Raw genomic sequence first — 56,649 nt, forward strand, 5'->3', positions numbered from 1 at the left:
GACGCCGACCCGTTTGCCCTGCTTGCGGTACGCGGTCACCAGGGCCGCGGTGGACGTCGACTTGCCGACGCCCGGCGAGCCGGTCAGACCCACCACGTACGCGTTGCCCGTCAGTGGCGCCAGGGCCGCCATGACCTCCCTGAGCTGCGGGGACGCCCCCTCCACCAGGGAGATCAGCCGGGCCACGGCCCGTGGCCGGCCTTCCCTGGCCTGGGCCACCAGAGAGGAGACGTCCTGCATCACAGCTCCGTTCAGCGAGAGTGGGGGCGACCGATGGGGTGGGAGGAACTCCCGCTCAGGACTTGGTTACCCGAACGATCAGTGCGTCACCCTGTCCCCCGCCACCGCACAGCGCCGCCGCGCCGACCCCGCCGCCCCTGCGCTTCAACTCAAGCGCCAGGTGCAGGACGAGCCGGGCGCCCGACATGCCGATCGGATGGCCAAGGGCGATCGCGCCACCGTTGACGTTCACCCTTTCCGGGGACACCCCGAGGTCCTTCATCGACTGGACCGCGACGGCGGCGAACGCCTCGTTGATCTCGATCAGGTCGAGGTCGGAGACGTCCAGGCCCTCCTTCTTCAGGGCGTGCAGGATGGCGTTGGAGGGCTGGGACTGGAGGGAGTTGTCCGGGCCCGCCACGTTCCCGTGGGCGCCGATCTCCGCGATCCACTCCAGGCCCAGCTCCTGCGCCTTGGTCTTGCTCATGACGACCACGGCCGCCGCGCCGTCCGAGATCTGCGAGGCGGAACCGGCGGTGATCGTGCCGTCCTTGGTGAACGCCGGACGCAGCTTGCCGAGCGACTCGACCGTGGTCTCCGCCCGGATGCCCTCGTCCTTGCTGAAGACGACCGGCTCGCCCTTGCGCTGCGGGATCTCGACCGGGGTGATCTCGGCCTCGAAGAGGCCGTTCTTCTGCGCGGCGGCGGCCCGCTGGTGGGACTGGGCGGCGATCTCGTCCTGTTCCGGGCGGGCGATGCCGAGCCGGGTGTTGTGCTTCTCCGTGGACTCGCCCATGGCGATGTTCTCGAAGGCGTCGGTGAGGCCGTCGTACGCCATCGCGTCGAGCATCTCGATGGCGCCGTACTTGAAGCCCTCACGGGACTTGGGGAGCAGGTGGGGGGCGTTGGTCATGGACTCCTGGCCACCCGCGACGACGATCTCGAACTCACCTGCACGGATGAGCTGATCGGCGAGCGCGATGGCGTCGAGGCCGGACAGACAGACCTTGTTGACGGTGAGCGCCGGGACGCTCATCGGGATGCCCGCCTTGACCGCGGCCTGGCGTGCCGGGATCTGCCCTGCCCCGGCCTGGAGCACCTGGCCCATGATCACGTACTGCACCTGGTCGCCACCGATACCCGCACGGTCGAGGGCGGCCTTGATCGCGAAGCCACCGAGGTCGGCTCCGGAGAAGGACTTCAGCGATCCGAGCAACCGCCCCATCGGGGTGCGGGCACCCGCGACGATCACGGAAGTCGCGCTGTTCGTTCCAGACATGAGGTGCGATCCCCTTCCAGCTTGCACAGCCGAGGAGTGAACGAGGGTTTACTTCGAATGTACTGAGCGGTAGTACACCCCGTCATCGGGCCGTCGGTGTGATCGCGCGCACGTTGCGTAACCACACCGGGCGCGCTGCACTGACTCCATGCTGACTCGAATCGACCACATCGGGATCGCCTGCTTCGACCTCGACCGGACCGTCGAGTTCTACCGGGCCACGTACGGCTTCGAGGTCTTCCACTCCGAGGTCAACGAGGAGCAGGGCGTCCGCGAGGCCATGCTCAAGATCAACGAAACCTCCGACGGCGGCGCCTCCTACCTGCAGCTCCTGGAACCGACCCGCCCGGACTCGACCGTCGCCAAGTGGCTCGACAAGAACGGCGAGGGTGTCCACCACATCGCTTTCGGTACGGCGGACGTCGACATGGACTCGGCCGACATCCGCGACAAGGGCGTACGCGTTCTGTACGAAGAGCCGCGACGCGGCTCCATGGGGTCACGAATCACGTTCCTGCATCCAAAGGATTGCCACGGTGTACTGACAGAACTGGTCACTTCGGCGCCTGTTGAGTCACCTGAGCACTGACCCTCGTACATAAGGGCCGGTAGGGTTGGGGGCGGTCGCCGCCGGAACGTGGGCGGCCGGGTCCTGCCTTCGTCGGCGGGACGGAGCCGGGGTCCGGGTTTCGGGGGGCGAGCGTCGGGCAGCAGCCCGTGCTCCGCCGTTGATCTGACACCATTCCCCGGGGGCCCCGTTCGGCGGTTGAACGGAGTTCTTGGAGAGAGACGCGACCAGGGGACGGATGGGACCGCGCAGTGCGGGGCTACGAACGCCAGGAGCGAGAGCCGGCGGCTGACGTCGACCACCTCTCTCGGTTCGAGGCCGAGATGGAGCGGCTGAAGACCGAGCGGGAAAAGGCGATTCAGCATGCCGAGGACCTCGGCTACCAGGTCGAGGTGCTGCGCGCCAAGCTGCACGAGGCGCGCCGCACCCTCATGTCCCGGCCGGCTTACGACGGCGGTGACATCGGCTATCAGGCCGAGCAGATGCTTCGTAATGCCCAGGTCCAGGCCGACCAGTTGCGCCAGGACGCCGAGCGGGAGCTGAGCCAGGCCCGCGCGCAGACCCAGCGCATCCTCCAGGAGCACGCGGAGAACGCGGCCCGGCTCCAGGCGGAGCTGCATCAGGAGGCGGTCACCCGCCGCCAGCAACTGGACCAGGAACTGTCGGAGCGCCGGCAGACCGTCGAGTCGCACGTCAACGAGAACGTGGCGTGGGCCGAGAACCTGCGCACCCGCTCCGAGTCCCAGGCCCGCCGTCTTCTGGACGAGTCGCGCGCCGAGGCCGACCAGGCCCTGGCGGCCGCCCGCGCCGAGGCCGAGCGGGTCGCCACCGAGGCCCGCCAGCGCCTTGAGATGGACGCCGAGGCGGCCCGCGCGGAGACCGAGCAGCTGCTGCGCCGCGCCCGCACGGACGCCGAGCGCCTGCTGAACGCGGCCTCCACGCAGGCCCAGGAGGCCACCGACCACGCCGAGCAGCTGCGCAGCTCCACGGTGAACGAGTCGGACTCCGCCCGCCGCCAGGCGACCGAGCTGAGCCGGGCCGCCGAGTCCCGCATCGCCGAGGCCGAGACTTCGCTGCGTGAGGCACGCCTGGAGGCCGAGAAGGTTCTGGCGGAGGCGAAGGAGGCCGCCGCCAAGGCGGTCGCCAGTGCCGAGTCGACCAACGAGCAGCGCACGCGTACGGCGAAGGAGCAGGTCGCCCGGCTGGTCACGGAGGCCACGAAAGAGGCCGAGACCACCAAGGCGGACGCCGAGCAGGTGGTCGCCGACGCCCGCGCCGAGGCCGAGAAGATCATCGCCGAGGCCGACGAGCGCGCTCGTACGCTCACCGCCGAGGAGACCGCCTCCCAGCTGGGCAAGGCGGCCAAGACCGCCGAGGACGTCCTCAACCGCGCCTCCGAGGAGGCCAAGAACACCACCAAGGCGGCCACCGAGGAGGCCGAGCGCATCCGCACCGAGGCCGAGGCCGAGGCGGACCGGCTGCGTGCCGAGGCGCACGACATCGCCGAGCAGCTCAAGGGCACGGCGAAGGACGACACCAAGGAGTACCGCGCCAAGACGGTCGAACTGCAGGAGGAGGCCCGCCGGCTGCGCGGCGAGGCCGAGCAGCTGCGCGCCGACGCGGTCGCCGAGGGCGAGAAGATCCGCGCGGAGGCCCGCAAGGAGGCCGTCCAGCAGATCGAGGAGGCGGCCAAGACCGCCGAGGAGCTGCTGGCCAAGGCCAAGCAGGACGCGGACGAGCTGCGCGCGAAGGCCACCACGGACAGCGAGAAGGTCCGTACCGAGGCCATCGAGCGCGCCACCACGCTGCGCCGGCAGGCCGAGGAGACCCTGCAGCGCACCCGGCAGGAGGCGGAGCGGCACCGCGAGGAGGTCGTCGAGCAGGCCGAGGGCATCATGGCCGACGCCGAGCGGGCCTCGCGCGAGCTGCGCGAGGAGACCGAGCGGGGCGTCGAGGCCAGGCGCCAGGAGGCGGCCGGCGAGCTGACACGGCTGCACACCGAGGCCGAGGAGCGGATCGCCGCCGCCGAGCAGGCGCTCACCGACGCCCGCGAGGAGGCCACCCGGATCCGCCGCGAGGCCGCCGACGAGGCGGAGCGGCTGCGTACCGAGGCCGCCGAGCGGCTGCGCACGCTGCACCGGCAGGCGGAGGCGGAGGCCGAGCGGCTGCGCGACGAGGCCGCGTCCGACGCGTCCGCGTCCCGGGCCGAGGGCGAGGCCGTCGCCGTACGCCTGCGGTCGGACGCCGCGGCCGAGGCCGAGCGGCTCAAGAACGAGGCGCAGGACACCGCCGACCGGGTGCGGGCGGAGGCGCTGGCCGCCGCCGAGCGGCTGGGCACGGAGGCGTCAGAGACGCTGGCCGCCGCGCAGGAGGAGGCCAACCGGCGCCGCCGCGAGGCCGAGGAGCTGCTCGGTGCCGCGCGCACCGAGGCCGACCAGGAGCGCGAGCGGGCCCGCGACCAGAGCGAGGAGCTGCTCGCCTCGGCGCGCAACCGCGTCGAGGAGGCGCAGGCCGAGGCGGTCCGGCTGGTCGAGGAGGCCGACCGGCGCGCGAACGAGATGGTGTCGGCCGCCGAACAACACGCCCAGCAGGTACGGGACTCCGTGGCCGGGCTGCACGAGCAGGCCCAGGACGAGATCGTCGGGCTGCGCTCGGCCGCCGAGCACGCGGCGGACCGTACCCGGCGCGAGGCGCAGGAGGAGTCGGACCGGGTCCGCGCCGACGCCTACGCCGAGCGCGAGCGGGCCACCGAGGACGCCAACCGGGTCCGGCGCGAGGCACGCAGCGAGACGGACGCGGCCAAGGCGCTGGCCGAGCGCACGGTCGGCGAGGCGATCACGGAGGCGGAGCAGTTGCGCTCGGACGCCTCCGAGTACGCCCAGCGGGTGCGTACGGAGGCGTCGGACGCGATCGCCGACGCCGACCAGGCCGCTTCACGCACCCGGGCGGAGGCCCGCGAGGACGCCAACCGGATCCGTTCGGACGCGGCGACCCAGGCGGACACCCTCATCACCGAGTCGCGCAACGAGGCGGAGCGGCTCACCACGGAGACGATCACCGAGGCGGACCGGGTGCGGTCCGAGGCCATCTCCAAGGCGGAGCGGCTCATCGCGGACGCCACCGGGGACGCGGAGCGGCTGCGCGCCGAGGCCGCGGACACGGTCGGGGCGGCCCAGTTGCACGCCGAGCGGACCCGCGCCGAGGCCGAGCGCGTCAAGGCCGGCGCCCGCGAGGAGGCCGAGCGGGTCACCACGGCGGCGCGCGAGGAGGCCGAGCACACCCTCGACGAGGCCCGCAGGGACGCCAACAAACGGCGCTCGGACGTCGCCGAGCAGGTCGACACCCTCATCACGGAGACCACGGCCGAGGCCGACAAGCTGCTCACCGAGGCCCAGCAGCAGGCGCACAAGACCACCGCCGACGCGGAGGGGCAGGCCGACACCATGGTGGGCGCGGCCCGCACGGAGGCCGACCGGCTGGTGTCGACGGCGACCGTCGAGGGCAACTCGCTGGTCGAGAAGGCCCGCGCGGACGCGGACGAGCTGCTCGTCGGCGCCCGCCGGGACGCCACCTCGATCCGGGAGCGCGCGGAGGAGCTGCGCGACCGGATCACCGGCGAGATCGAGTCGCTGCACGAGCGGGCCCGGCGAGAGTCGGCGGAGACGATGCGGTCGACGGGCGACCGCTGCGACGCGCTCATCAAAGCGTCCGAGGAGCAGCTGGCCAAGGCGCAGGCGAAGGCCAAGGAGCTGGTCTCGGAGGCCAATTCGGAGGCGGGCAAGGTCCGGATCGCCGCCGTGAAGAAGGCCGAGGGGCTCCTGAAGGAGGCCGAGCAGAAGAAATCGGCCCTCGTGCGGGAGGCGGAGGAGCTCAAGGCGGAGGCGATCCGCGAGGCCAAGCACACGGTCGAGGAAGGAAAGCGCGAGCTGGAGATCCTGGTGCGCCGGCGCGAGAACATCAATGCCGAGATCTCCCGTGTCCAGGACGTGCTCGAAGCGTTGGAGTCTTTTGAGACTCCGTCGGCCGGCAAGGACGGCGGGGTCAAGACGGGCGCTACCGTGGGGGCCCCTCGTTCGAGTGGCAAGTCGTCAGACAGCTAGCGGGCCGGGCGAGTTCGGGGGTCTTCTGGGGCCTTTGCCCAGGTCTTTGGCAAGTCGTCCGCGGGTTAGCCACTCAAAAGGGGTGTCATTCTCCAGATCAAACACGTATCCGCTCGATGACACACCGCTTCGGCCCCTAGGATTCCACCTATCACCTCACCGGTCTCATTTGACAGGAACCCCATGAGCGACACTTCCCCCTACGGCTTCGAGCTAGTGCGGCGTGGGTACGACCGCGCTCAGGTGGACGAACGGATCTCCAAGCTCGTCTCCGACCGTGACAGCGCTCTCGCCCGTATCACCGCCCTGGAAAAGCGCATCGAGGAGCTCCACCTCGAAACGCAGAACGCCCAGGCCCAGGTGAGCGACGCCGAGCCGTCGTACGCCGGTCTCGGCGCGCGGGTCGAGAAGATCCTCCGTCTCGCCGAGGAAGAGGCAAAGGACCTGCGCGAGGAGGCCCGTCGGGCCTCCGAGCAGCACCGTGAGCTCGCCGAGTCGGCGGCCCAGCAGGTTCGCAACGACGCAGAATCGTTCGCTGCGGAGCGCAAGTCCAAGGCGGAGGACGAGGGCGTCCGGATCGTCGAGAAGGCCAAGAGCGACGCGTCGCAGCTGCGTGGCGAGGCCCAGAAGGACGCCCAGTCGAAGCGCGAGGAGGCCGACGCCCTCTTCGAGGAGACCCGCGCCAAGGCCGCCCAGGCCGCCGCGGACTTCGAGACGAACCTCGCCAAGCGCCGCGAGCAGTCGGAGCGCGACCTGGCGTCTCGTCAGCAGAAGGCCGAGAAGCGCCTCGCGGAGATCGAGCACCGCGCGGAGCAGCTCCGTCTGGAGGCGGAGAAGCTGCGCACGGACGCCGAGCGTCGCGCCCGCCAGACGGTGGAGACGGCTCAGCGCCAGGCCGAGGACATCGTGGCCGACGCGAACGCGAAGGCCGACCGGATCCGTTCGGAGTCCGAGCGCGAGCTGGCCGCCCTCACCAACCGCCGCGACAGCATCAACGCCCAGCTGACGAACGTCCGCGAGATGCTCGCGACGCTCACGGGCGCCGCGGTGGCTGCCGCCGGTTCGCCGGTCGAGGACGAGCCGATCTCCCGTGGGGTTCCGGCCCAGCAGTCCCGGTAAGCACCGGCTCAGTTGACGAACAGCGCGATCAGAGGCCCGTACCGTCTCCCCCGGAGGTGCGGGCCTCTGGCGTGTCCGCCCGTCCGACCAGGGGCAGGAAGACCTCGTCGACGATCTCGACGAGGACGTGGTCCTCGATCGAGGTCCGGCTGAGCATCATCTCGTAGCGCAGCAGGGCGGCCGGCACCGTGATCACGCGGGCGGGCAGGTCTGCGGTGGCGATCTCGCCGCGCTTCGCGGCCCGCTCCAGCAGGGTGCGCGTGACGTCCTGCATGATCCCGAAGGTCGTGGGGTCCAGCTCGGGCGCTTCTCCCAGGAGTCCCACCACGACGTCCGACCCCATGTCCCGCTGGCGTTCCGCCATCAGGCGCAGGACGCCCAGTACGTCCGCACGCAGCTCGCCCGTGTCCGGGACCTGGTCGACGATCGTCCCGAAGCGGTGGGGCAGGGCCGCCTTGACCAGCTGGGCGCGGTTGGGCCAGCGCCGGTAGAGGACCTGCTTGCCGGTCCGGGCCCGCGCGGCGACGCCCTCCATCGTGAGCCTGGCGTAGCCGACCGCCGCCAGCTCCTCCCAGACGGCGTCCAGGATGTCGGCCTCCAGGGCCGCGCCCCGGCGCCGCGTGCTCCCACTGTCAGCGGTCATCGCCCATCCCTGTGAAGACCTTTGAACACCTTTTCGAACCCGACCCCTTAAGAGACCTTGCGTCTCCTACGAGGGTAGCCTACGGTCGATTAGAGACGCACCGTCTCTAAAGGAGCCCGCCGTGCCCGCCACCACCGCGCCCCGCCCTGCCCCCGAACGCCTCGATCCCGCCGTCCTGCGGCTCGCCGGGATCCTGGTGCTCGGCGCCCTCGCGGCCCTGCTGGACAGCACGATCGTGTCCATCGCCATCGACACCCTCGGGCGCGAACTGCACGCCACGACGGCGACCGTGCAGTGGGTGAGCACCATTTATCTACTGACCCTCGCCACGGTCGTGCCGGTGTCCGGCTGGGCGGTGGAGCGGTTCGGCGCCCGGCGGGTCTGGCTCGGCGCGCTGCTGCTGTTCCTGGCCGGGTCGGCGCTGTGCGGACTGGCCTGGAGCATCGGCTCGCTCATCGTCTTCCGGGTGGTCCAGGGCATCGGCGGCGGACTGCTGCTCCCGGTCATGCAGATCCTGGTCATGCGAGCCTCGGGCGGCCGCAACCTCGGCCGCCTGATGGCCCTGATCACCCTGCCCGTCGTGGTCGTACCGATCCTCGGCCCGGTCCTCGGCGGCCTGATCGTCGGCCACCTCAGCTGGCGCTGGATCTTCTACGTCAATCTGCCGATCTGTCTCGTCGCCCTGGTCCTCGCCCGGCGCGGGGTCCCCAAGGACGAACCGGGCCCGGCGCCGCGTATCGACGTCCTGGGCCTGCTGCTCCTCTCCCCCGGCCTGGCGGCCCTCGTCTACGGCCTCTCCGAGGACGGGCTCGCCCGCGTGGTCGCGCTCCCGGTGGGCGCGGTCCTCGTCGGCGCCTTCGTGGTCCACGCCCTGCGCTCGACGGCGCCGCTCGTCGACGTCCGGCTGTTTTGCGACCGCGCCTTCGCCGTCTCCTCGGCGCTGATGTTCCTGAACGGCCTGACCCTCTTCGGCGGGATGTTCCTGCTCCCCCTCTACTACCAGCAGTCCCGCGGCGAGAGCGTGATCGCGGCGGGCCTGCTGCTGGCGCCGCAGGGCCTGGGCAGTCTGCTGGCCCGCGTCACGGGCCCGCTCACCGACCGGGTCGGCCCCCGCCCGGTCGTCCTGGGCGGCATGCTCCTGACCGCCCTGGGCACCCTCCCCTTCGCCTTCCAGCACCCCGTCTCCGCCCTGCTGCCCGCCGCCCTGGTCGTCCGGGGCCTGGGCATGGGCGCCGCCAACATGGCCGTGACGGTCAGCGCGTACGAGGGCCTGGACCGCCGCCGGATACCCGACGCCAGCACGACGATCCGCGTCCTCCAGCAACTCGGGGGCTCCTTCGGCACGGCCGTCCTCGCGGCGCTCCTGACCCACGGCACGGGCGCGCCGGCGTTCTCGCACACCTTCGCGTGGACGACCGTGTTCACGGTTGTTGCCTGTGTCGTCGGACTTTGTTTGCCCGTCCGGGTGGCATCGGCCGAACCGTCGCTTTAGCGTGGCCGCATGATCGAGCTCGAGGGGCTGACCAAGCGGTACGGCGACAAGGTGGCGGTCGACGACCTCACCTTCGCGGTGAGACCCGGGATCGTCACCGGATTCCTCGGGCCGAACGGTGCCGGCAAGTCGACGACGATGCGCATGATGCTCGGGCTCGACCGGCCGACGGCGGGTGATGTCCGTATCGACGGCGAGCACTACGACCGCCTCAAGGACCCGCTGAAGTACATCGGCGCGCTGCTCGACGCGAAGGCGATGCACGGCGGGCGCAGCGCGTTCAACCACCTGCTCTTTCTCGCGCAGAGCAACGGCATTCCCAAGAGCCGGGTGTCCGAGGTGCTGGACACCGTGGGTCTGACGTCGGTCGCGAAGAAGAAGGCCAAGGGGTTCTCGCTGGGGATGGGGCAGCGGCTCGGGATCGCGGGTGCGCTGCTCGGTGATCCGCGGATCCTGATGTTCGACGAGCCGGTCAACGGGCTGGACCCCGAGGGCATCCACTGGATCCGCAACCTGATGAAGTCGCTGGCGGGCCAGGGGCGGACGGTGTTCGTGTCCAGCCACCTCATGAGCGAGATGGCGCTGACCGCCGACCACCTGGTCGTCATCGGACAGGGCCGGCTCCTCGCCGACACCTCCATGGCCGACTTCATCCAGCAGAACTCCCGTTCCTACGTCCGTATCCGCACCCCGCACCGCGAGCGCCTGCTCGACGTGCTGCACGAGGCCGGCGTCACCGTCGTCGAGTCCGGCAGCGGCGCGCTGGAGGTGGACGGCGGCGAGGCCGAGCGGATCGGCGAGCTGGCCGCGCAGCACCAGATCGTGCTGCACGAGCTGAGCCCCCAACAGGCCTCCCTGGAGGAGGCGTTCATGCAGCTGACCGCGGAGTCGGTGGAGTACCACGCGCACTCCGACGGCCCCTCCCCGGTGGCCCCGGCAACCCCGCGGCAGCCGTGGGGCGACGACTGGAAGAGGAGCTGACCATGGCGGCGACCCAGGTCGTGCGGTCCGAGTGGACCAAGATCAGGTCGGTGGCCTCGACGGTGTGGACGCTCTCCCTCGCCGTGGTCGTCACCATCGGCCTCGGCATGCTGATCTCGGCACTGTCGGCGAACGACTTCAAGAACATGAGCCGGAACGACCAGCTCTCCTTCGACCCGACCTACATCAGCTTCGCCGGCATGAGCCTCGGCCAGCTCGCGATGATCGTGTTCGGCGTGCTGGTCGTCTCGAACGAGTACAGCACCGGCATGATCCGCACCTCGCTGGCCGCCGTCCCGCAGCGCGGCACCTTCCTGTTCAGCAAGATCGCCGTCGCGTCCGGTCTCGTCCTGGTCGTGGGCCTGGTCACCAGCTTCGTGACCTTCTTCCTCGGGCAGGCGATGCTCGGCTCGCACAAGGCGTCCATCGGCGACTCGGGCGTGCTGCGGGCGGTCATCGGCGGCGGGCTGTACATGACCCTGATCGCGCTGTTCTCGATGGGCGTTGCCACGATGCTGCGCTCGCCGATGCTCTCGCTGGGCATCCTGATGCCGTTCTTCTTCCTGATCTCCAACATCCTGGGGAACGTCTCGGCGACGAAGAAGATCGGCCGGTTCCTGCCCGACCAGGCCGGCAGCAAGATCATGCAGGTGGTCACGCCGATCGACGACGACACTCCGTACGGACCCTGGGGCGGCCTCGGGATCATGGCGCTGTGGGTGCTCGCGGCGATCGTGGGCGCCTACGTGCTGCTGAAGAGGCGGGACGCCTAGTCCCATAGAGCCCGTTTCATCCCTGGTCTTGCAGGCGGACGGCAACCTTTTACTTGCCCTTGAGCGGAACCGTCAGCGCCTCGGTATCCTCCTAACCCTTACGGGGGGCGTGTGCCCCGCTGTCCTGAACCTTTCGATGGGTGCGGAGCATGATCGAGGCAGTCGGCCTGACCAAGCGCTACGGCGACAAGACCGCTGTGTACAACCTTTCCTTCCAGGTGCGGCCGGGTGCCGTCACCGGGTTCCTGGGGCCCAACGGCTCGGGCAAGTCGACGACCATGCGCATGATCCTCGGCCTCGACAACCCGACCGCGGGTCAGGTGACGATCGGCGGCCACCCGTACCGCAACCTGCCCAACGCGCCCCGCCAGGTGGGCGCCCTGCTCGACGCCAAGGCCGTGCACGGCGGCCGCTCCGCCCGCAACCACCTGCTCTGCCTGGCCCAGCTGTCGGGCATCCCGGCCCGCCGGGTGGACGAGGTGCTCGGCGTGGTCGGTCTGCACGAGGTGGCCAAGCGGCGCTCCAGCGGCTTCTCGCTGGGCATGGGGCAGCGGCTCGGCATCGCCGCCGCGCTCCTCGGCGACCCCCAGGTGCTGCTGTTCGACGAGCCGGTCAACGGCCTCGACCCCGAGGGCATCCTCTGGGTGCGCAACCTGATGAAGGCGCTCGCGGCGGAGGGCCGTACCGTCTTCGTCTCCTCGCACCTGATGAGCGAGATGGCGCTGACCGCCGACCACCTCATCGTGATCGGACGCGGTCAGCTGCTGGCCGACATGAGCGTCCAGGACTTCATCGCGGCGAACTCCGCCGGCTTCGCGCGCGTGCGCACGCCGGACACCGAGCCGCAGCTGCGCGAGAAGCTGGCCTCCGCGCTGACCGAGGCGGGCGGGCACGTGATGTCCGAGCAGGACGGCGCGCTGCGGGTGACCGGGCTGCCGCTGCCGGGCATCAGCGACATCGCGCACGACACCGACGTACGCCTGTGGGAGCTGTCGCCGCACCAGGCCTCGCTGGAGGAGGCGTACATGCGGATGACGCAGGGCGCGGTCGACTACCGCTCGACGGTCGACCAGAAGGCGGGGCTGATGCAGCCGCTGCCGCCCGGCGCGCAGCCGCCGATGCCGGTACCGGGACAGGGCCAGCCGGACTGGTACGCGCCGCCGTCGCCGCAGCAGGGCGGCCGGCCGTTCGCGATGCAGCCGGGCCAGCCGGGTCCGTACGGCGCGGGGCAGCCGCCGGTGGGCGCGTACGGCGCCCCGGGCGCCCCCGGCGCGGGCGCGCCCAACCCGTACGCCCAGCAGGCGCCTCAAGCGCCTCAGCCGCCCCAGGCACCCGCCCAGGCCGTGCCTTCGACGCCTGAGCAGCCCGTGGCCGTCCCGGCGGCATCGGTGCCCACCGAGTCCGCGGCTCCCGTCGCCGCGCCCGCTCAGCCCGCGCAGCAGCCCGCCGACCTGACCAAGCCCGAGGACGCCCGATGAGCACGCCCCAGCCCCCGATGCCGCAGGCCGCCGGAGCCGAGTGGCAGTCGGTGCCCGGTTCGCCGTATCCCAGCTACACCTCGCCGATCCCCGTGACGCCCACGCACCTCGGGAACGCGATCGCCTCGGAGTGGACCAAGATCCGGTCGGTGCGCTCCACGATGTGGACGCTCGGCGTGTTCGTGCTGCTCGTCGTCGGCATCGGGATGCTGGTGGCCGTGCTGGTGGCCGCCAACTCGGGCGAGTCCGACCTGGCCGGCGAGAACCCGCTGTCGTTCGGGGTCTTCGGGCTGCTGCTCGGCAGCATGTGCATCATCACGCTCGGCGTGCTGACCACGGCCTCGGAGTACGGCACGGGCATGATCCGCACCACGATGACCGCGTGCCCGACCCGGGGCCGGGTGCTGGCCGCGAAGGCCATCGTCTTCTTCCTGGTGGCGTTCACCGTCACGTTCGCTTCGGTGCTGCTGGTCGCGCTGGCGGACATGGCCCTGCTGGACGGGGCCCGGACCCCGAGCGGCTCGGAGTGGCTGAAGGGCACCCTGGGCATCTCGCTCTACATCGCGCTGCTCGGGCTGCTCTCGCTGATCATCGGCTCGATCATCCGGCACTCCGCGGGCGCGATCACCATCATGATCGGCCTGGTGCTGGCCCCGCTGGTGATCGCGCTGTTCATGTTCTCCGAGGCCCTGGAGGGCCTGCGCCAGGCGCTGTTCGACTACTCGATCCCGAACCAACTCAGCGTCTTCTACACCAACGCCCTGAGCGACTCGGGGCCTTCGGGCTGGGAACCGCTGTGGATCGCCGTGGGCGTGACGGCCGCGGCCTTCGCCGGCGCCGTCACCCTGCTGCAGAAGCGCGACGTCTGAGCCGTAGAAGAAGCCCGGCGAGAGCCTCAAGGGGCCTAGAACTTCGGGCTGTTCCTGGACCGCTGCACCCGTGTGGTGCGGCGGTCCTTCGCATTCCAGCAGGCCTTGTGCCAGTGGCGGCGTTCGTCCACGCCCGAGTGCTCCGGCCAGGCCACCACGTGCGGGACGCCGGAGGGGATCAGCTGGTCGCAGCCGGGACAGCGGTACGTCTTGCCCTGGGCGCTCGCGCCCGCGACGTGGCGCACGCTCCACTCCTCGCCCTGCCAGGTCTCCGTCGACTGCCAGCCGCCGTACCGGCCGGAGCGCTCGTCCTCGGCGCTGCGGCCGGACGAACTCGACGGGTCGGCTCCCTTGGGTCGGTTGCGACGCGGGGACACGGAACACCTCACGGGGCTATACAGGAAGCATGTGTCCGCTCCAGCCTACGGGGCGCGAGCAGGGGTACGCGTAGGGCACCAATCGTCGTAAGTCCCCCACCGCCGCGACGCATTCTGCAGACAATCCGCAAATCTCTTCGCCAGGCCGTGTCCTCGGCACGTGTCGTCCGGTTATGCCCGGTGGGGGAGCTCCATGTCGGAGCCAAGGAAGCAGGAAAGAGCGATGCACGTAGGAAGTTTCGTGTTGGCGGCCCAGTTCCCGGGGCAGGGCCAGGGGGAGGCTCTGCACCGCGCGGTCCGCTCGGCGGAGGTCGCGGAGGAGGTCGGGCTCGACTCGATCTGGCTGGCCGAGCACCACTTCGTGCCGTACGGCACCTGCCCGTCGGCGATCACCCTGGCCGCGCTGCTGCTCGGCCGCACCAGCCGCATCCGCGTGGGTACGGCGGTCAGCGTGCTGCCCACCGTCCACCCGGTGGCCCTCGGCGAGCAGGCCGCGCTGCTGCACGTCACGTCCGGGGGACGCTTCTCGCTGGGCGTGGGGCGCGGCGGGCCGTGGGTCGACCTGGAGGTGTTCGGCGCGGGCCTCGCCGCGTACGAGGAGGGGTTCCCGGAATCACTCGATCTGCTGGTGCGCTGGCTGCGCGAGCCCTCGGTGGCGAGCTCCGGCGAACGCTTCGCATTCCGTGAGGTGCCCGTCGTGCCCCGGCCCTCGGAGTCCCTGTCGGAGGCCGCCGGTCCCGAGGTCGTCGTGGCGTGCACGTCCGCGGCGAGTGTGCGGCTGGCCGCCGAGCGCGGACTGCCGATGCTGCTCGGGATGCACGTCGGGGACGAGGAAAAGGCCGAGATGATCGCCCTGTGGCGGCAGCACGCGCGCGCGGCCGACCGTCCCGCCGACGAGATCCTCGGCGCGGCCCATGTCTCGGCCGGCGTCTGCCAGATCGCGGACCGGCGCACCGACGCGGTGGAGACACTCACCAAGGCGATGCCGGGCTGGCTGCGCCAGGGGCTGGACGCGCATGTCACGGTGGACGGCCGGGCCCGGCAGATGCGCGACCCGCTGGCCTACACGGAGTTGCTCTGCGGACTGCATCCGGTGGGCACGCCCCGGCTGTGCGCCGACCGGCTCGCGGCGACCAGCGAGCGGACCGGCATCACCCGCTTCGCCCTGCTCGTCGAGGGCTCGGGCGATCTGGCGGCCACCGAGGAGAACGTACGGCGGCTCGGCACCGAAGTGCTCCCGCAGCTCGACTGACCGTGGATGAACACCCCAACTGTCCTGCCCGGCGTGGAGCTTGCCGCTCCGTACTGAAATGCACCTCCCGCGCACGGAGCGGCAAGCCGGCAGTACCCGCTCAGCAGTCCCTGAACTCCGGGGACTGGTTGAGCAACTGGCTGCGTACCGAGGTGAAGCGGGCCAGCGTCTCGTCGACCGAGGCGTCCAGCGGGAACACCGCCACCCGGTGGCAGTTCTGGAAGGCCAGCCGCACACCGAAGTGCCGTTGCAGCGCGCCGCGTATCGCGTCACTCGCGAGCGCACGCAGCAACTGACCGCGTGCCTGCTCGTCCGGCGGCGGCGTCTGGTTGTCGGCGAAGTTACCGCCGTCCACCTTCAGCTGGGCCACCAGGGAGCTGATCATCTCCCATGCGTAGGGCAGGGAGGTCCGGACGCAGTCGACGAATTCAGCTTCGTCGACCTCGCCTCGCTCGGCCTGTTCGAGTAGGGCCGGTGAGACGTCGAGCGACATGGGTTCTCCTCTCAGACCCCTGTGGTCCACAGGGGTTCCCGGACAGGTAAGGGAGTTCGCGGTATCGAACACGCTGCGTACACGTTTCGCGACCTCCCGTTTACTACGGTAAGCAACGGACCGTGACGGCACCAGGCGAATGCGTACATGCGGAGACCTCGTTAGACCCACAATCAGCCATAAATGAACAGGGGTTGTCTGGGGTCTTCCGGGGCGAATCGCGTGGACCACTGCCCGTCGAGTAGCGTTGCCGACCATGCGTCTCGTCATTGCCCGTTGCTCCGTCGACTACGCGGGCCGGCTCACCGCCCACCTCCCCGCGGCACCCCGCCTGATCCTGGTGAAGGCGGACGGCAGCGTCTCCATCCACGCGGACGACCGCGCCTACAAGCCCCTGAACTGGATGTCGCCGCCCTGCACGCTGAAGGAGGGCGCGGGCGACGAGGAAGGCGTCTGGACCGTCATCAACAAGGCGGGCGAGAAGCTGATCATCACGATGGAGGAGATCCTCCACGATTCCTCGCACGAACTCGGTGTGGACCCGGGCCTGATCAAGGACGGCGTGGAAGCACACCTTCAGGAGCTGCTCGCCGACCGCATCGAAACGCTCGGCGAGGGCTACACGCTCATCCGCCGCGAGTACATGACGGCCATCGGCCCGGTCGACATCCTGTGCCGGGACGCCGAGGGGCAGACCGTCGCGATCGAGATCAAGCGGCGCGGTGAGATCGACGGCGTGGAGCAACTCACGCGCTATCTGGAGCTGTTGAACCGCGATCCCCACCTCGCCCCGGTCCGCGGCGTCTTCGCGGCCCAGGAGATCAAGCCCCAGGCCCGCGTCCTCGCCACCGACCGCGGCATCGGCTGCACGGTCCTGGACTACAACGCCCTGCGCGGCATCGAGGACGACAAACTGCGCCTGTTCTGACGCCTGTTCCGACCGCGGCACAGCGACTTCTACGACAGTGAGGGCCGGGTCCGTCGAGAACGGACCCGGCCCTCACGCGTCGCGGTTACCTCAGATCACGTCGCCCGAGACGCTCGCGGTGGTGGTCTCCGGCGCGGTCGCCGAAGTGGTCGTCTCCGCGGGGGCACTTGAGGCCGGGCCACTGGCCGTGTCGGTGGTGCCCGGCTCGGTCGGTGGAGTCGTTTCCGTGGGCGGCGTGCTCTCCGTCGGACTCGGCGACGAGGTGTCACTCGGCGACGTTGACGGCGAGGTGGACGGTGACGTCGACGGACTGTGCGACGGCGGCTTGGACGAGGACGAGTGCGACGGCGAGTGCGAGGAACCACCGCCCTGCGTGCCGCTCGGGTCGTCGGACGGCTTGGACGTGTCCGACGGCGGGGTCGGGTCGTCGGACGTGCCGAAGGTGCCGTCGGGGCCCGGGTCGGTCGGCCGGCTGGTCGCCGTACCGGTGTCGCTCTTGCCGTCGCCGTTGGTCGGCAGGTCGGCGCCCAGGCTGCCGTCGTTGAGGCCCTGGCTCGCGGACGGGTTGGGGCCGACCTGGTTCGACGGGTCGTCGGCGTCGTTGTTGGACGTGGCGCCGAGCGTCACCACCGTGCCGAGCACGGCCGCGAGCAGGGCGCCCGCGCCGGCCGCCACGAGGTTGCGCCGGGCCAGGCCGCGCAGGCCGCCACGGCGGGCCCTGGACGGTCCGGGGGCCGCGGCGCGGTGGGTGACCAGGGTCGTGCCGTCGCCGCCCGGCGGCAGCGCCAGGACGACCGCGGGGACGCCGCCGGGCGGCGACTGCGACTCCTCGTGGCGCGCGTCCGGCACCTCCTCGCCCGTGGTGGAGCCGAAGCCCGGCGTGGTGCCGGTGCGGTCGGCGACCAGGGCCAGGGCACGGCGGCCTGCGACGGTGCCGCGCTTGTCGGCGACCGCGCCGCGCATGGCGACGGCGGCCTCCAGCTCGGCGCGCGCCTGCTCGAACTCTCCGCCGCAGAGCGCGAGGATGCCCAACTCGTGGTGGAAATAGGCCTGTTCCGACACCTCGCCGGACAGTTCGGCGGCCTCGGCGCCGGCCCGCAGGGCCCGCTCCCAGGCGCTCCAGCGCAGCCCCGCGGCGAACGCGGGCGCCGCCGTGCGGGCCAGCTGGACGGTGACGCTCTCCTCGTCCTCGGCGGGTGCCGTGGTGCCCGGCACCAGGAGGTCGAGGGCGGTGATCAGGGCGTCGGCCTCGGCGCACACCCGCTCCGGGGTGACCGAGGGATGCCCGGCCCACCAGGCGTAGTGCCGGGCGGCGGCCAGGGCCTGCGTCTCGGCGTCCTCGCCGTATCCGGCCGCCACCAGCTGGGCCGGCACCCCGGCGGCGAGCCGGTAGCGGGTGCCGACCGGGGAGACCAGTCCGCAGCCCGCGAGTTCGCCGAGGGCGGCGTCCGCGTGGGTGTCGCCGACCAGCGCGGGCAGATGCGCCTGGTGCGGCACCTCGCCGCCGAGCGCGACGGCGAACCGCAGGGTGGCGCGGGCCGAGGCGCTGAGCCGGGCCGCGAGCAGCGGGGCGGGCGCGGCGGCCTCGCCGAGCGAGGGCAGCGGCACCTCGTCGCCGGGCTCGGTCTCGAAGGGCGCGTCGACGGGGAGGGCGTCCGCGAAGACGCCGAACTCGTCGACCGCGCCGGTGCCGTTGCGCAGTTGTTCGCGCTGGCGCAGCAGGGCGCCGGCCTGGACGAAGCGCAGGGGCAGGCCCTCGGACTCGAACCAGAGGTCGCCGGCCCAGTTGGCCTCCTCCTCGGTGAGGACCCGGCCGACGGTGCGCTCCAGGATCTCCACGCCGGCCGCGCGGTCGAGGCCGGCCAGGAAGACCTCCTCGACGGCGGAGTCGACGGAGGGCGCCGGTACGTCGGGCGTCGTGGCGAGCACGAAGGCGCACTCGGGTGTCGCGTCCAGCAGTTCGTCGAGCGCGGCGCCGCCGAACTGGAGGTCGTCGAGGACGACGACCGCGCCGATCTCCCGGACCAGGGCGCGCAGCTCGTCCGGGGCCGGCCGGTACAGGGGCGCGTCGTAGACGGCGTAGAAGAGGTCGTGGAGCAGGTCGTCGGCGGTGCGGTGGAAGCCGTCGAGGCGGACGACGCCGTCGGGGGCGAGGTCCTCGCAGTCCTCGGCGACCAGGTCGAGCAGGCTGGTGCGGCCCGATCCCGCGGGGCCGGTCACCAGGACCGAGCGACCCCGGGCGAGCAGCCGGACCAGGCGCTCGCGGTCGTCCTGGCGCTCCAGCAGGGGCAGTACGGGGCGTGCCGGTCCCGCTGGGACGGGCGGCCGGGCGGCGCGGTCGGTCTCGACGCGCTGCTCCGCCGTGAGCTTGGCGGGCCGTCCGGGGAGTTCGCTGGGCGGGCAGGCCTCTATCTCGCTGCCGTCCACGGGATTGACGGTGAGCAGGTAGTCGCCGGTGACGAGCTGCACCGTGCGCGCGAGCGCGGGTGCGTGCTGTCCGAAGTCGGTGGTGAGGGGGTCCCTCGGCGGGCGCTGACGCGGCGAGCTGCCGTCGGCGTCATGGCCGTACTCCTCGGGTCCCCGGTCGTTCGGGTCCATAGGTTTCAAGCCCCCCAAAAGCGCTCGTGTGCTCTTCAAGCCCCTCCCGGCCTTGCCGCACACCACGCTGTCGCTTCTGGTCCGGTGCCCACTCGAGGGATCTAGGTGGCGGGCAGCCGAACCCTAAACCTTCGCACAGTATGTCCGACAGCCCGGGGTACCGCGCCGCCCGAGACGTCACAGTCTCATGAGGATTGCGCGCGCCCTGTGTTTCGTCTCCGGACCGCCGGTCCGCCCCGCCCCGCGCCGCTCGTCACACGCGGGGCAGGGACTCCACTCCGATGCCGCCCTCGATCGCCAGGATCCGGTGCAGCCGGGTGGCCACCAGCAGGCGCTGCATCTGCGGCGGTACGTCGCGCAGCACCAGGCGCCGGCCGCAGCGGCCGGCCCGCCGGTGGACGCCCATGATCACGCCGAGTCCGGTGGCGTCCCAGGAGTCCAGCTCGGACAGGTCGAGCACCAGGTCGCCGACTCCGTCGTCGACTGCCGAGTGCAGGACCGTACGGGCGTCCGCCGCGCTGCGGACGTCGAGGCGGCCCCCGACGACCAGCTCGGCGTGGTCGCCCCTGATGTGCATATGCGCTCCCCGTGAGTGCGGTGGTGTGTCCTCGTACTCCGTGACGGTGGCTGTGCAACGTCTGACTGCTTCAGCGGCGAACAGGTTGCCGTCTGTAAGCGAACCGATACCGAATTCACCCCGGAGGGTGATGCCTCCGGGGGCTGTGCGGTTTCAGTGGCTGTACGTACTGGTGTGTCAGTACGTGTAGAAGCCCTGCCCGCTCTTGCGTCCGATGTCACCGGCGTCAACCATCCGGCGCATCAGCTCCGGCGGCGCGAACTTCTCGTCCTGCGTCTCGGTGTAGATGTTGCCGGTGGCGTGCAGCAGGATGTCGACGCCGGTCAGGTCGGCCGTGGCCAGCGGGCCCATCGCATGGCCGAAGCCCAGCTTGCACGCGAGGTCGATGTCCTCGGCGCTCGCCACGCCCGACTCGTAGAGCTTGGTCGCCTCGACGACGAGCGCCGAGATGAGACGGGTCGTCACGAAGCCGGCGACGTCGCGGTTGACGACGATGCAGGTCTTGCCGACGGACTCGGCGAACTCCCGCGCGGTGGCGAGGGTTTCGTCGCTCGTCTTGTACCCGCGGACCAGCTCGACGAGCTGCATCATCGGCACCGGCGAGAAGAAGTGCACACCGACGACCCGCTCCGGGTGCTCAGTGGCCGCCGCGATCTTGGTGATCGGGATCGCGGAGGTGTTGGACGCCAGCACGGCATCCGGGCGCACGATCTTGTCGAGCGCGCGGAAGATCTCGTGCTTGACCTCCAGCTTCTCGAAGACGGCCTCGACGACGAGGTCGGCGTCCGCGGCGGCGTCCAGATCGGTGGTCGCGGTGATCCGGCCGAGGGCGGTGTCGGCGTCGTGCGCCTCCAATTTGCCCTTGCTCACGAACTTGTCGTACGAGGCCTTGATGCCGTCGGTGCCACGCTTCAGCGCCTCGTCGGTGACGTCCCGAAGGACCACCTCCCAGCCCGCCTGCGCGGCGACCTGGGCGATACCGGAACCCATCAGACCGGCGCCGATGACGGCCAGCTTCCGTGCCACTGTGCGACTCCCCTTTTGAACGCCTTACACGCTGTTCAGTTGCCTCTTCGGCGGACCTTAGCGCTCGTGACGGGCTGTGTGACCGGTAAGTAATGCGCGTCACGTCTCATCTGACGGACATCACACCGGCACGGGTCACGGGGCGCCACGGACGGCGTAGTTGAGCACCTTCGCGCCCAACAGCTCCTCGATGTCGTCGAGAAGGACGAGCACCTCTCGTGACACTACGTCCGGATTGCGCCCGGCGAGCATCGCGCGGCCGACGCTCACCATGACCATCTGCTGGACCCAGCAGATCTGACCCGCGATCAGACCGGGCAGGGGGTCGTCGGCGGACGCGCCCGTCTCCTCCCGGAGGGTGCCTTCGAGGTGGTCGCGGATCTCCTCCTGGAGCGTCCACAGCCGGGACCGCAGGGGCGGCGCCTCGTGGATGACGCGCATGAAGCGGTCGTAGCCCTCCATGAGGCCGACCCGCGGCGAGACCACCTCGACCTCGGCACGGAGTTCGCGCAGGACGGCACCGGCCGCCGACTCCCCCTCGTCCCGGCCGCGCACCCAGCGGGAGGTCCGTTCCACGACCTGGGCGGAGCGGTCGAGGAAGAGGTCCTCCTTGGCGGGGAAGTAGTTGTAGACGGTGTTGACCGAGACGTCGGCCGCCTCCGCGATCTCCGCGATGGTCACCTCCATGAACCCGCGCTCCAGGAACAGCCCGGTGGCCATGTCCGAGATGCGCTGTCGCGTCTCGCGCTTCTTCCGCTCCCTGAGCCCTTCCGTCATGGTCCACATCCTAACTTCGATGGACTCTATTAAATTTTGGGGCCATTGCAAACTTTCAGAGACTCTGTTTTTCTGGTGCCATGTCCATCATCAGTACGGCCTCGCTGGCCCGTACCTTCCAGACCAGGCTCGGCCCCGTGGCGGCCGTGCGCGGTATCGACCTCTCCGTCCGGGAGGGCGAGATCATCGGCCTCCTCGGCCCGAACGGCGCCGGGAAGACGACCACCCTCCGGATGCTCACCACCCTGCTGAAGCCCACCGGCGGCGCGGCCACCATCGCCGGCCGCGACCTCGCCACCGACCCGGCCGGAGTGCGCCGGGCCTGCGGATACGTGGCCCAGTCCGGCGGCGTCGACCCGCAGATCTCCATACGGGAGGAGCTCGTCACGCAGGGGCGTCTGTACCGGCTGACGAGGGACCAAGCGGCCGAGCGGGCCAGGGAGTTGGCCGACACCCTCGGCCTCGCCGACCTCCTCGACCGCAGGTGCGGCACGCTCTCCGGCGGTCAGCGGCGCCGGCTCGACATCGCGCTGGCACTCGCCCACCGCCCGAAGGTCCTGTTCCTCGACGAGCCGACGACCGGCCTCGACCCCGGCAGCCGCGCCGACCTGTGGGACCTGATCCGCGGACTGCGCGACGAGCACGGCACCACCGTCTTCCTGACGACCCACTACCTCGACGAGGCCGACGCCCTCGCGGACCGGCTGGTGATCGTCGACAAGGGCGTCGTCGTGGCCGAAGGCACGCCGAGCGCCCTGAAGTTGGCGCACGCCGGCTCGATCGACGCCACCCTCCAGGACACCTTCCTCGCCATCACCGGCCGCGGCCCCGCCCCGGCCGACGCCGCCCCCGTAGCCGTATAGCCGACCCGAACCGCCGTACAGGAGTCCGATGTTCGTCCAAGACACCGCGCTGATCTACGGGCGCTATCTGCGCCAGTCGCTGCGCTCCCGATTCGCGCTGCTCTTCGGGTTGTTGATGCCGTTGCTGTATCTGCTGTTCTTCGGTCCGCTGCTCACGGGTCTGCCGCTCGGCGGGGGAGGCAGTTCCTGGCAGTTGCTCGTGCCGGGGCTGTTGCTTCAACTCGGGCTGTTCGGGGCCGCGTTCTCGGGGTTCACGGTCATCGTCGAGAAGGGGCAGGGCGTGGTCGAGAGGATGCGGGTGACCCCGGTCAGCCGGCTCGCGCTGCTCCTCGGCCGGGTGCTGCGCGATGCCACGGTCCTGGTCGTCCAGGCGGTGCTGCTGGTGCTGGCGGCGGTGGTCATGGGGCTGCGGGCGCCGCTGGCCGGTGTGCTGATCGGGTTCGCGTTCGTCGCGCTGCTCACGGTCTCGCTGGGCTCGCTGTCGTGTGCCCTGGCGATGCGGGTCGCCACCCCGCAGGAGTTCGGCCCGCTGGTCAACGCCGTGACCCTGCCGGCGATGCTGCTGTCCGGCCTGATGCTCCCGATGGCCCTGGCGCCGGGCTGGCTGGACCTGCTCTCGCACGTCATGCCGCTGCGCTATCTGGTGGACGCGGTGCGGGACGCGTACGTCGGCTCGTACACGAGCGACCACATGCTGTACGGCGTCCTGGTGGCCGTCGCCTTCGCGACACTCGCCGTGACGGCGGGCACACGCGTGTTCCGTACCGCCGGGGCGTAACTACGCTGGCCCCATGGTCAATCTGACGCGCATCTACACCAGGACCGGCGACCAGGGCACCACCGCCCTCGGCGACATGAGCCGGGTCGCCAAGACCGATCTGCGGATCTCCGCGTACGCCGACGCCAACGAGGCGAACGCCGTGCTCGGCACGGCGATCGCGCTGGGCGGCCTGGACGAGGAGATCGTCAAGGTCCTCGTCCGCGTCCAGAACGACCTCTTCGACGTGGGCGCGGACCTGTCGACGCCGGTGGTGGAGAACCCCGAGTTCCCGCCGCTGCGCGTCGAGCAGTTCTACGTCGACAAGCTGGAGGCGGACTGCGACCGCTTCAACGAGGAGCTGGAGAAACTGCGCTCCTTCATCCTCCCCGGCGGCACCCCGGGCGCGGCCCTGCTCCACCAGGCCTGCACGGTCGTCCGCCGGGCCGAGCGGTCGACGTGGGCCGCGCTGGAGGTCCACGGCGAGGTCATGAACCCCCTCACGGCGACCTACCTCAACCGGCTATCGGACCTGCTCTTCATCCTGGCGCGCACGGCGAACGTGAGTGTCGGGGATGTCCTGTGGGTGCCCGGCGGGGAGCGCTGACTCCGGCCCTGACTCCGACTCCGGGCGCCTCTTCGGCCAGATCAGGTACGTCAGCGCGATCAGGCCGTGCAGGCCCACCGCCCTGAGCGCGACCCACTGGAAGCTGCGCAGGGAGGACGTGTCGCCGTCGCCGACGTACCGGATCGCGGCCTGGAGCAGGGCGCAGGCGACGGCGGCCATCAGGACCGTGCGCAGCCACAGCCGGCCCTCGTGCCGGGCCCGGGCCAGGCCGTAGCGGGGCGGCTTGGGCGGGCGCGGGGCGCCGGCCAGGCGGTGGGCGGCGTGGCCGTCGAGCCAGCGGATCGTGTAGTGGCCGTAGGCGACCGTGAAGCCGATGTAGAGGGCCGCGAGGCCGTGTTCCCAGCTCGGTTCGGCGCCGTTCCTGAGGTCCACGGCCGTCACCACGAACAGGACCAGTTCCAGCACCGGCTCGCACAGCAGCAGCGCCACGCTCGTGCGGCGCATCTTCAGCAGGTAGCGGACGGCCAGCCCGGCGGCCAGCAGCACCCAGAACCCGACCTCGCAGGCGATGATCAGGGCGACGATCACGGTGTGCTCCTCACTGCGGTCGCGGTACGGCGGTTGTGGTCACCTCTCCAGGCTCGCGGCGGACCGGCGGCGATTCGTCGTCGTCGGTGAGGAAGTCGCGGTACATCGAACGATGCAGTTGAGGACCGTTCCCGGGGCGCAGGCGGGCGGCGCGTGCGCCGTGTTGGATGGAGTCATGGCCCCACGACTTGCCCGCCCGCACCGCGACGACGTGCGCATCGCCGTCGGGGGCCTGCTCGGCGGGCTGCTCGTCTGGGCGGTGAGCGTCGGCATCCGGGCGCACGACGACCCGCTGGTCCACTGGCACGGGCACTGGCCCGTCCTGCTGCCGCTCGTCGTGATGTCCGGCTGCGAACTGCTGCGCCGGTCCCGCCCCCGCACGGGCCTGCTGATCGGTGTCGCGGCGCTGGCCGCCGACACCATCACCCAGGGGAACCTGGCCACCCTCGTGATGTTCACGGACCTCGTCTACGCGGCCGTCCTGTATACCCCGCCCACCGCCGCCCGCCGGGTGCTGTGGAGCACCGGGCTGATGACGGTGCTCGCCACGGTGCTGCCCGTCGCCGCCCTACGCACGCCCGAGGCGCTGCTGATCGGCGTGGCCGTCGGGCTGGTGACGTTCACGCCCGCGACCACCGGCTGGATCGTCCGCAACCATCGGGACGCCGCCGACAGCGCCCGGCTGCGCGCCGAACAGACCGCGCTGCTGGCCGAGATGGACCGCGTCCAGGCGGTGACCGCCGAACGTGCCCGGATGGCACGGGAGTTGCACGACATGGTCGCCAACCACCTGTCCGCGATCGCCATCCACTCCACGGCGGCGCTCTCGCTCGACGACCCGAAGACGTCCCAGGAGGCGCTCGGGGTGATCCGCGAGAACAGCGTCGAGGGCCTCGCGGAGATGCGTCGGCTGATCGGCATCCTGCGGACCGGCGACGGCACGCCCACCGCGACCCCCACCCTGGACGGCGTCGGCGCCCTCGTCGACACCGCCCGCGCCAACGGCCTCGACGTCGTCCTCGACACCGACCACGACCAGGTCCCGGCCCCGGTCGAACTCGCCGCCTACCGGATCGTCCAGGAGTCCCTGACCAACGCGCTCAAGCACGCCCCACCCGGCCGGGTCACCGTGGGACTGGCCCAGCGGGACGGCGTCCTCGACGTCCGTGTCACCAGTCCGTACGGCGACCGGGAGGGTCCGCGTGCCCCGGGTTCCGGCGCCGGCCTGGTGGGGATGCGGGAGCGGGCCGCGCTCCTCGGCGGCACGTTCGAAGCGGGCCCCTCCCGTGCGCGGTGGGCCGTGCACGCCGCCCTCCCCCTGTCCGAAGGAACCTCCGCATGACCCCCGAAGGGACGCGCACGATCCGAGTCCTGGTCGCCGAGGACCAGTCCGCCGTGCGCGCCGGGCTCGTCCTCATCCTGCGCAACGCACCCGACATCGAGGTGGTCGGCGAGGCGGCGGACGGGGAGCAAGCGGTGGCGCTGGCCCGGGAGTTGCGGCCGGATCTGGTGCTGATGGACATTCAGATGCCGCGCCTGGACGGGGTGTCGGCGACCCGGCAGGTGGTGGCGGAACGGCTCGCGGACGTCCTCGTGCTGACCACGTTCGACCTGGACGAGTACGTCTTCGGGGCGCTGCGCGCGGGCGCCGCCGGTTTTCTTCTCAAGAACACCGACGCGAAGGACCTGTTGGAGGCGGTGCGTACGGTCGCGCGCGGCGAGGGCCTGATCGCCCCGGCCGTCACCCGGCGGCTCATCGCCGAGTTCGCCGCGGGACCTGCACGGCGGCCGGAGGCCGACCTGACCGTCCTGGACGCCCTGACCCGGCGCGAGCGCGAGGTGTTGTCGTGCCTCGGCGAGGGAATGTCCAACGCGGAGATCGCGGCCCGGCTCAACATGGCGGAGGCGACGGTGAAGACGCACGTCAGCCGACTGCTGGGGAAGCTGGAGCTGCGCAGCCGGGTACAAGCGGCCGTGCTGGCGCAGGAGTTGGGAATCTGACCGGACGCCCGGTTAGTGGTCCAGACCTCTTGACCTGTGGTCCAGACCTTTCTATTCTCGCGGCACCGTGGGTGCGAAGGCTCAGTCGCACCCCCACCCCCGCTCTTTGAGCTCTTTGAAAAGAGGAGGCGCACTATGCGCTTCAGACACAGAGCCGCCGCAGGGTTCGCATCCCTGCTGCTCCCGCTGGCCGGTCTGGTCGGCCTCGCGAGCCCCGCCCAGGCCGCGACCAGTTCGACCGCCACCTTCGCCAAGGCCTCCGACTGGGGGACCGGCTTCGAGGGCAAGTGGACGGTGAAGAACACCGGCACCACGGCCATCAGCACCTGGACCGTCGAGTGGGACTTCCCCTCCGGCACGTCCGTCACCTCCGCCTGGGACGCCGACGTCACGTCCTCCGGCACCCACTGGACCGCCAAGAACAAGTCCTACAACGGCGCCATCGCCCCGGGCGCCTCCGTCTCCTTCGGCTTCAACGGCGCCGGCTCCGGCTCACCCTCCAACTGCAAGCTGAACGGCGGCAGTTGTGACGGCGGCACCACCGTCCCGGGTGACGCGGCACCGTCCGCGCCCGGCACCCCGACCGCCTCGAACATCACCAACACCTCGGTGAACCTGTCCTGGTCGGCCGCGACCGACGACAAGGGCATCAAGAACTACGACGTCCTGCGCGACGGCACCAAGGTCGCCACGGTGACGACGACGTCGTACACCAACACCGGCCTGACCGCCGGCACCGACTACTCCTACACCGTGCAGGCCCGGGACACCGTCGACCAGACCGGCCCGGTCAGCGGCGCGGTCGCGGTGCACACCACCGGAGGCACCACTCCCCCGGACACCGGCAACAAGGTCAAGCTCGGCTATCTCACCGAGTGGGGCACCTACACCCGCAACTACCAGGTCAAGAACCTGGTGACCTCGGGCTCGGCCGCGAAGATCACGCACATCAACTACGCCTTCGGCAACGTGACCAACGGGCAGTGCGCGATCGGTGACGCCTACGCCGACTACCAGAAGACGTTCACCGCCGACCAGTCGGTCAGCGGCGTCGCCGACACCTGGGACCAGCCGATCGCCGGCAACTTCAACCAGTTGCGCCAGCTGAAGGCCAAGTACCCGAACATCAAGATCCTGTGGTCCTTCGGCGGCTGGACCTGGTCCGGCGGCTTCGCCCAGGCGGCGGCCAACCCGACCGCGTTCGCCAACTCCTGCTACAGCCTGGTCGAGGACCCGCGCTGGGCCGATGTGTTCGACGGCATCGACATCGACTGGGAGTACCCGAACGCCTGCGGCCTGTCCTGCGACAGCAGCGGCGCGGCGGCGTACAAGAACCTGATGTCCGCGCTGCGCACCAAGTTCGGCTCCAACTACCTGGTCACCGCCGCCACCACGGCGGACGGCACCTCCGGCGGCAAGATCGACGCCGCCGACTACGCGGGCGCGGCCCAGTACGTCGACTGGTACAACGTGATGACGTACGACTTCTTCGGCGCCTTCGACGCGGACGGCCCGACCGCCCCGCACTCCCCGCTCACCACCTACAGCGGCATCCCGACGCCCGGCTTCACCACGGCCGACGCGATCGCCAAGTTCAAGTCGAAGGGCGTCGCCGCCAGCAAGCTGCTGGTCGGCATCGGCTTCTACGGCCGTGGCTGGACCGGCGTGAGTCAGGCCGCACCCGGCGGCTCGGCGACCGGCCCGGCGCCCGGCACCTACGAACAGGGCATCGAGGACTACAAGGTCCTCAAGACGTCCTGCCCGGCCACCGGCACGATCGCCGGTACGGCGTACGCCTACTGCGGCAACAACTGGTGGTCGTACGACACCCCGGCGACCATCGGCACGAAGATGGCGTGGGCCAAGACCCAGGGTCTGGGCGGCGCGTTCTTCTGGGACTTCAGCGGCGACACTAGCAACGGTGAGCTGGTGACCGCCATCAACAACGGGCTCGCGTAAGCGAGTTGCCGACAACAGCTAAGCGACGTTGACGCGCTGACCGGGTGGGGCTGCCTCAAGCCACGCGAGAAATCCGGTCAGCGCGTCATCGCTCATGGCGAGTTCGAGACGCGTGCCCCGGTGCAGACAGGTGAGGACCACGGCGTCGGACAGCAGCGCCAACTCCTCCTCGCCCTCGGGCAGTCGGCGGCCGGCCACCTCGATGGCGGCACGCTCCAGGACCCGGCGCGGGCGGTAGGCGTAGGAGAAGACCCGGTACCACTCGATGCGGTCGCCGTTGTAGCGGGCGACGCCGTAACTCCAGCCTTTTCCACTGGTGTCGGGTTTCTCCGGGACGTCCCAGCGCAGGGAACAGTCGAAGGTGCCGCCGGAGCGCTGGATGAGTCTGCGGCGCAGGCCGAAGACGAACAACCCCAGCACCACCAGGGCCACGACAATTCCGCACACAGTCAGAGCGAGGACCATCGACACCGACCTCCTCGTCTCCTAGGTACCGAAAACAGATAACGGAACGGAAAAAACATCCAGATCTGCCTCAGCCGCGACCGGCTCCGGATTGCTCCGGTGCCGATCGCGGCTGAGTGACGTCATCGCAGCTGCGCTGGGCTCAGGCTCAGCTCACGGCCGCCGTACGCAGTCGTACGTCCGCACGGCGCTCCGCGGAGGCGTCGCCCTCCGCCTTGGCGCGCTCCAGCTCCCGCTCCGCGCGCTGGACGTCGATCTCGTCCGACAGCTCGGCGATCTCGGCCAGCAGCGACAGCTTGTTGTCCGCGAACGAGATGAAACCGCCGTGGACAGCCGCCACGACCGTTCCCCCGTCGCTCGTACGGATGGTCACCGGGCCCGACTCCAGCACACCGAGCAGCGGCTGGTGACCGGGCATGACGCCGATGTCGCCGGACGTGGTGCGCGCGACGACCAGGGTGGCCTCGCCGGACCAGACCTCTCGGTCGGCCGCGACCAACGCGACGTGCAGCTCAGCAGCCAAGGTTGGCTCCTCGGGTCACCACCCGGCGGTTGTGCCGGGTGTTGGTTACAAGTCTAGTGGGCGTGAATGAGGGGGCGGGACGTGCCCCGCCCCCTCACCTGTGAGTCATAGGACTCACGTCGAGCTCAGGGCTCAGGAGACGCCCAGCTCCTTGGCGTTGGCCTTCAGGTCCTCGATGCCACCGCACAGGAAGAACGCCTGCTCCGGGAAGTGGTCGTACTCACCGTCGATGATCGCGTTGAACGCGGTGATCGACTCCTCCAGCGGGACGTCCGACCCGTCGACGCCGGTGAACTGCTTGGCGACGTGGGTGTTCTGGGACAGGAAGCGCTCCACGCGACGGGCGCGGTGAACGGTGAGCTTGTCCTCCTCGCCGAGCTCGTCGATACCGAGGATGGCGATGATGTCCTGGAGGTCCTTGTACTTCTGCAGCACCGTCTTGACGCGCATCGCGGTGTTGTAGTGGTCCGCCGCGATGTACCGCGGGTCCAGGATGCGGGACGTGGAGTCCAGCGGGTCCACGGCCGGGTAGATGCCCTTCTCGGAGATCGGACGGGACAGAACCGTCGTCGCGTCGAGGTGGGCGAAGGTGGTGGCCGGGGCCGGGTCGGTCAGGTCGTCCGCGGGGACGTAGATCGCCTGCATCGAGGTGATCGAGTGACCGCGGGTCGAGGTGATGCGCTCCTGGAGCAGACCCATCTCGTCGGCCAGGTTCGGCTGGTAGCCCACCGCGGAGGGCATGCGGCCGAGCAGGGTCGAGACCTCGGAACCGGCCTGCGTGAAGCGGAAGATGTTGTCGATGAAGAACAGCACGTCCTGCTTCTGCACATCGCGGAAGTACTCCGCCATGGTCAGACCGGCCAGGGCCACGCGCAGACGGGTGCCCGGGGGCTCGTCCATCTGACCGAAGACAAGCGCCGTCTTGTCGATGACGCCCGACTCCGACATCTCCTCGATGAGGTCGTTGCCCTCACGAGTGCGCTCACCGACACCGGCGAACACGGAGACACCGTCGTGGTTGTTGGCGACGCGGTAGATCATCTCCTGGATGAGCACCGTCTTGCCGACGCCGGCACCGCCGAACAGGCCGATCTTGCCACCCTTGACGTACGGGGTGAGCAGGTCGATGACCTTGACGCCGGTCTCGAACATCTCGGTCTTCGACTCGAGCTCGTCGAAGCGCGGGGCCTTGCGGTGGATGGACCAGCGCTCGCCGTCGTACTTCTCGTCGCTGTTCAGCACCTCGCCGAGGGTGTTGAAGACCTTGCCCTTGGTGAAGTCGCCGACCGGGACGGTGATGCCCGTGCCGGTGTCGGTGACGGCGGCCTGGCGGACCAGACCGTCGGTGGGCTGCATCGAGATGGTGCGGACCAGGCCGTCACCCAGGTGCTGGGCGACCTCCAGGGTCAGCGTCTTCTTCGCGCCGTCCTGGGCCGGGTCGGCCACCTCTACGTGCAGAGCGTTGTAGATCTCCGGCATCGCGTCGACGGGGAACTCCACGTCGACGACCGGGCCGATGACCCGGGCGACGCGGCCCGTGGCAACGGCCGTCTCAACTGTCGTCGTCATTACCTGTCACTCCCCGCGGTCGCGTCGGCCAGGGCTGCGGAGCCACCGACGATCTCGCTGATTTCCTGGGTGATTTCGGCCTGGCGGGCCGCGTTTGCAAGTCGGGAGAGCGTGGTGATCAGGTCTCCCGCGTTGTCGGTGGCCGACTTCATCGCGCGGCGCGTGGCGGCGTGCTTGGAAGCGGCCGACTGGAGCAGCGCGTTGTAGATACGGCTCTCGACGTACCGCGGCAGCAGGGCGTCCAGGACGTCCTCCGCCGACGGCTCGAAGTCGTACAGCGGAAGGATCTCGCCCTTGGGCGCCTCTTCCGCCACCTCTTCGAGGCTGAGCGGAAGCAGCCGGCTGTCGATCGCCGTCTGCGTCATCATCGAGACGAACTCGGTGTAGACGATGTGGATCTCGTCCACGCCGCCCTCCGCCGTCTCCGTCTCGATCGCCTCGATCAGCGGACCCGCGACCTTCTTCGCGTCCGCGTACGAGGGCTCGTCGGTGAAGCCCGACCACGACTCCGCGACCTTGCGCTCGCGGAAGTTGTAGTGGGCCAGACCGCGGCGGCCGACGATGTACGTGTCGACCTCCTTGCCCTCGGCCTGCAGACGCGCGGTCAGCTGCTCCGCGGCCTTGATGGCGTTGGAGTTGAAGGCGCCGGCCAGACCGCGGTCGCTCGTGAGGAGCAGAACCGCGGAACGGGTCGGCGTCTCCGCCTCGGTGGTCAGCGGGTGCTTGGTGTTCGAGCCGGTGCCGACCGCCGTGACCGCGCGAGTGAGCTCGGTCGCGTACGGCGTGGAGGCCCTCACCTTGCGCTGCGCCTTGACGACGCGCGAGGCGGCGATCATCTCCATCGCCTTGGTGATCTTCTTGGTCGCGGTGACGGATCGGATGCGACGCTTGTAGACCCGGAGCTGGGCTCCCATGAGTCAGGTCCCTTCCTTACGTCACTTGGCCGCGGCCGGGGCGTCCTCGCCGAGAAGCTTGCCGTCCGAGGTCTCGAACTGCTTCTTGAAGTCGGCGATCGCGTCCGCTGCGGCGGTGAGGGTGTCGTCCGACATCTTGCCGCCCTCCTTGATGGAGGTCATGAGGCCCTGCTGCTTGCGGTGCAGGTACTCGAGGAGCTCCTTCTCGAAGCGGCGGATGTCGTCGACCGGCACTTCGTCCATCTTGCCGGTGGTGGCGGACCACACCGAGATGACCTGGTCCTCGGTCGGCATCGGCTGGTACTGCGGCTGCTTGAGCAGCTCGACCAGACGCTGACCGCGCTCCAGCTGCGACTTCGACGCGGCGTCCAGGTCGGAACCGAAGGCGGCGAACGCCTCCAGCTCGCGGTACTGGGCCAGGTCGAGGCGCAGTCGCCCGGAGACCTGCTTCATCGCCTTGTGCTGCGCGGAACCACCGACTCGGGAGACGGAGATACCGACGTTCAGCGCGGGGCGCTGACCGGCGTTGAAGAGGTCCGACTCCAGGAAGCACTGGCCGTCGGTGATGGAGATGACGTTGGTCGGGATGAACGCCGAGACGTCGTTGGCCTTGGTCTCGACGATCGGCAGACCGGTCATCGAGCCCTTCCCCATCTCGTCGGAGAGCTTCGCGCAGCGCTCCAGCAGACGGGAGTGCAGGTAGAAGACGTCACCCGGGTAGGCCTCGCGGCCCGGCGGACGGCGCAGCAGCAGGGACACGGCGCGGTAGGCGTCGGCCTGCTTGGAGAGGTCGTCGAAGATGATGAGGACGTGCTTGCCGTCGTACATCCAGTGCTGGCCGATGGCCGAACCGGTGTACGGCGCCAGGTACTTGAAGCCAGCCGGGTCGGACGCCGGGGCGGCGACGATGGTCGTGTACTCCAGCGCGCCGGCCTCTTCGAGCGCACCACGCACGGAGGCGATGGTGGAGCCCTTCTGACCGATGGCGACGTAGATGCAGCGGACCTGCTTGTTCACGTCGCCCGAGCGCCAGTTGTCGCGCTGGTTGATGATCGTGTCGACGGCCAGGGCGGTCTTGCCGGTCTGGCGGTCGCCGATGATCAGCTGACGCTGGCCACGGCCGATCGGGGTCATCGCGTCGACGGCCTTGTAGCCGGTCTCCATCGGCTCGTGCACCGACTTGCGGACCATGACGCCCGGGGCCTGCAGCTCCAGGGCGCGGCGGCCGGTGGTCTCGATCTCGCCGAGGCCGTCGATCGGGTTGCCGAGCGGGTCGACGACACGGCCGAGGTAGCCCTCGCCGACGGCGACGGACAGGACCTCTCCGGTGCGGGTGACCGGCTGGCCCTCCTCGACACCGCTGAACTCGCCGAGGATGACGGTACCGATCTCACGCTCTTCGAGGTTGAGCGCGAGACCGAGGGTGCCGTCCTCGAACTTCAGCAGTTCGTTGGCCATGGCCGAGGGGAGGCCCTCGACCTTCGCGATGCCGTCGCCGGCAAGGGTGACCGTACCGACCTCCTCGCGCGAGGCCGCGTCCGGCTTGTACGACTGGACGAAGTTCTCCAGCGCGTCCCGGATCTCCTCCGGCCGGATCGTGAGCTCCGCCATCTGGGTTCCCTGCTCTCCTTGTTGGGCCCGAAGTTTCACTTTGGGGGGATGGGGACTCCCCCCTGAAAGAGGTGAATCCTCTGCACGGCCCAACCGGGCCGTAGGTACGTACTGCTCTGTTACTGCTGCTCTGTTACTACTGCTACTGCTCTGCTGCTTGTGAAGGTGCTGCTAGCTCGCCAGGCGGCGGGCGGCGTCCTCGATGCGGTCCGCGACCGAACCGTTGATGACCTCGTCACCGACCTGCACCCGCAGTCCGCCGACGACCTCGGGGTCGACGTCGAGGTTGAGGTGCATGGGGCGGCCGTAGAGCTTCGCGAGGGCGGCGCCCAGGCGCTGCTTCTGCGAGTCGCTCAGCGGCTCCGCCGAGGTGACGACGGCGACCGTGCGGTCCCGGCGCTCGGCGGCGAGCTTGGACAGGGACTCCAGTCCCGCCTCCAGGCTACGTCCCCGGGGCGCGGTGACCAGACGCGTCACCAGACGCTCGGTGGTCGCGTCGGCCCGGCGGTCGAGCAGCCGGTGCAGCAGCTCGGTCTTGGCGTTGCCAACGGCCTTGCGGCCGGTCAGCGCGGCGCGCAGCTCGGTGCTCGAGGAGACGATCCGGCCGAACCGGAACAGCTCGTCCTCCACGTTGTCGAGCGCGCCGGCCTGCTGGGCCGCGGTGAGGTCGGCGATGTTCGCCAGCTCCTCCAGCGCGTCCGCCAGGTCACGCGACTGCGACCAGCGCGAGCGGACCATGCCGGACACCAGGTCCACGGTCTGCCCGCCGACCTGACCGCCGAGCAGGCGCTCGGCCAGCTGGGCCTTGCCGGCACCGTCCTGCGCCGGGTCGGTGAGGACCCGCCGCAGGGACACCTCGCGGTCGAGCAGCGCGGTGACGGCGGCCAGCTCGTCGGCGAGCGAGCCGGCGTCCACGGACGTGCTGTCCGTCAGGGCGTCGAGACGCTCGCGCGCGGCTGCCAGGGCCTCGCGGCTCGCTCCGTTCATCGAGCCGCCTCGGCCTTCTCCTCAAGGTCATCGAGGAAACGGTCGATCACGCGGCTCTGCCGGGCGTGGTCCTCAAGGGACTCGCCGACCAGCTTGCCGGCCAGGTCGGTGGCGAGCTTGCCGACGTCCTGGCGCAGCGCGGACGCGGCGGCCTTGCGGTCGGCCTCGATCTGGGTGTGACCGGCGGCGACGATCTCCTCGCGCTGACGCTGGCCCTCGGCCCGCATCTCGGCGATGAGCGCGGCGCCCTGCTCCTGCGCCTCCTGGCGCAGACGCGCGGCCTCGTGCCGGGCCTCGGCGAGCTGGGCCTTGTACTGCTCAAGGACGCTCTGGGCCTCGGTCTGTGCGGCCTCGGCCTTCTCGATACCGCCCTCGATGGCCTCGCGACGCTCTTCCAGAACCTTGTTGATGGTCGGGAGGAGCTTCTTGGCGAGGAAGCCGAAGACGATGACGAAGGCGATCAGGCCGATGACGAGCTCCGGCCACGGCGGAATGAGGGGATTCTCCTTCTCCGCCTCGGCCGCCAGCTGAACCAGTGCGTGGTTCACATCAGTGCCTTTCGTCGAATGGGGCTGTCGTCGTCGTTCGTCTTAGTAGACGAACGGCATGACGAGGCCGATGAGGGCCAGCGCCTCACAGAACGCGAAGCCGAGGATCTGGTTGGCGCGGATGAGGCCGGCCGCCTCGGGCTGACGGGCGAGGGCCTGGGTGCCGTTGCCGAAGATGATGCCGACGCCGACGCCCGGGCCGATCGCGGCGAGGCCGTAACCGATGGAGCCGAGGTTGCCGTCGACCGCAGCGAGGGTCTGGAGAGCGGACATGCCGGTTCTTCCTTCTCTTTCAGTGACCGGTGGGGGTTGGCCACCGGTGGGTCTGTCGGTTGGGTCAGGGGGTCGCTCAGTGGTTCTCGGCGAGCGCGCCCTGGATGAAGGTGCAGGTCAGGAGGACGAAGACGTACGCCTGAACCGCTTGGATGAAGAGCTCGAAGGCGGTCATCACGATGACCATCACGAACGAGACAGCGGAGTAGGCGATGCCGATGCCGTTCAGCATGTACCAGCTGGCGATCGTGAAGAGCAGCAGCAGGGTGTGACCGGCGAACATGTTCGCGAAGAGTCGCACCGCGTGCGTGAACGGGCGGACCAGCAGGTTCGAGAAGAACTCGATGGTCATGGAGAGCGGCAGGACGGCGCCGAGCGACTTGTCGTAGCCGGTGACGTTCTTGAAGAAGCCGACGAAGCCGTGCCGCTTGAAGGTGATCGAGACCCACGTGATGTAGACGATCACCGCCAGGACCAGCGGGTAGGCGATGATCGACGTCACCGGGAAGGACGCGATCGGGACGATCGACCAGATGTTCATCATCCAGATGAAGAAGAACAGCGAGACGGCGAGCGGTACGTACTTCTCGCCCTCGCGCTTGCCGATCGTCTGGTAGACGATGCCGGTCCGGACGAAGTCGTAGCCGGCCTCGGCGATCATCTGGAGCTTGCCCGGCACGACCTGGGGCTTGCGGAACGCGGCCCAGAAAAAGCCCACCACGAGGATCGAACCGAGCAGGGCGAGCAGCATCGGCTTGTTGAAGTACAGGCCGTCGGTGTCGCCGGCGATCGGCTCGAACAGGAACGAGTGCAGGCCCGGAGCCGGGAAGCCGCACCCGTCGAACAGGTGGCAGCTCGTGTCGAAAGCGAGCGTCTGCGTCGGATCAGCACTCACCGCGGGCTCCTTCATCGTGGCGCATAGGTACGGCAACCTCGTTGTGTCGGCGCGGCGCGAGGCCGCGGTTCGGCACGGGACTGGTGTGACGGATGTGGGGGCGGCTGGGGGGCATCTCGCCTCGCGATTGGGCAGGCGTCAGCTCAGATGCCCGCGCCCGCGATGCCGCAGTTGGCACCGGACGATAGCAGGGTCCCGCGTGCGCTTTTATCCCGGCCCTACCTCTCACGACGAGTGCCCCGTCTTTTCGGGCTCGACGTAGAGGATCTTGGACTTCATGTGGGCTCGCGTCTGCGCGGCGATCCAGGCGAGAGTCCCGGCGACGAGCGTGAGCGCGAAGGCCCGGGGGTTGAACAACGTCGTGTTCTTGAAGATCGCGACGAACATGAACAGCAGAAGAATCTGTGTCGCGTAGAGCATCAGACCCATCGCCTGGAACAAGTGCGGAAGCGATTTGGCAGTGCGCTGCAGAACGTAGAGCCCGATTCCCATGAAGAGGATGACGATCAGCGTCGCGACGGCCGCCCCGACCACGCCCTTGCCACCCGCGACCACGCCGCCGACGACGGCGGCGATCGCGCCGACGGCAGCCGTGGGCACGGCGGCCTGGGCCAGGATCCGGACGTCATTGGACGGCATGGCGGCAACTCCGCTTTCGCAGGGGGGCTGGGGGTGTCGTCATGGACGAGCGTAGCCCCGGGGCGATGAGGAGTCTCACGCCAATGGACCGTCGCACTACGGTCCTTCGGCTCTGTCCGGGGTTCTCGTGAACCGTATCACAAACTATTTGATGCGGTCTTTACCAAGTAGGTGTGCCCGCTGTCACACATGAGAGTGACAGTGCGCGCCTGTGCGGAAACACGGTGAACTTGTCTGGTATTGGGGGGCTTTGCTCCCCCACGAGTTGGCAATGCTCTAGTCAGATTCTTACCTTGCCGAGATCGGCGCCGAGATCAGCGCCGGCGTCGGGCACCGAGGGCGGTCGCCCCGTTGACTCCCGATACCCCGACGGCAACCGGAGTGCGAGGTTCCGCACATTCCTCCGCCATCTCGGCGGCCACCGGCTCCAGTTCGTCGGTCTGCTCCCCCACGGCGGCCCGCCGCCGGCGGTAGCGCGGCGGCACGAACGCCTCGGCCCAGCGCGGTGCGCGCGGCGTGAAGCGCGGCAGCAGAAGCAGTGCGAGGCCGATCGCGCTGAGGAACACGATCCCCAACACGATCCACATGGAAGCCGAGTTGACCGAGTAGGCGAGTGCGCCGAACGCGATCAGCGCCGACCAGAAGTACATGATCAGCACCGCCCTGCTGTGCGAGTGGCCGATCTCCAGGAGCCGGTGGTGCAGATGCCCGCGGTCGGCGGCGAACGGCGACTGGCCCTTCCAGGTGCGGCGCACGATGGCCAGCACCAGGTCGGCGGTGGGCACCGCGATGATCGTCAGCGGCAGCAGCAACGGGATGTAGACCGGCACCGTCTGGTGCACCGCCGCCTTCTCGGATCCGGTGAACAGCTTCAGCGCGTCCGGGTCGACCTGCCCCGTGATCGAGATCGCACCCGCGGCCAGCACGAGCCCGATCAGCATCGAGCCGGAGTCGCCCATGAAGATCCGCGCGGGGTGCATGTTGTGCGGCAGGAAGCCGATGCACATGCCCATCAGGATCGCCGCGAACAGCGTGGCCGGGGCGGCCGCCTCGACGCCGTACGAGTACCAGATGCGGTAGGCGTACAGGAAGAACGCGGCGGCCGCGATGCACACCATGCCGGAGGCCAGGCCGTCGAGGCCGTCGACGAAGTTCACCGCGTTGATGGTGATGACGACCAGCGCGACCGTGAGCAGGGTGCCCTGCCACTGGGTCAGCGCCACGTTGCCGACGGTCGGGATCGGCAGCCACAGGATCGTCAGACCCTGCATGACCATCACGCCCGCGGCGATCATCTGGCCGCCCAGCTTGATCAGGGCGTCGATCTCGAACTTGTCGTCCAGGACACCGATCAGCCAGATCAGTGCCGCACCGGAGAGCAGCGCCCGCGGTTCGTTCGACTTCTCGAAGACCTCGCTGAGGTTGGTCAGATGATCGGCGACCAGCAGACCGGCGCACAGGCCGAAGAACATGGCGATACCGCCGAGCCGCGGAGTGGGTTCCCGGTGCACGTCACGGGCCCTGATCTCCGGCATCGCTCCGGCCACGATCGCGAACTTCCGCACCGGCCCTGTCAGCAGATACGTCACCGCGGCCGTCACGCAGAGCGTCAGCAGGTATTCACGCACAGGCTTCCCCACAGGTCTCGCTGGCCATCACAGCCCCACACCCTAGCGAGGGACGCATATGGTTGGGGACTTCCGGGTAGCGACGATGGTTGCACGCGTGCCTGTGCACGCGGGTCGCACCCAGGTGTACGAGGGTGCGTCTACCCCCGCTCAGCCGCTGTACGGCGGAAATCTACCCGCCAGCTCACGCACCTCGTCACGCGCCTTCTGACTCTCGGTCTCCCCGCGCAGCACTCGCGCCGCCAGCGCCGCGACGTACGTCATCTCCTCCTGGCCCATGCCCTGCGTGGTCAGGGCCGCCGTGCCCAGGCGCAGTCCGCGGCCGTCCCCGTGCGGCAGCGCGCAGCAGTCCAGGACCAGCCCGGCCGCGGCGAGCCGGCCGCGCGCGGCCCGTCCCTCGACGCCGAGGGGCGCGGGGTCGGCGGTGATCAGGTGGGTGTCCGTGCCGCCGGTCGTGACGACCATCCCCTCCGCCGCGAGTCCGGCCGCCAGTACCCTCGCATTGGCGACCACCTGATGGGCGTACGCGGTGAACGCCGGTGTTGCCGCCTCGCCGAACGCGACCGCCTTCGCGGCGATGGTGTGCATCTGCGCCCCGCCCTGCGTGAAGGGGAACACGGCCCGGTCCACCCGCCCCGCGAGCTCCGCGCCGCACAGGAGCATCCCGCCGCGCGGACCGCGCAGCACCTTGTGCGTGGTGGCACACACGACATCGGCGTACGGCACCGGGTTCGGCGCCGCTCCCCCGGCGACGAGCCCGATGGGATGGGCCGCGTCGGCGATGAGGTAGGCGCCCACCTCGTCGGCGACCTCGCGGAAGAGGGCGTAGTCGATGTGCCGCGGGTAGGCGATCGAGCCGCACACGATCGCCTTGGGGCGGTGGGTGCGGGCCAGGGCGCGGACCTGGTCGTAGTCGATGAGGCCGGTCTCCGCGTCCACCCCGTAGCCGACGAAGTCGAACCAGCGGCCGGAGAAGTTGGCGGGCGAGCCGTGCGTGAGGTGGCCGCCGTAGGGCAGGCCGAGGGCGAGGACGGTGTCGCCGGGGCGCAGCAGCGCGGCGTACGCGGCGAGGACCGCCGAGGAGCCCGAGTGGGACTGGACATTGGCGTGCTCGGCGCCGAAGAGGGCCTTCGCACGGTCGACGGCGACCCGTTCGGCGACGTCGACGATCTCGCAGCCGCCGTGGTGGCGGGCGCCCGGGTAGCCCTCCGCGTACTTGTTGGCCAGCGGTGAGCCGAGGGCGGCGAGGACGGCCGGCGAGGTGAAGTTCTCGGCGGCGATCAGCTGGAGCGTCGTCGACTGCCTCGCCAGCTCCCCGAGCAGGATCTCGGCGAGTTCCGGGTCCTGGCGACGCAGGACGTCCGTGGCCTCAAGGGTGTGGATGACCGCCATGATGGGCTCCGGGGGCGTCGAGGATGACGTACGTCCAATGTAGGCCCGGGGCCGACGGGGTGCGCGGCCGTTACGTGCGCGCGGACACCCCGGTGAGCGCCGTGACGACCGGATCCACCGCCTGGTGTATCTCGTCCCCGATCGAGCGGAAGAACGTCAGGGGTGCGCCGTAGGGGTCGTAGACCTCGTCCGCCTCGGCGGTCGGCGCCAGGAGCCAGCCGCGCAGGGCGGCGGCCGCGCGGACCAGGGCACGCGCGCGGGCGACCACGCCGTCCTCCAGGGGCGGCAGGGTCGCGGTGTCTATCGCCCTCACCAGGCGGGTGAACTCCTTGAGCGTGAAGGTGCGCAGGCCCGCGGAGTGGCCCATGGAGATGACCTGCTGGCGGTGGTCGCGGGTCGCGGTCAGCACCAGGTCGGCCCTGATGACGTGCTCGTCCAGCAGCTCGCGGCCGACGAAGCCGGAGGCGTCCGCGCCGAAGTCGGCCAGGACCGCCTCCGCGTTGGCCTCCATGGGCGCGCCCTCGTGACCCCAGGTGCCCGCGCTCTCCACGATCAGCCCGCCGCCCAGGATGCCGAGCCGCTGCTTCACGTAATGCCGGGTCAGCCGCTCGGTGATGGGCGAGCGGCATACGTTTCCGGTGCTGACGTGGAGGATGCGGAAGCTGTCGCGCGGGAGCCCGACGAACGTCGTCGTGATCTCCGTGGCGCGTTCCCCGTTGCCTATGCCACGCCCCGCTTCAGGGGCCGTCAATTCGCCACCTCGAGGTCGGGTACGACCTTCCTCAGCTCCTCGGCCGACAGCGCGCCCGCGCGCAGCAGCACCGGCACCGGGCCGGTGACGTCGACGATGGAGGACGGCACGTTGCCCGGGGTCGGGCCGCCGTCGAGGTAGACGGAGACGGAGTCGCCGAGCATCTCCTGCGCGGCGTCACAGTCCTCCGGCGCCGGGTGGCCGGTCAGGTTGGCGGAGGAGACGGCCATCGGGCCGACCTCGGTGAGCAGTTCGATGGCGACGGGGTGCAGCGGCATGCGGATGGCCACCGTGCCCCGGGTGTCCCCCAGGTCCCACTGCAGGGACGGCTGGTGCTTGGCGACGAGCGTGAGGGCGCCCGGCCAGAAGGCGTCGACCAGCTCCCAGGCCAGCTCGGAGAAGTCCGTGACCAGGCCGTGCAGGGTGTTCGGGGAGCCGATGAGGACGGGCGTGGGCATGTTGCGGCCCCGGCCCTTGGCCTCCAGCAGGTCGGCGACGGCCTCCGAGGTGAAGGCGTCCGCGCCGATGCCGTACACCGTGTCGGTCGGGAGGACCACGAGCTCGCCACGGCGGACGGCGGACGCGGCCTCGCGCAGACCGGTCGTGCGGTCGGTCGCGTCGTTGGTGTCGTATCGCCGTGCCATATCTAGCGGGCCTCCTCGTACACGTACTGCTGCGGGTCGGAAGTCGGGGCGGAGCTCACGGCATCGCCTTGCGGGCGGTGGCGAAGCGCGGGCGGTTGTTGAGGTCGGGGTGGTCGGCCGCGTCGGCCCAGCCCCGCTCCTCGGTGAAGATCCACGGCACCTGGCCGCCCTGGGTGTCGGCGTGCTCGATGACGACGACACCGCCCGGGCGCAGCAGCCGGTGCGCGGTGCGCTCGATGCCGCGGATCAGGTCGAGGCCGTCCTCGCCTGAGAACAGGGCGAGTTCGGGATCGTAGTCCCGGGCCTCGATGGCGACGTACTCCCACTCGGTGAGCGGGATGTAGGGCGGGTTGGAGACGACCAGGTCGACATGGCCGTCGAGGTCGGGGAAGGCGTCCAGGGCGTTGCCCTGACGCAGGTCGACCCGGGAGCCCTCGACGTTCTTGCGGGTCCACGCCAGGGCGTCCTCGGACAGCTCCACGGCGTGCACGCGCGAGCGCGGGACCTCCTGGGCCAGGGCGAGGGCGATGGCGCCGGAGCCGGTGCACAGGTCGACGATGCGGGGCTCCACGACGTCCATGGCGCGCACGGCGTCTATGGCCCAGCCGACCACGGACTCGGTCTCGGGCCGGGGCACGAACACGCCCGGCCCGACCTGGAGTTCCAGATACCGGAAGTAGGCCCGCCCGGTGATGTGCTGCAGCGGTTCGCGCTGCTCACGCCGGGCGATGACCTCCCAGTAGCGGGCGTCGAAGTCCGAGTCCTTGACGGAGTGCAGCTCGCCCCGCTTCACACCGTGCACGAACGCGGCGAGCTCCTCCGCGTCGTTGCGCGGCGAGGGCACGCCGGCGTCGGCCAGCCGCTGGGTGGCCTGTGCCACCTCTGCGAGCAGCAGGTTCACGCAAGTCCTCCGTGTCGTACTCGTACGCGCCGACGTGTGTCTCTTATGCGGCTGCCAGCTTCGCCGCCGAGTCCGCGTCGACGCAGGCCTGGATCACCGCGTCGAGGTCGCCGTCCAGGACCTGGTCCAGGTTGTACGACTTGAAGCCGACGCGGTGGTCGGAGATGCGGTTCTCCGGGAAGTTGTAGGTGCGGATCTTCTCGGAGCGGTCGACGGTGCGGACCTGACTGCGGCGGGCGTCGGCGGCTTCCTTCTCCGCCTCCTCCTGCGCCGCGGCGAGCAGCCTGGAGCGCAGGATACGCATCGCCTGCTCCTTGTTCTGCAGCTGGCTCTTCTCGTTCTGGCAGGAGGCGACGACTCCGGTGGGAATGTGCGTGATGCGCACCGCGGAGTCGGTCGTGTTGACGGACTGCCCGCCGGGTCCCGAGGAACGGTAGACGTCGATGCGGAGGTCGTTGGGGTTGATCTCGACGTCGACCTCCTCGGCCTCGGGGGTGACCAGCACGCCCGCCGCCGAGGTGTGGATACGGCCCTGGGACTCGGTCGCCGGCACGCGCTGCACGCGGTGCACGCCGCCCTCGTACTTCAGGCGGGCCCACACGCCCTGTCCGGGCTCGGTGGCGCCGTTGCCGCCCTTGGTCTTCACGGCGACCTGGACGTCCTTGTAGCCGCCCAGCTCGGACTCGGTGGCGTCGATGATCTCGGTCTTCCAGCCGACGCGCTCCGCGTAGCGCAGGTACATGCGCAGCAGGTCACCGGCGAACAACGCCGACTCGTCACCGCCGGCGCCCGCCTTGACCTCAAGGATCACGTCCTTGTCGTCGTTGGGGTCACGCGGCACGAGCAGCAGGCGCAGCTTCTCGGTGAGCTCGTCGCGCTGCTTGTCCAGCACCTTGACCTCGGCCGCGAAGTCCGGGTCGTCGGCGCCCAGTTCGCGCGCGGTCTCCATGTCGTCGCCGGTCTGCTTCCAGGAGCGGTACGTGGCGACGATCGGGGTGAGCTCGGCGTAGCGCTTGTTCAACTTGCGCGCGTTGGCCTGGTCGGCGTGGACCGACGGATCGGCGAGCTTCGTCTCCAGGTCGGCGTGCTCGGCGACGAGTTCCTCGACGGCCTCGAACATCTTGGGCTCCTGAACTACGTAAGAAAAGGGAAGGCGGGCGACCAAAAACGCCGGTCCCGGCGCGCCTGTGGAGGGCGCGGCCGTGGACCGGCGAAATGGAGCTCGCTACTTCTTGGAGCCGGCCGCAGCCTTGCCGAAGCGGGCCTCGAAGCGGGCCACGCGGCCACCGGTGTCGAGGATCTTCTGCTTGCCCGTGTAGAACGGGTGGCACTCGGAGCAGACCTCGGCACGGATGGCGCCGCTGGTGATCGTGCTCCGCGTGGTGAACGACGCCCCACAGGTGCAGCTGACCTGTGTGTCGACGTACTCGGGGTGAATCTCGCGCTTCAAGGTGTCTCCTAGTTCCGGGAGGGCTCCGGGTCGCCGTCGCGGGCTGCGGGGCGTGAACCGGGGCCGACGTACCAGTCTGCCAGGACTGGCGCCATGTCCCCAAACCGGGGCCCCGGTGATCTATTCCCCGGCGGTCACGACGCCCTTGGCATCGCCCGTTGCCGTGCCCGTCGTGGCCGACTTCGGAATCGTCCGGTCGTTCTTCAGAGCCGTCCAGACCTGCTCGGCCTTGGCCTTCTCCACGATCACGCGGTTCGGGTTCGCCGGGTCGTACTGGACCGGCATGGTGACCATCTGCATCTTCGAGGAACTGATGCCCTTGAGGCCGTTGGCGAAGGACATCAGCGAGTTGACCGAGCCGAGGTCGGAGTCGGTGGTGACGGCCCTGGTGGCCGTGTCCGCGAGGTCGTAGAGCTTCTTCGGGCTGGTGAAGACCCCGATGTGCTTGACCTGGTTGACCAGCGCCTTGATGAAGGCCTGCTGGAGCTGGATGCGGCCGAGGTCGGAGCCGTCGCCGACGCCGTGCCGGGTGCGGACCAGGCCGAGGGCCTGCTCGCCGTCCAGGGTGTGCGTGCCGGCCTTCAGGTTCAGGTGGCTGTCGGGGTCGCTGATGTTCTTGGTCGTGGTGACCGGGACGCCGCCGAGCTCGTCGATGAGCTTCTCGAAGCCGCTGAAGTCGACTTCCAGGTAGTGGTCCATGCGGATGCCGGTGACGGACTCGACGGTCTTCACCGCACAGGCCGCGCCGCCCGTGGTGTACGCGGAGTTGAACATGACGCCGGACGCGGCGTCGTGCGTACCGCCCTTGGTGTCGGTGCACTCGGGGCGGTCGATGAGGGTGTCACGCGGGATCGAGACCACGCTGGCCTTCTTGTGGCCCTTGTAGACGTGCACGATCATCGCGGTGTCCGAGCGGGCGCTGCCGTCGTCCGTGCCGCCACCGAGCTTCTTGTTGCTGCCGGAGCGGGAGTCGGAGCCCAGCACCAGGATGTTCTCGGAGCCGTTGTCGACCTTCGTCGGCCGGGCGGTGCCCAGGGCCTGGTCGATGTCGACGCTCTTGATGTTGCCGTTGAGCTTGAAGTACACGTAGCCGGCCCCGGTGCCGCCCAGCACGACGATGCCCGCGGCGACCCAGGCCGTCACGATCAGACCCTTACGACGCTTGTCGCGGGTCTTGCGGCGGCGACCCTTGCCACGACGGCGCGGGCCACTGGTCCCGGGCTCACCCGGTATACCGGGCTCCGGTGTGCTCTCGGCGGACATGTGCTCCTCGAATCTCGGCTACTGCTCCATCGTCGCTCCCGTCCGGTCAGACGGCGAAACTCGACAAAGAGTTGCACAACGCCCTGTGCCCAATATGCACAAACTTAGGCACACTCCGTAACGATCATCGATGCCCGTACGCCCCTGACCTGCATGTTCGACGCAGAACGCCGTACGGCCGGAAACCATCACCAACCGAGCCCCCTGTGGCAAAGGTCTCGCAGACAAAAGGCAGACCCCCGTCCCAAAAGGACGAGGGTCTGCCTGGACGCCGCCAGGAGCGCGGGCCTGCGTCAATCTGCGGCTCCGCCGCGTGGGCGCGACCAGCCACACTCAGCCGGCACCCGACGAACTGCCTAGTCGCCGTTCCCAGGCGTAGGCGTCGTCTTCTGGATCTGCAGCAAGAACTCGGCGTTCGACTTCGTCTGCCTCATCTTGTCCAGCAGCAACTCGATCGCCTGCTGCTGGTCAAGCGCGTGCAGCACCCGACGAAGCTTCCAGGTGATGGCCAACTCGTCGCTGCCGAGCAGGATCTCTTCCTTACGAGTACCGGACGCGTCGACATCCACCGCCGGGAAGATGCGCTTGTCAGCGAGCTTCCGGTCGAGCTTCAGCTCGGCGTTGCCCGTGCCCTTGAACTCCTCGAAGATGACCTCGTCCATGCGCGAGCCGGTGTCGACGAGCGCGGTGGCCAGGATCGTCAGCGAACCGCCGTCCTCGATGTTCCGCGCCGCACCGAAGAACCGCTTCGGCGGGTACAGCGCGGTCGAGTCGACACCACCGGACAGAATGCGGCCGGAGGCGGGCGCCGCGAGGTTGTACGCACGGCCCAGACGCGTGATCGAGTCGAGCAGGACGACGACGTCGTGACCCAGCTCCACCAGCCGCTTCGCCCGCTCGATGGCGAGCTCGGCGACCGTGGTGTGGTCCTCGGCCGGACGGTCGAAGGTCGAGGAGATGACCTCGCCCTTCACCGACCGCTGCATGTCGGTGACCTCTTCCGGACGCTCGTCGACCAGGACGACCATCAGGTGGCACTCGGGGTTGTTGTGCGTGATCGCGTTGGCGATCGCCTGCATGATCATGGTCTTGCCGGTCTTCGGCGGGGCCACGATCAGACCGCGCTGACCCTTACCGATCGGCGACACCAGGTCGATGATGCGCGTGGTGAGGACACCCGGGTCCGTCTCCAGGCGGAGGCGGTCCTGCGGGTACAGCGGCGTCAGCTTGTTGAACTCCGGCCGCCCACGCCCGGATTCGGCTCCCATGCCGTTCGCCGAGTCGAGACGGACCAGCGCGTTGAACTTCTCACGGCGCTCGCCGTCCTTGGGCTGGCGGACCGCGCCGGTGACGTGGTCACCCTTGCGCAGACCGTTCTTGCGGACCTGGGCGAGGGAGACGTACACATCGTTCGGGCCCGGCAGGTAGCCGGAGGTCCGGATGAACGCGTAGTTGTCGAGGATGTCGAGGATGCCCGCGACGGGGATCAGGACGTCGTCGTCGGAGACCTGCGGCTCGCTGGTGCCGCCGATCTCGTCACGGCCACGGCGACCGCGACGGTCCCGGTAGCGACCGCGCCGGCCGCGCCGGCCACCCTCGAAGTCGTCGTCGTCCTGGGGGCCGTTGTCCCGCTGCTGGCGGTCCTGGCGTGCGCCGCCGCCCTGCTGCTGACGGTCCCCGCGGTCCTGGCGGTCCTGCCGCTGCTGGCCGCCGCCCTGGCCGCCCTGCTGCTGCTCGTCGCCCTTGTTGCCACGACGGTCGCGGTCGCGTCCACCGCGGTCACGGTCGCCGCGGTCCTGGCGGTCGCGACGGTCACGGCGGCCCTGACGGCCGTCCGCGTCGGCGTCGCCCTTGACCTCGCCCTGCGGCTGCGCCTGGGCGGGCGTCTCGGCCTTGGGCTCGCTCTTCGCCTCGGCCACGACGGTCTCGGGGCTGCCGGCCTCAGCGGTGGCACGGCGACGACGGCGCTCAACGGGGGCGTCGTCGCTGGCGGGCTGGCCGGGAATCTCGATCTGCTGCTGGGCCACGGCCTTCTCGGCGGGGGCCTCGGCGACCGCCTTCTCGGCGACGGGGGCGGCCTCGTCGCCCGTACGGGCCTTGGAGGTGGCGCGGCGCTTGGGCTTGGTCTCGGCGGCAGCCTCGGCCTTCGCCGGGGCACCCCCGGCCTGCGCCTCCTTGATGACCTCGATCAGCTGGCTCTTGCGCATACGCGCGGTGCCCCTGATTCCGAGGCCCGAGGCGACCTGCTGCAGCTCGGCCAGCACCATGCCGTCGAGGCCGGTACCGCGGCGCCGCCGGGAGCCGGCACCGGTGGCAGGCGCGGAGGCGTCCGTGGCGGGCGCGGCAGCGGTCTCCTCGACACGTGCGCCCATCAGATCGGTGGTGTCGCTCACGAAGGGTCCTTCCCTGGAGCGGACGTCGGCCTTCTGGCTCGGCGACCGGTTGTGCTGTCCGGCAGTGGTCCTTGCTGTGTGGACCGTGCCGGGGCGGTGGTCCGCCAATGCAGGCGGAGGGAATTTCTGGGATGGCACTTGCCTGAGCCTGGGCGTGGCACCGGGTGTTTCAGTGTCACGTGGCTCGGTAGCACCGATTCCGGAGCGTGCCCGGCAAGTCGCTCAGCGCCCGCGTACGAGGTACTGCCCACGTACGTCGTACGGAACACAGTGCGGCTTGGGAGGCTCCCGGAAGAATGTCTGTCCCTGACGGGGACAACAAGCACCTCGCCATGGTGGGGTCGGGTGCAGACTTGAGATTAACACTACCGGATCCAACAAACATTCCCCCTCTCGAAATCCGGCAACCGTGCACTCCTAGATGTCACCGGAGGCCGCGAGCGGCAGTACGCACGCGCCCTGGGCGTCGAGGTCGAGCCGGTTGGCGGCCCACCCCTCGCCCGCCAGATGGGCCACCTTGTCCGCGCTGTCCCCGTCGACGAGCGCGAGCACGGTGGGTCCTGCTCCGGAGATGACTGCCGGGACTCCGTCGGCCCGCAGCCGCTCCACCAGAGCGGCGCTCTCCGGCATGGCCGGAGCGCGATACTCCTGGTGGAGCCGGTCCTCGGTGGCGGCCAGCAGCAGCTCGGGGCGCCTGGTGAGGGCCTCGACGAGCAGCGCGGCACGGCCCGCGTTGGCGGCGGCGTCGACGTGCGGCACGGTGCGCGGAAGCAGTCCGCGCGCGGTCTCGGTGAGGACCGGCTTTCCGGGCACGAAAACCACCGGAACGATGGAATGGGCGGGCTCCATGGAAATGGCGCGGGCGGCGCCGGAGTCCATCCAGGAGAGCGTGAATCCGCCGAGCAGACAGGCCGCCACATTGTCGGGATGGCCCTCGATCTCGGTCGCGAGCTCCAACAGGGCGATGTCGTCGAGCCGCGCTTCGCCGCCTATGGTCACGGCGCGCGCGGCGACAATGCCGGCGCAGATCGCGGCGGAGGAGGAACCGAGGCCGCGGCCGTGCGGAATGCGGTTCGCGCACACGATCTCCAGGCCGCGCGGTTGTCCGCCGAGCAGGTCGAAGGCGGTGCGCAGCGCGCGTACAAGAAGGTGGTTCTCGTCACGGGGCAGCGTCTCGCCGCCCTCGCCCGCGATGTCGATGTGCAGCCCGGAGTCGGCCACCCGGACGACCACGTCGTCGTAGAGCCCCAGCGCGAGGCCCAGGGCGTCGAAGCCCGGGCCGAGGTTGGCGCTGGTGGCGGGAACGCGCACCCTGACGGCGGCGGCGCGGAAGGCTGGACCGGCCATCGCTCGATGACTCTCCTTGAGCTGCGTGACTGTCGAAGACATTCGATGGAGTTCGATGCGTACGGGGAGTCCCACGGGGAAACCCCTGGGGCCGTCTCCGGGCCGCGGAGACGGCGCGGCACCGCCCACATGCTCCATGCGTGGAGGCATATGCATCAGGCGGGTTCGGTACAGCCTATCGAAGGAAGGTTCTGTGGCGACATAGGGCGCACAGGAGGCGCACGATGCGTGTCGTAAGCCCCCTGTGCACCCCCACGCGGGAAACCCCCCGGCGCCCGCCGGTTGTACGGAGTTACGCCAGCCCGAGGCGCTCGGCCGCCGTCGCCGCGTCGACCGGGACGGTGACCGGCTGCGGGGCGCCGGCGACGGCCCAGTCGGGGTCCTTGAGGCCGTTGCCGGTGACGGTGCACACGATGCGCTGGCCCGGGTCGACCTTGCCCTGCTCGGCCGCCTTCAGCAGACCGGCGACGGAAGCGGCGGACGCCGGCTCCACGAAAACGCCCTCCTGCGCGGCCAACAGCCGGTAGGCGCGCAGGATCTCACGGTCCGTCACCTCGTCGATGAACCCGCCGGACTCGTCCCGCGCGGCCAGCGCGTACTGCCAGGACGCGGGATTGCCGATGCGGATCGCGGTCGCGATCGTCGACGGGTCCTTGACGATCTCGCCGCGCACGATGGGCGCGGAGCCGGAGGCCTGGAAGCCCCACATGCGGGGCGTCCTGGCGGCGACCCCGTCGGCCGCGTACTCCTTGTAGCCCTTCCAGTACGCGGTGATGTTGCCCGCGTTGCCGACCGGGAGGACGTGGATGTCGGGCGCGTCGCCGAGCATGTCGACGATCTCGAAGGCGGCCGTCTTCTGCCCCTCGATGCGCACCGGGTTGACCGAATTGACCAGCGCCACAGGGTAGTTGTCGCTGAGGGCGCGGGCGAGGGTGAGGCAGTCGTCGAAGTTTCCGTCGACCTGGAGGATCTTGGCGCCGTGCACGAGGGCCTGGCCCATCTTGCCGAGCGCGATCTTGCCCTGCGGGACGAGGACGGCACAGACCATCCCGGCGCGCACGGCGTAGGCGGCGGCGGACGCGGACGTGTTGCCGGTGGAGGCGCAGATGACGGCCTGCGCGCCCTCCTCCCTGGCCCGCGTGATGGCCATGGTCATACCGCGGTCCTTGAAGGACCCGGTGGGGTTGGCACCCTCCACCTTGAGGTGGACCTCGCAGCCGGTGCGCTCGGAGAGCACCTGCGCGGGCACGAGGGGCGTACCGCCCTCGCGGAGGGAGACGACCTCCGTGCTGTCGGACACCGGAAGCCGGTCCCGGTACTCCTCGATGATTCCGCGCCACTGGTGGGTCATTGCTGGTTACTCTCCTTCAACCCGCATGATGCTGGCGACACCCCGCACGGTGTCGAGCTTGCGCAGCGCCTCGACGGTCCCGGTGAGGGAGGCGTCGGACGCGCGATGGGTGACGACGACGAGAGAGGCCTCGCCGTCTCCGTCTTGTCGTCCATGCTGCCGAACGGTGTCGATCGACACCCCGTGCTCGGCGAACACGGTGGCCACCTGCGCCAGGACGCCCGGTTTGTCGGCGACGTCGAGGCTGATGTGGTAGCGCGTGACGACGTCGCCCATGGGCGACACGGTCAGGGCCGCGTACGCCGACTCCCCCGGCCCCGTAGTGCCGTTGAGCCGGTTGCGGCACACGGCGACGAGGTCGCCGAGCACGGCGGAGGCGGTCGGGGAACCGCCCGCGCCGGGACCGTAGAACATGAGCTGCCCGGCCGCGTCGGACTCGACGAACACGGCGTTGTACGCGCCGCGCACGGAGGCGAGGGGGTGGCTCAGTGGAATCATCGCGGGATGCACGCGCGCGGTGACGGACCCGCCGTCCTGCGCCCGCTCGCAGATGGCGAGCAGTTTGATGGTGCAGCCCATGTTCTTGGCGGAGGCGAAGTCGGCCGAGGTGACCTCGGCCATGCCCTCGCGGTAGACGTCGTCGAGACGCACGCGCGTGTGGAAGGCGATGCCGGCGAGGATGGCGGCCTTGGCGGCGGCGTCGAAGCCCTCGACATCGGCGGTCGGGTCGGCCTCCGCGTACCCCAGGGCGGTGGCCTCGTCGAGGGCCTCCTGGTAACCGGCCCCGGTGGAGTCCATCTTGTCGAGGATGAAGTTGGTGGTCCCGTTGACGATCCCGAGCACCCGATTGACCTTGTCACCGGCGAGGGACTCGCGCAGCGGCCGGATCAGCGGAATGGCACCGGCGACGGCGGCCTCGTAGTAAAGGTCCCGCCCGTGCTCCTCGGCGACGGCGTGCAGAGCGGCACCGTCCTGGGCGAGCAGCGCCTTGTTGGCGGAGACGACGGAGGCACCGTGTTCAAAAGCGGTGGTGATGAGGGAACGAGCGGGCTCGATCCCCCCGATCACCTCCACCACGACATCAATGTCCCCACGCTTGACGAGGGCGGTGGCGTCGGTGGTCACAAGGCTCGGGTCGATCCCGTCCCGAACCTTGGAGGGCCGTCGTACGGCGACACCCGCGAGCTCCAGGGGTGCGCCGATCCGCTGCGCGAGGTCGTCGGCGTGCGTCGTCATGATGCGCGCCACCTCTGAGCCGACCACTCCACAGCCCAGCAGCGCCACCTTCAGCGGACGCGTACGCATCATCCGACCTCGTTTCCTCATACCGTCTACGGTGGGAACAGTCTCACGCACCGGACGGGAGTTTCTGTCCTTTGTCCGGATCGTGAGACATTGATTTCATTTCCACGGCCCCGGAAAACCGAAGATCTTCCGTCCCGGAAATCTCCTGGACCGCGGGCCCCTCGCTGTCACCCGACGTCGAGCCGCAGCAGGTCCTCCTCCGTCTCGCGCCGCACGATGACCCGCGCCTCACCGTCGTTGACGGCGACGACCGGCGGCCGCAGCACGTGGTTGTAGTTGCTGGCCATGGACCGGCAGTACGCACCGGTGGCGGGTACGGCGATGAGGTCACCCGGCGCCAGGTCGGCCGGCAGGAACGCGTCCTTGACCACGATGTCCCCGCTCTCGCAGTGCTTGCCGACGACCCGCGCGAGCATGGGCTCGGCGTCGGAGGTACGGGAGACGAGAGCGACGCTGTACTCGGCGTCGTACAGCGCGGTGCGGATGTTGTCCGACATCCCGCCGTCGACGGAGACGTACGTACGCAGCCCGTCGAGCGGCTTGATGGTGCCGACCTCGTAGAGCGTGAACGCGGTGGGCCCGACGATGGCGCGCCCGGGCTCGACGGAGATACGAGGGGTGCGGAGCCGAGCCCCCTCGCACTCCCGCGTGACGATCTCGGTCAGCGCCTTGGCGATCTCGTGGGGCTCACGGGGATCGTCGTCGCTGGTGTACGCGATCCCGAGCCCGCCACCGAGGTCGATCTCGGGCAGCTCGACACCGTGCTCGTCCCGCACGTCCTTCAGCAGCCCGACAACCCGGTGGGCGGCGACCTCGAAGCCGGACATGTCGAAGATCTGCGACCCGATGTGCGAGTGAATCCCGATGAGCTCAAGCCCGTCGAGCTGCAGCGCCCGCCGCACAGCCTCCGCGGCCTGCCCCCCGGCAAGCGGAATCCCGAACTTCTGGTCCTCGTGGGCGGTGGCGATGAACTCGTGCGTATGCGCTTCGACCCCGACAGTGATCCGGATCTGCACGCGCTGCCGCTTGCCGAGGGACTGCGCGATGTGCGCGACCCGCACGATCTCCTGGAAGGAGTCGAGGACGATCCGCCCGACACCGGCGCGGATGGCCCGGTCGATCTCCTCCGTGGACTTGTTGTTGCCGTGGAAGGCGATGCGGTCGGCGGGCATCCCGGCGGAGAGGGCGGTGGCGAGCTCGCCACCGGAGCAGACGTCGAGGTTGAGCCCTTCCTCGTCGAGCCACCGTACGACGGCACGGGACAGGAACGCCTTGCCGGCATAGAAGACGTCGGCGTCCTGCCCGAAGGCACTGCGCCAGGCCCGCGCGCGAGCCCGGAAGTCGGCCTCGTCGACGACATAGGCAGGCGTACCGAACTCCTCGGCCAGGGTCTTGACGTCCATACCGCCGACGGTGACGACACCGTCCGCGTCACGGGTCACCGTCTGCGCCCAGACCTTGGAGTCGAGGGCGTTGAGGTCGGTGGGCGGGCCGGCGTAGTGCCCCTCGGGGAGGACGTCGGCGTGGCGGGGCCCGGCGGGGTGTGCGGAACGGCTCATGACAGTCGTGGCTCTCTCAGAGGTGATCGGGTGCGTCGATGCCGAGCAGGGACAGGCCAGCGGCCAGCACCGCCCCGGCGGCTTCGGCGAGCGCGAGCCGGGCGCGATGGGCGGCCGAGGGTTTCTCGTCACCGAACGGCAGCACGGTGGGGAGAAAGGCGAGGGTGGCATCGGCGACGGTGACGAGATGCCGGGCCAGACGATCGGGGGCGCGGTGGTCTGCGGCGCGGGTGAGGGTGGGGGGGTGGTCGGCGAGGGTGGTCAGGAGGGGGGTGGTGAGAGGAGGGGTCTCGCCGGGGGTGGGGGTGGTGAGCGAAGGAGGCACGCCGCCGGAGAAGGGGGCGGTGCCAGGTGCGGCGGCATCGAGGCCGAGTGCAACGGAGATGGCGGCGGGGTCGGCGGTGAAGCCGAGGGCGGCGGCGTTGCGGGTAACGGCGCGGGTGCGGGCGTAGGCGTAACGGACCCGGAAGAGAGGGTTGCTCGCGCGCTGGACCAGGTGGTCGGCGGTGATGCGGGGCCGGTCATGGGCAGCGGGGTGGAGCAGGGCCCAGCGGGCGGCGTCGGGGCCGAGCGGGGCCGGGTCCTCTGGCGCGGGGACGGGCCGGAGATTGACGGGTTCGCCGTGATCGACCTCGGCCCGGCCGCCCTGCGCGGCGACGATCCGCACGACCGCGTCGGCGACGACCTCCGCACGAACCTCGTACGGGATACGCAACTCGATGACCTGCCCGGCGAGGGCGTCAGTGTGCCCGTACCGCAGGCCGGCGCGCAGGATCTCCTCAACGAGTGCAGCCGCGCCGTCCGCCGCGTCCCGCAGGCTGATGTTGATGAACCCCGGCCCTGTGACGACGACGTCGGCGACGCCGGCCACCTCGACGAGATGCGGCCGCAGGATCTCCGCCACACGCCGGGGCGGCTGCCCGGCCGGGCGTGCGAGCTGCAGGGCGATATTGGTCGCGTAGTCGCCACAGCCCCCGGGACCAGGAACGGTCACCACGGCCCGCTCCGGCACCGTCACCCTCAGCTCCCCCTCGTCAACAGCACGACGCACCGCGCGCAGCACGGTACGGGAGAGCTCGACGGGGGTCACGGGACAAGCGTATGGGAGGAGGGGGGTGGGTAGGCGAGCCGGTTTGGGTGGGGTCCCGGGATGTGGACGGGGGGGTGGTTGCGGGGCGCGGACGGGGGTGGTTGCGGGAGCGGGATGCCGGCGGCTGCTCTGCGTGTCGTCAACGGACTCGCGGCCGGCGGAACGGCAACGCCGCCCCAGTCGTGGTCACCCTCAGCGCGGCGCTACTCCGCCATGACTCTGACTGGGCCCAGCCCCTGTACTTGGGGCGGCGCACTTGGGGCGGCCTCAGCGCCTCACCCATCTACTAACTACTGGACTACTAGCTACTGGGCTACTCGCTATTGGACTACTGACTATTGGCGCGCTCGGCCTCGCCGACAGCCCCGACGGCGCTCCCGAGCCCACCCCCGCCGGCCCCGTCTCCCCCGTCCGGCTCGCTCGACCCATCCCACCCACTCCGCCCACTGCGCTTCCGCTCGATCAACTCCTGTACGAGGCGTACGAGTTCGGCGGGCTCGAAGGGCTTGGCGAGGAAGGCGTCGACGCCGACGTCGAGGCCACTCTCGACCTCGTACTGGGTACAGGCGCTGACGATGGCGAGCGGCAACTCACGGGTCCGCGGGTCGGAACGCAGCCGCGCGGCGGTCCTGAGTCCGTCCAACCGAGGCATGACCACATCGAGGGTGACCACATCGGGCCGCACCTGATGAATGACATCCAGACACTCGGCACCATCGGCCGCGGTCACGACCTCGAGACCCTCAAGCTCGAGATTGACCCTGATCAACTGCCGGATGACCTTGTTGTCGTCCACAACAAGAACCCGGCCCGACGCGCCTGGCACAACTCGAGAGTAGGTCCGGACCGGCCACCGCGTCCGGGTTTTCCCCACTTCCACCCCGTGCGAGCGACGCGCGCCGGCGCCCCGACCCCGCGAAACCCGTTCATGAACACCCCGGGGGAGCTGGTAGTGTTCAACCCGTCGCCGCGCACTCCGCGTCACCGACACGCCCCCGTAGCTCAGGGGATAGAGCAACGGCCTCCGGAGCCGTGTGCGCAGGTTCGAATCCTGCCGGGGGCACCTTGATTTTGGTGCCTAAAGACCCCGCCATCAGCGCGTTCGCTGAGTGCGGGGTCTTCGCGTTTGTGCAGGCGGATGCCTCTGAAAGCAGGCGTTTGTCAGTGATCACATAATGACGACGTAATGATCTTGGTGGGCTTTCCGGCAGGCCACCGACCGTTTGCCGCCGCCTGGTCCTGTCTCTGTGCAGGCGGCCAAGTCTCTCCGTCTGATCGCGTTCAGGTGAAGATCCCGGGCATGTGGCCACGCGGCCCGTCTCCAGCCTTCACGCTGGCCACGTGTGAGGTCCCGCAGTGCGAGACCCTGGGTGCGGACGAGCAACCCCCACCCATTTGACGCAACGCCCACTGGTGGCAAGCGTTTCAGGCCCGGCTGCTCAGGACCCCGCCAAGGCTCTGCTGTCCCATGCGGCCAGCACGTTGGATCAAGGGGGAGAGATGCTGGCGAACCTACTGCCTGGCCTTCGTGACGTCCGGGCACCACTGTCGGCAGGGTGTATATGGCTCTTGACGCTCTGGATGATCGTGGAGCATCGAGTGCCGACGCGGGAGCAAGCACGTGGCGTGTGGGCGTCCCTGTATCGTCTCGGCGGTTTGATGGGCCCTGCCGCATTGCTGGCGTCCGCGGCCTTCGCCGCGTATCTCATCGGCGCGATGTTGATGGTCCGAGTCGCCACTGTGAACGTGCAGGAAGCACGGAAGACAGCGAGACTCAGGAACATTCAGATGGCTCTCACGCCTCGCGTGTCGAAGCTCGCGTTCGATGACCTGGTCAGCTTCCTGCAAGCGCAAGGACGAGTGCCCATACCGAAGCCGAATGAGATCAGAGATCCTCGGCGTGAGCAGGGCGAGCAGGGTCTGGTCAACCTCGTAGCACGCGACGTTCTTGGAGAGACCAGGCAGCTTCGTATCAAACTCCTGATCGCCAACTACGACTTGTTCAACGAGTACGACCGAGCCGTGGGCGAGGCCGAGTTCCGCAAAAACGTCGGCTACTCCCTCGTAGGCCTGGCAGCCGCCCTCATCTGGCTCTACTCCCCTTGGTGGGCGCTCATGCTGATCGTGCCTTTCCGGCTCTACATCGCAGGAGTGGGCAGCGAACGGATAGCCAACGACGTCATCATCCAGGCTGTAGTAGCGGGACTTCTCGAGCCCGCCACCTTGACCGGAGCCGCGGGTCTGCCGGCAGTTCCTGTGGAGCGGGGCCCGTAGCAGCGCGAGGGTCCAATACGCCTCCGGCACGACAAAGCTCCGGATTGCTCCGGGGCTCGCGTGTGGGCCGTGTCTGTCAGTCGTCGGTGTCACCCTCCTCTCCCAGACCCTTCAGGGTCCGGTCGTTCATCTCTTGCTCCTGACTGTCTATGCACTTGGCGTAGATCTTCAGCAGGACGTCGACGGAGCAGCCGGCACGGGCCGCCACCTCGGGGCGGGTTCGCCAGAGTTGAGTCGCTGGGAGACGCTTGCGTGACGGAGGTCGTACGGAGGGAAGGCCAGCACCGAGGTCACCTGGTGCAGGATGATCGCCAGCTCCCAAGCCTGCTTCCACGCCCGGGAGTACGACGAGGCCGCGATCCCGTTCCCCCGCTCGCTGGAGAACAGCCAGCCGTCCTTCGCCGTACCGAAACTCCTTCAAGTGCTCACGGAGCAGCCTCACCATCGCAGGCGGTATCGGCACGGTGCGCACTTCGCCGCAGACCGTTAGGTGGAGGCCGACGGCATCCGATGGACAGACGCCGAGCCCCAGGTAGCCACCTGCACGGGCGCCCCCGTGGCGTTGGCGGATCTCCTCCGTGTCTCGCCGAGC

The 56,649-nt window shown here is 69.8% G+C and carries 54 protein-coding genes and 1 tRNA gene (1 of these 55 cut by a window edge); 19 read left to right on the forward strand and 36 right to left on the reverse strand.

The window, feature by feature from the left end:
- On the reverse strand, window positions 1-240 hold the 5' end (the start) of the coding sequence (meaB, locus tag M2283_RS35770; RefSeq protein WP_280880645.1) for a methylmalonyl Co-A mutase-associated GTPase MeaB. It extends 717 nt beyond the left edge of the window; 240 of the gene's 957 nt are visible here — the first part of the coding sequence; its start codon is at window positions 238-240; its stop codon lies beyond the left edge, outside the window.
- A gap of 55 nt (window positions 241-295) precedes the next feature.
- Window positions 296-1,498: an acetyl-CoA C-acetyltransferase gene (locus M2283_RS35775; protein ID WP_280880646.1), complete on the reverse strand. Its 1,203-nt coding sequence runs from the start codon at window positions 1,496-1,498 to the stop codon at window positions 296-298.
- Window positions 1,499-1,646: 148 nt separating this feature from the next.
- Here M2283_RS35775 and mce point away from each other — a divergent pair, with 148 nt between their 5' ends.
- The 3 genes from mce to M2283_RS35790 all read left to right on the forward strand — a co-directional run bounded on the left by mce (window position 1,647) and on the right by M2283_RS35790 (window position 7,285).
- A complete protein-coding gene (gene mce, locus M2283_RS35780; RefSeq protein WP_280880647.1) occupies window positions 1,647-2,087 on the forward strand; it encodes a methylmalonyl-CoA epimerase in 441 nt (146 codons plus the stop codon).
- A 230-nt stretch (window positions 2,088-2,317) separates the two neighbouring features.
- Entirely contained in the window at window positions 2,318-6,166 is a 3,849-nt protein-coding gene (scy, locus tag M2283_RS35785) for a polarized growth protein Scy (protein ID WP_280880648.1), read from the forward strand.
- Window positions 6,167-6,349: 183 nt separating this feature from the next.
- Window positions 6,350-7,285 (forward strand): cellulose-binding protein, encoded by a 936-nt coding sequence (locus M2283_RS35790; protein ID WP_280880649.1) that lies wholly within the window; start codon window positions 6,350-6,352, stop codon window positions 7,283-7,285.
- Window positions 7,286-7,313: 28 nt separating this feature from the next.
- Here M2283_RS35790 and M2283_RS35795 read toward each other — a convergent pair whose 3' ends face one another.
- On the reverse strand, window positions 7,314-7,928 hold the full coding sequence (locus M2283_RS35795) for a TetR/AcrR family transcriptional regulator (protein ID WP_280880650.1): 615 nt from the start codon (window positions 7,926-7,928) through the stop codon (window positions 7,314-7,316).
- Between the two features lie 121 nt (window positions 7,929-8,049).
- Between M2283_RS35795 and M2283_RS35800 the strand changes: the two genes are divergently transcribed.
- The 5 genes from M2283_RS35800 (at window position 8,050) to M2283_RS35820 (ending at window position 13,521) form a co-directional block, all read left to right on the forward strand.
- Entirely contained in the window at window positions 8,050-9,420 is a 1,371-nt protein-coding gene (locus M2283_RS35800; RefSeq protein WP_280880651.1) for an MDR family MFS transporter, read from the forward strand.
- 9 nt (window positions 9,421-9,429) lie between these two features.
- Window positions 9,430-10,401, forward strand: coding sequence for an ABC transporter ATP-binding protein (locus M2283_RS35805; protein WP_280880652.1), 972 nt, complete (start codon window positions 9,430-9,432; stop codon window positions 10,399-10,401).
- Between the two features lie 2 nt (window positions 10,402-10,403).
- On the forward strand, window positions 10,404-11,174 hold the full coding sequence (locus M2283_RS35810) for an ABC transporter permease (protein ID WP_280880653.1): 771 nt from the start codon (window positions 10,404-10,406) through the stop codon (window positions 11,172-11,174).
- 149 nt (window positions 11,175-11,323) lie between these two features.
- A complete protein-coding gene (locus tag M2283_RS35815; RefSeq protein ID WP_280880654.1) occupies window positions 11,324-12,652 on the forward strand; it encodes an ABC transporter ATP-binding protein in 1,329 nt (442 codons plus the stop codon).
- A complete protein-coding gene (locus tag M2283_RS35820) occupies window positions 12,649-13,521 on the forward strand; it encodes an ABC transporter permease (RefSeq protein ID WP_280880655.1) in 873 nt (290 codons plus the stop codon). The genes M2283_RS35815 and M2283_RS35820 overlap by 4 nt, the downstream gene beginning before the upstream one ends.
- 35 nt (window positions 13,522-13,556) lie before the next feature.
- Here the strand turns inward: M2283_RS35820 and M2283_RS35825 are convergent, their stop codons facing one another.
- The gene (locus tag M2283_RS35825) at window positions 13,557-13,898 is read right to left on the reverse strand and encodes an ATP/GTP-binding protein (protein WP_280880656.1); all 342 of its coding nucleotides are present in this window, start codon (window positions 13,896-13,898) and stop codon (window positions 13,557-13,559) included.
- A 223-nt stretch (window positions 13,899-14,121) separates the two neighbouring features.
- On the opposite strand from M2283_RS35825, the gene M2283_RS35830 reads away from it, so the two are divergent.
- Window positions 14,122-15,150 carry an LLM class flavin-dependent oxidoreductase gene (locus tag M2283_RS35830; protein ID WP_280880657.1) on the forward strand — a complete coding sequence of 343 codons (1,029 nt, stop codon included), beginning with the start codon at window positions 14,122-14,124 and terminating at the stop codon, window positions 15,148-15,150.
- A gap of 100 nt (window positions 15,151-15,250) precedes the next feature.
- Here the strand turns inward: M2283_RS35830 and M2283_RS35835 are convergent, their stop codons facing one another.
- On the reverse strand, window positions 15,251-15,643 hold the full coding sequence (locus tag M2283_RS35835) for an SCO5389 family protein (RefSeq protein WP_280880658.1): 393 nt from the start codon (window positions 15,641-15,643) through the stop codon (window positions 15,251-15,253).
- 256 nt (window positions 15,644-15,899) lie between these two features.
- Here M2283_RS35835 and nucS point away from each other — a divergent pair, with 256 nt between their 5' ends.
- Window positions 15,900-16,571, forward strand: coding sequence for an endonuclease NucS (nucS, locus tag M2283_RS35840; protein WP_280880659.1), 672 nt, complete (start codon window positions 15,900-15,902; stop codon window positions 16,569-16,571).
- A 90-nt stretch (window positions 16,572-16,661) separates the two neighbouring features.
- Here nucS and M2283_RS35845 read toward each other — a convergent pair whose 3' ends face one another.
- The 4 genes from M2283_RS35845 to M2283_RS35860 form a co-directional block, all read right to left on the reverse strand.
- Window positions 16,662-19,169 (reverse strand): ATP-binding protein, encoded by a 2,508-nt coding sequence (locus tag M2283_RS35845; RefSeq protein WP_280880660.1) that lies wholly within the window; start codon window positions 19,167-19,169, stop codon window positions 16,662-16,664.
- A gap of 253 nt (window positions 19,170-19,422) precedes the next feature.
- Window positions 19,423-19,746 carry an STAS domain-containing protein gene (locus tag M2283_RS35850; RefSeq protein WP_123997713.1) on the reverse strand — a complete coding sequence of 108 codons (324 nt, stop codon included), beginning with the start codon at window positions 19,744-19,746 and terminating at the stop codon, window positions 19,423-19,425.
- A 177-nt stretch (window positions 19,747-19,923) separates the two neighbouring features.
- Window positions 19,924-20,772, reverse strand: coding sequence for a 3-hydroxyacyl-CoA dehydrogenase family protein (locus tag M2283_RS35855; protein WP_280880661.1), 849 nt, complete (start codon window positions 20,770-20,772; stop codon window positions 19,924-19,926).
- Between the two features lie 135 nt (window positions 20,773-20,907).
- Window positions 20,908-21,549 carry a TetR/AcrR family transcriptional regulator gene (locus tag M2283_RS35860; protein WP_280880662.1) on the reverse strand — a complete coding sequence of 214 codons (642 nt, stop codon included), beginning with the start codon at window positions 21,547-21,549 and terminating at the stop codon, window positions 20,908-20,910.
- Window positions 21,550-21,629: 80 nt separating this feature from the next.
- On the opposite strand from M2283_RS35860, the gene M2283_RS35865 reads away from it, so the two are divergent.
- The 3 genes from M2283_RS35865 to M2283_RS35875 are packed head-to-tail and all read left to right on the forward strand — an operon-like array spanning window position 21,630 to window position 23,776.
- Window positions 21,630-22,412, forward strand: a complete 783-nt coding sequence (locus M2283_RS35865; RefSeq protein WP_280880663.1) for an ABC transporter ATP-binding protein — start codon at window positions 21,630-21,632, stop codon at window positions 22,410-22,412.
- 28 nt (window positions 22,413-22,440) lie between these two features.
- A complete protein-coding gene (locus M2283_RS35870; protein ID WP_280880664.1) occupies window positions 22,441-23,190 on the forward strand; it encodes an ABC transporter permease in 750 nt (249 codons plus the stop codon).
- A gap of 13 nt (window positions 23,191-23,203) precedes the next feature.
- Entirely contained in the window at window positions 23,204-23,776 is a 573-nt protein-coding gene (locus tag M2283_RS35875) for a cob(I)yrinic acid a,c-diamide adenosyltransferase (protein WP_280880665.1), read from the forward strand.
- Here the strand turns inward: M2283_RS35875 and M2283_RS35880 are convergent.
- Window positions 23,693-24,325: a hypothetical protein gene (locus M2283_RS35880; RefSeq protein ID WP_280880666.1), complete on the reverse strand. Its 633-nt coding sequence runs from the start codon at window positions 24,323-24,325 to the stop codon at window positions 23,693-23,695. The two genes, M2283_RS35875 and M2283_RS35880, sit on opposite strands and share 84 nt — an antisense overlap.
- A 175-nt stretch (window positions 24,326-24,500) precedes the next feature.
- Between M2283_RS35880 and M2283_RS35885 the strand changes: the two genes are divergently transcribed.
- The 3 genes from M2283_RS35885 (at window position 24,501) to M2283_RS35895 (ending at window position 28,285) form a co-directional block, all read left to right on the forward strand.
- Window positions 24,501-25,667, forward strand: coding sequence for a sensor histidine kinase (locus M2283_RS35885; protein WP_280880667.1), 1,167 nt, complete (start codon window positions 24,501-24,503; stop codon window positions 25,665-25,667).
- The gene (locus M2283_RS35890; protein WP_280880668.1) at window positions 25,664-26,326 is read left to right on the forward strand and encodes a response regulator transcription factor; all 663 of its coding nucleotides are present in this window, start codon (window positions 25,664-25,666) and stop codon (window positions 26,324-26,326) included. The genes M2283_RS35885 and M2283_RS35890 overlap by 4 nt, the downstream gene beginning before the upstream one ends.
- Window positions 26,327-26,461: 135 nt before the next feature.
- On the forward strand, window positions 26,462-28,285 hold the full coding sequence (locus M2283_RS35895; RefSeq protein ID WP_280880669.1) for a glycoside hydrolase family 18 chitinase: 1,824 nt from the start codon (window positions 26,462-26,464) through the stop codon (window positions 28,283-28,285).
- Window positions 28,286-28,303: 18 nt separating this feature from the next.
- Here the strand turns inward: M2283_RS35895 and M2283_RS35900 are convergent, their stop codons facing one another.
- From M2283_RS35900 to M2283_RS36020, 25 genes are all read right to left on the reverse strand, one after another.
- On the reverse strand, window positions 28,304-28,750 hold the full coding sequence (locus M2283_RS35900) for a DUF2550 domain-containing protein (protein ID WP_142142521.1): 447 nt from the start codon (window positions 28,748-28,750) through the stop codon (window positions 28,304-28,306).
- Between the two features lie 148 nt (window positions 28,751-28,898).
- Window positions 28,899-29,273 (reverse strand): F0F1 ATP synthase subunit epsilon, encoded by a 375-nt coding sequence (locus M2283_RS35905; RefSeq protein ID WP_123997724.1) that lies wholly within the window; start codon window positions 29,271-29,273, stop codon window positions 28,899-28,901.
- Window positions 29,274-29,405: 132 nt separating this feature from the next.
- On the reverse strand, window positions 29,406-30,842 hold the full coding sequence (gene atpD / locus M2283_RS35910) for a F0F1 ATP synthase subunit beta (RefSeq protein WP_280880670.1): 1,437 nt from the start codon (window positions 30,840-30,842) through the stop codon (window positions 29,406-29,408).
- Window positions 30,842-31,756, reverse strand: a complete 915-nt coding sequence (locus tag M2283_RS35915; protein ID WP_280880671.1) for a F0F1 ATP synthase subunit gamma — start codon at window positions 31,754-31,756, stop codon at window positions 30,842-30,844. The genes atpD and M2283_RS35915 overlap by 1 nt, the downstream gene beginning before the upstream one ends.
- Window positions 31,757-31,777: 21 nt before the next feature.
- Window positions 31,778-33,367, reverse strand: a complete 1,590-nt coding sequence (gene atpA / locus M2283_RS35920; protein ID WP_280880672.1) for a F0F1 ATP synthase subunit alpha — start codon at window positions 33,365-33,367, stop codon at window positions 31,778-31,780.
- Between the two features lie 171 nt (window positions 33,368-33,538).
- Window positions 33,539-34,354 (reverse strand): F0F1 ATP synthase subunit delta, encoded by an 816-nt coding sequence (locus M2283_RS35925; RefSeq protein WP_280880673.1) that lies wholly within the window; start codon window positions 34,352-34,354, stop codon window positions 33,539-33,541.
- Window positions 34,351-34,902: a F0F1 ATP synthase subunit B gene (locus tag M2283_RS35930; RefSeq protein ID WP_280880674.1), complete on the reverse strand. Its 552-nt coding sequence runs from the start codon at window positions 34,900-34,902 to the stop codon at window positions 34,351-34,353. Before M2283_RS35930 ends, M2283_RS35925 begins: the two co-directional genes overlap by 4 nt.
- A gap of 42 nt (window positions 34,903-34,944) precedes the next feature.
- Window positions 34,945-35,175 (reverse strand): ATP synthase F0 subunit C, encoded by a 231-nt coding sequence (gene atpE, locus M2283_RS35935; RefSeq protein WP_103780068.1) that lies wholly within the window; start codon window positions 35,173-35,175, stop codon window positions 34,945-34,947.
- A gap of 76 nt (window positions 35,176-35,251) precedes the next feature.
- Window positions 35,252-36,085 (reverse strand): F0F1 ATP synthase subunit A, encoded by an 834-nt coding sequence (gene atpB / locus M2283_RS35940; RefSeq protein ID WP_280880675.1) that lies wholly within the window; start codon window positions 36,083-36,085, stop codon window positions 35,252-35,254.
- Window positions 36,086-36,295: 210 nt separating this feature from the next.
- Window positions 36,296-36,709: a hypothetical protein gene (locus M2283_RS35945; protein WP_280880676.1), complete on the reverse strand. Its 414-nt coding sequence runs from the start codon at window positions 36,707-36,709 to the stop codon at window positions 36,296-36,298.
- Between the two features lie 314 nt (window positions 36,710-37,023).
- Window positions 37,024-38,337 carry an MraY family glycosyltransferase gene (locus M2283_RS35950; RefSeq protein ID WP_280880677.1) on the reverse strand — a complete coding sequence of 438 codons (1,314 nt, stop codon included), beginning with the start codon at window positions 38,335-38,337 and terminating at the stop codon, window positions 37,024-37,026.
- 150 nt (window positions 38,338-38,487) lie between these two features.
- Entirely contained in the window at window positions 38,488-39,729 is a 1,242-nt protein-coding gene (gene glyA / locus M2283_RS35955) for a serine hydroxymethyltransferase (RefSeq protein ID WP_280880678.1), read from the reverse strand.
- Window positions 39,730-39,799: 70 nt separating this feature from the next.
- Window positions 39,800-40,480 (reverse strand): protein-tyrosine-phosphatase, encoded by a 681-nt coding sequence (locus M2283_RS35960; RefSeq protein WP_280880679.1) that lies wholly within the window; start codon window positions 40,478-40,480, stop codon window positions 39,800-39,802.
- A complete protein-coding gene (locus M2283_RS35965) occupies window positions 40,477-41,124 on the reverse strand; it encodes an L-threonylcarbamoyladenylate synthase (RefSeq protein ID WP_280880680.1) in 648 nt (215 codons plus the stop codon). Before M2283_RS35965 ends, M2283_RS35960 begins: the two co-directional genes overlap by 4 nt.
- Window positions 41,125-41,179: 55 nt before the next feature.
- The gene (prmC, locus tag M2283_RS35970) at window positions 41,180-42,025 is read right to left on the reverse strand and encodes a peptide chain release factor N(5)-glutamine methyltransferase (protein ID WP_280880681.1); all 846 of its coding nucleotides are present in this window, start codon (window positions 42,023-42,025) and stop codon (window positions 41,180-41,182) included.
- 43 nt (window positions 42,026-42,068) lie between these two features.
- Window positions 42,069-43,145, reverse strand: a complete 1,077-nt coding sequence (prfA, locus tag M2283_RS35975) for a peptide chain release factor 1 (RefSeq protein WP_280880682.1) — start codon at window positions 43,143-43,145, stop codon at window positions 42,069-42,071.
- Window positions 43,146-43,250: 105 nt separating this feature from the next.
- A complete protein-coding gene (gene rpmE / locus M2283_RS35980) occupies window positions 43,251-43,475 on the reverse strand; it encodes a 50S ribosomal protein L31 (RefSeq protein WP_280880683.1) in 225 nt (74 codons plus the stop codon).
- 120 nt (window positions 43,476-43,595) lie between these two features.
- Complete coding sequence (locus tag M2283_RS35985; RefSeq protein ID WP_280880684.1) at window positions 43,596-44,738, reverse strand: LCP family protein; 1,143 nt, start codon at window positions 44,736-44,738, stop codon at window positions 43,596-43,598.
- A 356-nt stretch (window positions 44,739-45,094) separates the two neighbouring features.
- On the reverse strand, window positions 45,095-47,131 hold the full coding sequence (gene rho / locus M2283_RS35990) for a transcription termination factor Rho (RefSeq protein WP_280880685.1): 2,037 nt from the start codon (window positions 47,129-47,131) through the stop codon (window positions 45,095-45,097).
- A gap of 417 nt (window positions 47,132-47,548) precedes the next feature.
- Window positions 47,549-48,478 (reverse strand): homoserine kinase, encoded by a 930-nt coding sequence (gene thrB, locus M2283_RS35995; protein WP_280880686.1) that lies wholly within the window; start codon window positions 48,476-48,478, stop codon window positions 47,549-47,551.
- A 292-nt stretch (window positions 48,479-48,770) separates the two neighbouring features.
- The gene (thrC, locus tag M2283_RS36000; RefSeq protein ID WP_280880687.1) at window positions 48,771-49,829 is read right to left on the reverse strand and encodes a threonine synthase; all 1,059 of its coding nucleotides are present in this window, start codon (window positions 49,827-49,829) and stop codon (window positions 48,771-48,773) included.
- A gap of 6 nt (window positions 49,830-49,835) precedes the next feature.
- Window positions 49,836-51,134 (reverse strand): homoserine dehydrogenase, encoded by a 1,299-nt coding sequence (locus M2283_RS36005; protein WP_280880832.1) that lies wholly within the window; start codon window positions 51,132-51,134, stop codon window positions 49,836-49,838.
- Window positions 51,135-51,301: 167 nt separating this feature from the next.
- Window positions 51,302-52,693: a diaminopimelate decarboxylase gene (lysA, locus tag M2283_RS36010; protein ID WP_280880688.1), complete on the reverse strand. Its 1,392-nt coding sequence runs from the start codon at window positions 52,691-52,693 to the stop codon at window positions 51,302-51,304.
- 16 nt (window positions 52,694-52,709) lie between these two features.
- The gene (gene nrtL, locus M2283_RS36015) at window positions 52,710-53,783 is read right to left on the reverse strand and encodes an ArgS-related anticodon-binding protein NrtL (RefSeq protein WP_280880689.1); all 1,074 of its coding nucleotides are present in this window, start codon (window positions 53,781-53,783) and stop codon (window positions 52,710-52,712) included.
- Window positions 53,784-54,111: 328 nt separating this feature from the next.
- Window positions 54,112-54,657, reverse strand: coding sequence for a response regulator (locus tag M2283_RS36020; protein ID WP_432423176.1), 546 nt, complete (start codon window positions 54,655-54,657; stop codon window positions 54,112-54,114).
- A 117-nt stretch (window positions 54,658-54,774) separates the two neighbouring features.
- Between M2283_RS36020 and M2283_RS36025 the strand changes: the two genes are divergently transcribed.
- A tRNA-Arg gene (locus tag M2283_RS36025) sits at window positions 54,775-54,846 on the forward strand.
- 506 nt (window positions 54,847-55,352) lie between these two features.
- Window positions 55,353-56,057: a hypothetical protein gene (locus M2283_RS36030; RefSeq protein WP_280880691.1), complete on the forward strand. Its 705-nt coding sequence runs from the start codon at window positions 55,353-55,355 to the stop codon at window positions 56,055-56,057.
- Between the two features lie 76 nt (window positions 56,058-56,133).
- Here the strand turns inward: M2283_RS36030 and M2283_RS51740 are convergent, their stop codons facing one another.
- On the reverse strand, window positions 56,134-56,265 hold the full coding sequence (locus M2283_RS51740; protein WP_348538949.1) for a hypothetical protein: 132 nt from the start codon (window positions 56,263-56,265) through the stop codon (window positions 56,134-56,136).
- A 96-nt stretch (window positions 56,266-56,361) separates the two neighbouring features.
- On the opposite strand from M2283_RS51740, the gene M2283_RS51745 reads away from it, so the two are divergent.
- Window positions 56,362-56,547, forward strand: coding sequence for a hypothetical protein (locus M2283_RS51745; RefSeq protein WP_348538950.1), 186 nt, complete (start codon window positions 56,362-56,364; stop codon window positions 56,545-56,547).
- Window positions 56,548-56,649: the final 102 nt, after the last annotated feature.

The sequence above is a fragment of the Streptomyces pseudovenezuelae genome (assembly GCF_029892565.1).
Taxonomy (GTDB): Bacteria; Actinomycetota; Actinomycetes; order Streptomycetales; family Streptomycetaceae; genus Streptomyces; species Streptomyces pseudovenezuelae_A.

Coding starts and splice junctions, on each gene's coding strand:
- atpB (WP_280880675.1), bottom strand. CDS start 36,085: ATGAAGGAGCCCGCGGTGAGTGCTGATCCGACGCAGACGCTCGCTTTC.
- M2283_RS35775 (WP_280880646.1), bottom strand. CDS start 1,498: ATGTCTGGAACGAACAGCGCGACTTCCGTGATCGTCGCGGGTGCCCGC.
- M2283_RS35945 (WP_280880676.1), bottom strand. CDS start 36,709: ATGCCGTCCAATGACGTCCGGATCCTGGCCCAGGCCGCCGTGCCCACG.
- nucS (WP_280880659.1), top strand. CDS start 15,900: ATGCGTCTCGTCATTGCCCGTTGCTCCGTCGACTACGCGGGCCGGCTC.
- M2283_RS35835 (WP_280880658.1), bottom strand. CDS start 15,643: ATGTCGCTCGACGTCTCACCGGCCCTACTCGAACAGGCCGAGCGAGGC.
- M2283_RS35860 (WP_280880662.1), bottom strand. CDS start 21,549: ATGACGGAAGGGCTCAGGGAGCGGAAGAAGCGCGAGACGCGACAGCGC.
- M2283_RS51745 (WP_348538950.1), top strand. CDS start 56,362: ATGATCGCCAGCTCCCAAGCCTGCTTCCACGCCCGGGAGTACGACGAG.
- thrC (WP_280880687.1), bottom strand. CDS start 49,829: ATGACCCACCAGTGGCGCGGAATCATCGAGGAGTACCGGGACCGGCTT.
- M2283_RS35815 (WP_280880654.1), top strand. CDS start 11,324: ATGATCGAGGCAGTCGGCCTGACCAAGCGCTACGGCGACAAGACCGCT.
- prfA (WP_280880682.1), bottom strand. CDS start 43,145: ATGTTCGAGGCCGTCGAGGAACTCGTCGCCGAGCACGCCGACCTGGAG.
- M2283_RS35915 (WP_280880671.1), bottom strand. CDS start 31,756: ATGGGAGCCCAGCTCCGGGTCTACAAGCGTCGCATCCGATCCGTCACC.
- M2283_RS35890 (WP_280880668.1), top strand. CDS start 25,664: ATGACCCCCGAAGGGACGCGCACGATCCGAGTCCTGGTCGCCGAGGAC.
- M2283_RS35865 (WP_280880663.1), top strand. CDS start 21,630: ATGTCCATCATCAGTACGGCCTCGCTGGCCCGTACCTTCCAGACCAGG.
- M2283_RS35985 (WP_280880684.1), bottom strand. CDS start 44,738: ATGTCCGCCGAGAGCACACCGGAGCCCGGTATACCGGGTGAGCCCGGG.
- M2283_RS35790 (WP_280880649.1), top strand. CDS start 6,350: ATGAGCGACACTTCCCCCTACGGCTTCGAGCTAGTGCGGCGTGGGTAC.
- M2283_RS35845 (WP_280880660.1), bottom strand. CDS start 19,169: ATGGACCCGAACGACCGGGGACCCGAGGAGTACGGCCATGACGCCGAC.
- M2283_RS35875 (WP_280880665.1), top strand. CDS start 23,204: ATGGTCAATCTGACGCGCATCTACACCAGGACCGGCGACCAGGGCACC.
- M2283_RS35965 (WP_280880680.1), bottom strand. CDS start 41,124: ATGGCACGGCGATACGACACCAACGACGCGACCGACCGCACGACCGGT.
- lysA (WP_280880688.1), bottom strand. CDS start 52,693: ATGAGCCGTTCCGCACACCCCGCCGGGCCCCGCCACGCCGACGTCCTC.
- M2283_RS36005 (WP_280880832.1), bottom strand. CDS start 51,134: ATGCGTACGCGTCCGCTGAAGGTGGCGCTGCTGGGCTGTGGAGTGGTC.
- M2283_RS35850 (WP_123997713.1), bottom strand. CDS start 19,746: ATGCACATCAGGGGCGACCACGCCGAGCTGGTCGTCGGGGGCCGCCTC.
- atpA (WP_280880672.1), bottom strand. CDS start 33,367: ATGGCGGAGCTCACGATCCGGCCGGAGGAGATCCGGGACGCGCTGGAG.
- glyA (WP_280880678.1), bottom strand. CDS start 39,729: ATGGCGGTCATCCACACCCTTGAGGCCACGGACGTCCTGCGTCGCCAG.
- M2283_RS35795 (WP_280880650.1), bottom strand. CDS start 7,928: ATGACCGCTGACAGTGGGAGCACGCGGCGCCGGGGCGCGGCCCTGGAG.
- mce (WP_280880647.1), top strand. CDS start 1,647: ATGCTGACTCGAATCGACCACATCGGGATCGCCTGCTTCGACCTCGAC.
- M2283_RS35810 (WP_280880653.1), top strand. CDS start 10,404: ATGGCGGCGACCCAGGTCGTGCGGTCCGAGTGGACCAAGATCAGGTCG.
- M2283_RS35870 (WP_280880664.1), top strand. CDS start 22,441: ATGTTCGTCCAAGACACCGCGCTGATCTACGGGCGCTATCTGCGCCAG.
- M2283_RS35885 (WP_280880667.1), top strand. CDS start 24,501: ATGGCCCCACGACTTGCCCGCCCGCACCGCGACGACGTGCGCATCGCC.
- M2283_RS35830 (WP_280880657.1), top strand. CDS start 14,122: ATGCACGTAGGAAGTTTCGTGTTGGCGGCCCAGTTCCCGGGGCAGGGC.
- M2283_RS35805 (WP_280880652.1), top strand. CDS start 9,430: ATGATCGAGCTCGAGGGGCTGACCAAGCGGTACGGCGACAAGGTGGCG.
- thrB (WP_280880686.1), bottom strand. CDS start 48,478: ATGGCCGGTCCAGCCTTCCGCGCCGCCGCCGTCAGGGTGCGCGTTCCC.
- M2283_RS35925 (WP_280880673.1), bottom strand. CDS start 34,354: ATGAACGGAGCGAGCCGCGAGGCCCTGGCAGCCGCGCGCGAGCGTCTC.
- M2283_RS35900 (WP_142142521.1), bottom strand. CDS start 28,750: ATGGTCCTCGCTCTGACTGTGTGCGGAATTGTCGTGGCCCTGGTGGTG.
- M2283_RS35895 (WP_280880669.1), top strand. CDS start 26,462: ATGCGCTTCAGACACAGAGCCGCCGCAGGGTTCGCATCCCTGCTGCTC.
- M2283_RS35820 (WP_280880655.1), top strand. CDS start 12,649: ATGAGCACGCCCCAGCCCCCGATGCCGCAGGCCGCCGGAGCCGAGTGG.
- atpE (WP_103780068.1), bottom strand. CDS start 35,175: ATGTCCGCTCTCCAGACCCTCGCTGCGGTCGACGGCAACCTCGGCTCC.
- atpD (WP_280880670.1), bottom strand. CDS start 30,842: ATGACGACGACAGTTGAGACGGCCGTTGCCACGGGCCGCGTCGCCCGG.